Genomic DNA, 54,828 nt, shown 5'->3' on the forward strand with positions numbered 1-54,828 from the left:
TGGAAGATGAAGCCGATGTGGTCGCGGCGCAGCTGGGTGAGCTGCTTGTCCTTGAGGCCGACGAGCTCGGTGTCGCCGATGGTGGAGGAGCCGGACGTGACGGTGTCCAGGCCGGCCATGCAGTGCATGAGGGTGGACTTGCCGGAGCCGGACGGGCCCATGATGGCGGTGAACTCGCCCTGGGGGAAGGTGACGCTGACGTTGTCGAGGGCGACGACGCGGGTCTCCCCCTCCCCGTAGACCTTGTTCAGGCTGGTGGCTCGGGCGGCCGCCCGCCCGGTGTGGACGGCGGTTGCGGGGAACGTCACGTGGACTCCTCGAACGGATTAACGGAATGTTTAACTCCGTGACATCATCCCAAGCTGTTCGAACGCGATGTGTATGCCGCGCGGACGGTCGGCCCCCGCCCACCCGGCGGGGTGGCGGGGGCGATCTCCTCCTCAGGTATGACGCCGGCCCCTGAGGGATCTGGTCCCGGCCGACTACTCGACCGCCACGCCGAAGGCCGCCGCCAGCCCGGCCAGACCGTTCGTCACCACCCGCCCGGACGGGCTGAACTCCCAGCCGCCGGCGCCCCGGCGGAACGCCCCGAGCAGCATCGCGGTGTCCGGCACCCCGCCGGTCGGTCCCGCCCAGGCGTCCGGACCGCCCGCGCCCGGCCCGTACGCGGCGGCGAGAGCCAGCCCGTGCACGTAGCCGAGCGGCAGCGCCGGGTGCTCCTCCTCCTCGGTGGACACGGCGACCACCACCTCCTCGACGGCGGCCGGCAGTCGGTGCAGGTCCAGCGCCAGCCGGGCCGCCCGGGTCGGCTCGCCCGGCACCGAGCGGGTCGGATGCAGCCGGACGGAACCGTCCGGGTCCTGCGGGCTGTTGAAGAACACGAAGTGCTCGTCGCTCAGCACCCGGCCGCCCGCGCACAGGAAGGCGGTGACGTCCAGCTCCACCGCGTCCCCGCCGGCCGTCCGGCTCTGCCAGCTCACCGTGAGGGCGGTCTCGCCCGCCCCCTCGGGACCGCCGTTCGCGGCGGTGGTGGCGGTGGCAGCGGCGGCGCCGGCATCCCCGGACCCGCCGCCGAGCCGGCCGCGCAGACCCTGCTCGGCGAGCAGGACGACCAGCTCCGGACCGCTCACCAGCGTCAGCGGCTTGCCCTCGATGTAGCTGTACGAGCCGCGGCCGAAGCCCGCGGTGGTGACCAGGATGCCCTTGTTCGCGCCGTGGTGGCGGACGGTGGACTCCAGGTCGCGCACCGCCGTCGGCGGGACGGTCTTCTTGTAGCGCTTCGCCTGGATCACGATCTTGCCGCCGGTCACCGGGTCCAGGTCCTCCGCCACCACGTCCACCCCGACGTCGCCGCTGCGGGCCGTGGTCATCACCCGGAAGCCGCGCAGCCGGAACAGCTCGGCGATCAGGTCCTCGAACTCCAGCGGGTCCATCTCGAACAGGTCCGGCTCGTCCTCGCCGCCGTGCCCGGCCAGGCTCCCGCCGACGCTCTCCGGTCGCCGGTCCGGGCGCACCTCGTCCAGCCGCTCCGGGCGCGCCGACAGCCGGCCGCCCAGGCCCTGGAAGCACTCCAACGGATCCACCCGGTCCAGTGCCAGGCCGGCGAAGCCGGCCCGGGTCGAGGTCAGGGTGGACAGGAAGCGCTCGGCCTCCCGGCCGGTCGCCGGGTCGATGCCGAGGACGAAGCCGTTCAGCACCACCGAGTCCAGCAGCCCGTCCCGGTCCGCCCGGAACAGCTCCGCCGCCACCCGCAGTGCCGACTGCGCCAGCACCTGCCGGTACAGCGCCTTGCGCTCCGTCGCCGGGCGGGCCACCTCGGCCTCGCGGTCGTCCGACTTCACGTACCGCACCCGGGCGGCGGCCGGCACCACGTCCGGCCCGGGCAGCTCCCAGTCCACCACCAACTGCCGGCTCCCGGCGTCGAACGCCGCCACCAGCCGGTGCGGGAAGCCCTCCGGCCAGGCCGCCGAGGCGTACAGGCCCGCGGTGAAGTACTCCTGCACCGCCTCCGGCTCACCCGCCCGCAGCCGGCGCAGCAACTCCTCGGTCCGCGCGGCCAGCTCCTCCTGCTGCCGGCGGGACTGCTCGGCCCAGGCCAGGTACTCCTGGTGGTACCCGGCCAGCCGCTGCTGCCGGTCCGCCTCCCGGGCCTGGGCGGCGTACCAGTCCTGCTCGAACCGGGCCCGGGCCTGGGCCAGGTACTGCTCGTACTGCTGCCGCACCCCCGGGTTGCGGGCCTGGACCGGGTCCGGCGGCGGCACGAAGTACCGGGCCGAGGACTGGTCCGGCATCGGCACCGGCTCGCCCAGCGGACCAGGATCGAACGGCGGCACCGCCGGCGGCGCCAGCAGGGCCTGCGGGCCGAAGGCCGGCGCGGCCAGCCCGGCGGCCAGCAGCCCCCTCAACTCCTCGACCCGGGCGTCCAGTTCGGCCGTCCGCCGGGCCACCTCCGCCTCCCGCGACTGCTGGTGGGCGCGCAGCGCCTCGCGCTCGTCGCGGGCCGCCGCCTTCTGCGTCTCGCGCTGCTCCCGCTCCCGGCGGCGCAGTTCCGCCGCCTCGGCGCGCCACCGGGCCTCCTCCCGGCGCTGCTGCTGTCGCTGCGCCTCCGCCCAGATCGCCAGCACCCCGCTGCTCCGCCGCCCCGACACCGTCCGTCCACCCCATTCGCCTCGCGCCGACCGGCCGCCGCGGCACCGCCTCCCGGCTGCGCCGCCGACCGCGCCCGCAACAATAGAACGTGAACACCCCGCCGGGCCAAGCGCCGGTGACCTGCGGGGCTTTCGGGCGGGGCGACGGCGCCGGAGGGCGTGGCGGCCGAGGTGGCGGAAGCCGACGCGGGCCTGTCCGGCGGTGTGTCGCCGGACAGGCCCACGGGCTCCCGCGCCGTGCTGTCGCGGGGTCAGGAGGAGACGGCGTCGGCCTTCTGGATGGTCGCCCCGAGGTCGCACCAGGTGGTCGAGGTGCCGCCGGACTCGACGCGGTTGCCGTAGTGGGTGTAGTTGCCGTAGCCCGGCTTGTAACAGACGATCCGGCCGGTGAAGGCCGAGCCGACGCAGCGGATCGAGGCGCCCGCGTGGCCGCCGCTGCCGGTGAAGTAGGACGGCGCGTTGCAGCTCAACGCGGTCGTGGTGGCCGAGGCCGGGCCGGCGGCCAGGAGCAGGCCCGAGGCGGCGAGGGCGAGAGCGCCGGTGGTGGCGGCGGCACGCTGGAGAATGCGCATGGCTGTTCCCTTCCCGAGGGGGATCGTTCGTGAGGGATTCACTGACGAGGACGCTAGCCGTGCGTTTTGACGGGGTCACGTCGACCCGAGGGCCCGTCGAGCGGGGTTCGAGCGGAGGTCCGGCCGCCGCCCGCCCGCCAGGGCCCGGAGGCTCCGCGGGAGCGGCCGGCCTGTCGGTGGCACCGGGTAGTCTCGACGGCTACCGACGGCAAGGAGAGACGTGACGATCCCCCCGCAGCACCCGGAGCCCCAGGGCCGCCCCGCCGGCTGGATCTCCACCGGCCTGAGCTGGCAGGACGGCCGCGCCCTGCTCGGGGCCGTGTGCGGAGCCCGGGTGTACGAGCGCGAGGTGGCGCCGGGGGCGGAGGTCGGCTGGCTGCTGGGCGGCCCGCGCCGCTGCGTCGGGGCCTGGCTGGCGGGGGCGACGGAGCGCACGCCCTGCCCGCACCACGCGGTGATCGATCCGGCCGGCGGGGCGACCCAGTGCCCGGCGTGCCAGAGCGTGGACCGCGGCCTCGCCCTGGCCCGGGACCAGATCCTCGACGACGGCCGCACCTACCTGCTCTACCTCGCCTGGTTCGGCGAGGGTCTGCTCAAGGTCGGCCTCACCGCCGAGCAGCGCGGCGACAGCCGGCTGCTCGAACAGGGCGCGTTGGCCTACGCGTTCACCGTCCGCGGTGCCCTGCCGGCGGTCCGGCGCGCCGAACTCACCGTCGCCGCCTCGGGCCTGGCCCGCGAGCGGTACAAGTCCCGCCTCAAGACCGAGCACTGGTGGTCGCACGGGGACGCCCCGTACCGCCGTACGGTGCTCGCCGAGGCCCGCGCCCAGGCGCACCGGCTGCTGGACGGCCATGCCGTGGAGCTGCTCGCCGACCGCCCGGTGGTCGACCACGTCGAGCGCTACGGCCTGGCCGGCGGCGCCCCGGAGGTGTACCGGGAGATCGTCGGGCTGGCCGACGGCGCGGTCGTCGCGGGCCGGCTCCGGCCGCCGGTGGGCCGGCACCTCTTCCTCGACCAGGCGGACGGCTCCGGCCCGCTGCTGCTGGACACCCGGCTGCTCACCGGCTGGACGCTCGGCCCGGTCACCGGCCGCGGTTCCACGGGCCTGACCCTGCGCGAGCGACTGCGTCCGCCGGAGCCGGACACCCAGGAGGCGCTGTTCTGAGAGCGTTCGCGGAACCGTTCCGACCAGTATGGTTGCGTAATAAAACCGCAAGGGCCTGACCTCGGCCTTGCGGTTTTAATTTGCTACCACTTTGGAGGCGAAGACGAGGGGCGCGGTGCAGACCGGCGCCCGCGAGCGGGCGCCGGCCGGTCGGTCAGCCGCTGATCAGGGCCAGGAGCTGGTTCGCGAGTCCCAGCGCCGGGGCGGCCGCCTCGCCGACGCTCTGGGCCAGGCCGGCCAGCAGCAGCAGGGTGTTGCGCCGGCGGCCCGGCTCCTCGGCGGCGGGGCTGGTCAGCACCGGCAGGGCCTCGGCGAGGCTCTGCCGGTCCGCCTCGTGGAGCCGGCCGTCCCGGGCCAGCTCGGTGACCACGGCGGCGAGCCGGGCGAACAGCGCGGCGACCTCCGGCGGCAGGGCCTGGTCGGCGGCCGGGCCGTTGTTGTGCTGGATGCCGACGTTGTTGCTGCCGCCGTGGATGGTGACCCGGTCGCCGTACTGGACGTTCGGGCGCTCGTTCTCGCTCACTTGCTGACTCCCGTGTTTCCCTGGCCGCCGTAGATGTTGACGCTGTCGCCGAACTGGTACTGCCGCAGGTCCACGCTGATGCTCTGGACGACCTGCTGGAACTCGGCCTGCGGGTTCTCGATCGCGCGGGTGATGACGGCCTGCAGCTCGAACGCCGGCTGCGCGGTGTGCCAGGCCAGCACCGCGGTCGGCGGGCCCGCCGTGTCCACGGCCAGCACGTACAGGTCGGGCCGGCGCAGCACCGGCCAGGTGAAGATCAGGAAGTAGACCGCCACGAGGATCAACGCGCCGACGACCATCCCGCCGGACCCGGAGTCCGAGGACGAGCCGCCGGTGGCCTGCGAGATCACGAACACGGGCACGAAGACGACCAGGGCGAAGGCGAGCAGCCGCAGGAGCGCGCGGCGCCGGCCGGGCACGATCAGGGCGGTGCCGACCCTGGCCACGTTGGCAAGCGGGTACGCCGCCTGCCCGATCCAGAGGATGCGGTTGGTGACCGCGATCCGGGTGGTGGTCGGGGCACCGGTGGAACCGCTCGCGAAGGCCGGCGGCGGTGCGGTGGGCGGTGGCGGCCCGAACGGGGCCGGTGTCGGCGGCCCGCCGGGCGGCGGCGGAACGAACGGGAAGGAGCCGGTCTGGCCGGCCCGGGTCGAATCGGCAGGATCGGTCGGCTGCATGGCCATGTCCCCCAAGACTGTCGTGCAGGGGAGGACAATGTGCCAGCATGTTCCGGGTCTGCACAAGTTCATTGTCGTGCCCGATAACTGACATATCGTCGGTTCGTATGCCCAGCCGACTGCCGACTGCCGACTGCCGACCGCGGGCCGTCAGCTCAGCTTGCCGCGCAGCACGCCCGGGCCGGAGCGGGCCCGGCGGGACAGCGGCGGGCGGGACGGGCGGACGTCGGCGCGGGCCGGCTGCTCGGCCGCCTCCGCGGCCCGCCCGGCCAGCGCGGCCCGGGCGGCGGCCAGTGCGACCCGGGCGAGCAGCGGGTCCTCCCGGACACCGGCCGCGTGCTTGGCGCTCTGGCAGGCGGCGCACCAGACCGGCGAGGCCGGCCCGTCCGGGTACACCATCTCCTCGGGCGGCAGATAGTGCCCACCGCACTCGACGCACTCGAAGACGAACCTCATCCGACGATCACCGTCCCGGATCCGTGGCACCGACCGCAGGGCGACCAGAACGTGTGGACGCTGGGCACCATGCTTCCTTCCTCGTCCAGTTCGACCGTTGCCTCGGTCTTCTGGGTCCCCCCGGACCCGCCGCAACCGGAACAGGACTGAACCTCGGGCATATGCCGTCCTTCCGTGGCGGAGCACCACCGTAGCGCGATTCTCCGTCAGGAAGCACCGCCCGCCGGGATCCGCCACCCGTACGGGTAGCGCGAACCACCGCCGCACGCCCCGCGGCAAACAGTGTCGGCCCCCGCCTGAGCACCAGAACGGGGGCCGACCGCAGGAGGGGAGTCGTCAGCCGCGGGCGGCCCGCAGGAACTCCCGGTTCATCGCCGCGATGCTGGGCAGCGGGATGCCCTTGGGGCAGGCGGTGGCGCACTCGCCGGTGTTGGTGCAGCCGCCGAAGCCCTCGGCGTCCATGGCCGAGACCATGTTCCGCACCCGGGCGGCCCGTTCCGGCGCGCCCTGCGGCAGCACGTTGAGGTGCACCACCTTGGCGGAGGTGAAGAGCATCGCCGAGCCGTTCGGGCAGGCCGCCACACAGGCGCCGCAGCCGATGCACTCGGCGTGCTCGAAGGCGGTGTCGGCGACCTCCTTGGGGACGGGTGTGGCGTGCGCCTCGGGGGCGCTGCCGGTGGGGGCGGTGATGTAGCCGCCGGAGCCGATGATCCGGTCGAAGGCCGAGCGGTCCACCACCAGGTCCTTGACCACCGGGAAGGCCGCCGCCCGCCAGGGCTCGACGTCGATGGTGTCGCCGTCCTGGAAGTGCCGCATGTGCAGCTGGCAGGTGGTGGTGCGCTCGGGTCCGTGCGCCCGGCCGTTGATGACCATGCCGCAGGCGCCGCAGATGCCCTCGCGGCAGTCGTGGTCGAAGGCGACCGGCTGGTCGCCGCGGGTGATCAGTTCTTCGTTGAGGGTGTCCAGCATCTCCAGGAAGGACATGTCCGGGCTGATCCCGCTGACCTGGTAGGTGGTCATCGAGCCGGGTGCGTCCGGGCCGGCCTGGCGCCAGATGCGCAGGGTGAGGTTCACGCGTAGCTCCGCTGGGTGGGGTGGACGTGCTCGAAGTCGAGTTCCTCGCGGTGGAGGACGGGTGCCGCGCCGGTGGCGGTGAACTCCCAGGCGGCGGCGTAGGAGAAGTCCTCGTCGCGGCGGGCGGCCTCGCCGTCGGGGGTCTGGCTCTCGGTGCGGAAGTGGCCGCCGCAGGATTCGGCGCGGTGCAGTGCGTCCAGGCACATCAGTTCGGCCAGTTCGAAGTAGTCGACGAGCCGGTTGGCCTTCTCCAGCGACTGGTTGAGCTCCTGCCCGGTGCCGGGCACCTTGATCCGGCGCCAGAACTCCTCGCGCAGCCGCGGGATCCGCTCCAGCGCCCGCCGCAGTCCGGCCTCGTCGCGGGCCATCCCGCACTCGTTCCAGAGCAGTTCGCCGAGTTCGCGGTGGAAGGAGTCCGGGGTGCGGTCGCCGTCCACCGCGAGGATCAGGTTGAGCCGGTCCTCGACCTCGGCCTCCACCTCGGCGAGCACCGGGTGGTCGGAGGGTACGGCGGGCAGCGGGTGGCGGGCCAGGTAGTCGTTGATGGTCGTCGGCAGCACGAAGTAGCCGTCGGCCAGGCCCTGCATCAGGGCGCTGGCGCCGAGCCGGTTGGCGCCGTGGTCGGAGAAGTTGGCCTCCCCGATCGCGAACAGGCCGGGGACGGTGGTCTGCAGGTCGTAGTCGACCCAGAGCCCGCCCATCGTGTAGTGGATCGCCGGGTAGATCCGCATCGGCACCCGGTACGGGTCCTCGGCGGTGATCCGCTCGTACATCTCGAAGAGGTTGCCGTACCTGGCCTCGACGGCGTCCCGGCCCATCCGACGGATCGCGTCGGCGAAGTCCAGGTAGACGCCCTGGCCGCCGGGCCCGACGCCGCGGCCCTCGTCGCAGACGTTCTTGGCGGCCCGGGAGGCGATGTCGCGGGGCACCAGGTTGCCGAACGACGGGTAGATCCGCTCCAGGTAGTAGTCCCGCTCCTCCTCGGGGATCTCGGCCGGCGGCCGGGTGTCGCCCTGCGCCTTGGGCACCCAGATCCGGCCGTCGTTGCGCAGCGACTCGCTCATCAGGGTGAGCTTGGACTGGTGGTCGCCGGAGCGCGGGATGCAGGTCGGGTGGATCTGGGTGAAGCACGGGTTGGCGAAGTACGCGCCGCGCCGGTGCGCCCGCCAGATCGCGGTGGTGTTGGAGTTCTTGGCGTTGGTGGAGAGGTAGAACACGTTGCCGTAGCCGCCGCTGGCGAGCACCACGGCGTCCGCGGTGTAGCTGCGGATCTCGCCGGTGACGAGGTCGCGGGCGACGATGCCGCGGGCCCGGCCGTCGACCACCAGCAGGTCGAGCATCTCGGTGCGCGGGTGCAGTTCCACGTTCCCGGCGGCGATCTGCCGGGAGAGCGCCTGGTAGGCGCCGAGCAGCAGCTGCTGGCCGGTCTGGCCGCGGGCGTAGAAGGTCCGGGAGACCTGCACGCCGCCGAAGGACCGGGTGTCGAGCAGGCCGCCGTACTCGCGGGCGAAGGGCACGCCCTGGGCCACGCACTGGTCGATGATCTCCACCGACACCTGGGCCAGCCGGTGCACGTTGGACTCGCGGGCGCGGAAGTCGCCGCCCTTGACGGTGTCGTAGAACAGCCGGCGGATCGAGTCGCCGTCGTTGCGGTAGTTCTTGGCCGCGTTGATGCCGCCCTGGGCGGCGATCGAGTGGGCGCGCCTGGGGGAGTCCTGGAAGCAGAACTGGACGACGTGGTAGCCCTGTTCGGCCAGGGTGGCGCCGGCCGCGCCGCCGGCCAGGCCGGTGCCGACCACGATCACGGTGTGCTTGCGCCGGTTGGCCGGGTTGACCAGTTTGGCGTCGAACCGCCGCTGGTCCCAGCGCTGTTCGATCGGGCCGGCGGGGGCCCTGGTGTCGGCGACCGGCTCGCCGAGGGTGTACTCCAGGTAGCTCATGTCAGCACTGCTCACTTCACCACTGCTCACTTCACGACTCCGGTCATCACGGCCACGGGGACGGACAGGAACCCGGCCGTCAGCACCAGGGCCAGGCCGTTCGCGATCAGCTTGAGCGCCCGGTCGCGGCGGGCGTTGTTGGCGCCGAGGGTCTGTGCGGCGCTCCAGAACCCGTGTCGGACGTGCAGGCCGACGGCCAGCATCGCGACGACGTAGAACACGTCGACGTACCAGCGGCCGAAGGAGGCCACGATGTTCTGGTACGGGTGGCCGTGCTCGGCGGCCGGGTTCACGGTCAGCGTGGTGAGGTCCAGGACGTGCCAGACGATGAACAGCGCCAGGATCACCCCGCCCCAGCGCATGGTCCTCGTCGCGTAGCTCGCCCGGCGGCGCTTGTGCACGTACCGGCTCGGGCGGGCGGCCAGGTCGCGGCGGCTGAGCTGGTACGCGGAGACGCCGTGCAGCACCACGGCGGCCAGCAGGCCGGCCCGGGCGATCCACAGGAACCACTCGTGGCCCAGGAAGGGCTGCCCGATGGTGCGCAGCCAGGCCGCGTAGCCGTTGATGTCGTCCGGGCCGAAGAACACCTTGAGGTTCCCCAGCATGTGTGCGACCAGGTACAGCAGCATGGCCAGTCCGGTGACGGCCATGACCGCCTTCTTGCCGACGGTCGACCGCCACAGGGTCGCCAGGGTGGACGGGTGCCGGGCCGTCCGAGTCGCGGTTGTCATGGCTGCAACGGTAGGGACGGTGGGTCGGGTGCGTCCAAGACATGATGCGGCTCGTGACGATAGGCACTGGCTATCGGTGCGGCCTATCCTGGCCCTGTGCAGCTCCAGCAACTCCGCTACTTCCTGGCCGTCGCCGAGACCCGGCACTTCACCCGGGCCGCCGAGGCGGCACACGTCGCCCAGCCGTCGCTCTCGCAGCAGATCCGTTCGCTGGAGCGGGAGTTGGGTGCCGAACTGTTCCACCGCACCCGGGGCAACATCGCGCTGACCGACGCCGGGGACGCCCTGCTGCCGCTGGCCCGGCGCATCCTCGCGGACACCGAGAGCGCCCGGCTGGCCGTGCAGGAGACGGTCCAGCTGCGCCGCGGCCGGGTCCGGCTGGGCGCGCCGCCGAGCCTGTGCACCAGCCTGGTGCCGGACGTGCTGCGGGTCTTCCGGGACCGCTACCCGGGGGTGACGCTGGTGGTCCGGGAGGGCGGCTCGCGCGATCTGGTCGGCTGGCTGGCGGCGGGGGAGCTGGACCTCGCGCTGATCATCACCCGGCCGGGCGGGGAACAGGAGCCCGCGCCGGCGGTCACCGAACTGCTGCACGAGGAACTGGTGCTGGTCGCCGCCGAGGGGCGGGCCCGGCGCAAGGTCCGGGTGACGGAGCTGAAGGACCGGCCGCTGGTGATGTTCCGGGAGGGCTACGACGTCCGGGAGGCGACCCTGGCGGCCTGCCGGGCGGCCGGGTTCGAGCCGCGGTTCGCGGTGGAGGGCGGCGAGATGGACGCGGTGCTGGGCTTCGTCCGGGCCGGGCTCGGGCCCGCCGTCGTCCCCGGCATGGTGGCCGCCCGCTCCGGCCTCGCGGTGACCGCGTTCGCCGGGCCCGGCCTCGGCCGCACCATCGCCGTCGCGCACGGCCACGAGGTGCCGCCCACCCGCGCGGCGGAGGCCCTGCGGGAGACCCTGTTGGCGCACCTGCGCGACGCCGCACGCGACGGCGAACTGCCGCCGGGCACCCGGCTGTTGCTGCCGTGAGCCCCGTCGCGAGGCGGAGGACGGGGGTCGGGGGCGGGTAGCCGGAGGACGGCCTGCCGCGCGGAGGGGGCGGGGCGCTCCCGTCAGCGGATCCGGCGGGCGACGGGCCCGCTACGCGGCGGGCGGGGTTCCGCCCGAGCGCAGCGTGAGCAGGGTGATCTCGCTCGGGGCGAAGACCCGGAAGGGCGGGCCCCAGAAGCCGGTGCCGCGGCTGGTGTAGAGCTGGGTCCGCTCCCCGTGCCGGCTCAGGCCGTGCACCACCGGCTGATCGATGCGGACGAGGAAGTTGAACGGCCAGATCTGGCCGCCGTGGGTGTGCCCGGAGACCTGCAGGTCGATGCCGGCGGCAGCGGCCTGCGGGACGTACTTGGGCTGGTGGGCGACGAGCAGGACCGGCAGGGCCGGGTCCGCCCCCGCCAGTGCGCCGAGCAGGTTCGCGCGGTGTCCGGCCAGGCCGGAGGACTCCGCGGTCACGTCGTCCACGCCGGCGAGCACGAGGGCGTCCCCGCCGCGCTCCACCACCACGTGGCGGTTGTGCAGCGGCTCCCAGCCCAGGTCCGCCATCCGGTCCAGCCAGCCCTGGGCCTCGCTGCCGTACTCGTGGTTCCCCGTGACGTAGACCCTGGCCAGCCGCGACCGGATCGTCCCGAGCGGCGCGGACTGCTCCCGGCGCTGGGCGGGGGTGCCGTCGGCGATGTCGCCGGCGTGGACCACGACGTCCGCGTCGAGCGCGTTGACCGCCTCGGTGACCCGCGCCGACCAGCCCGCCCGGTCGATCGGCCCGTAGTGGGTGTCGGCCAGCACCACGACCCGGGTCCCGTCCAGACCGGCGCCGAGCCGCGGGACGCGCACGTCCACCCGCTTCACCCGGGGCACGCGCATCGCCTCGTGGTGCCCCCAGCCCAGCAGCCCGGCCGAGACCAGGGCGACGGCCACGGCCACCGCCCTGGCCCGGTCGGTGCCGCCGACGTCGAGCCCGACGAGCACCAGGTTCACCGCGCCGCCCAGCACCGACCAGGTGAACAGCACCCAGATCATCCCGAGGCTGGTGTCCGCGACGCGGGCGGCCCGGTCGCTGCGCCGCCGCCCGTGGCCCGCGACCATCAGGAAGGGGAAGGAGACCAGCCAGCCGGCGAGGACGACCGTGCCGGCCAGGAAGACCGGGAACGGCCAGTCGGCGCCGGAGGCGAACAGCGTCCACCAGGGCGGCAGGCACAGGAGGACGAGGACGAGCACGAGGACCGTCAGCCGCCGGACCAGGGAACGCCGGCGCCGCGCACCCCCGCCCGGGGCCTCCGTGCCCGCGGCGGGCCGGGGAGCGGCCACGACGGTCTCCGGGCCCTCGCGGTCCGCCGACCGGTGTCCCGACTCCAACTCCATGGATTCGCCTGCTGTCACCGCGTTGCCCTCACATCCGCTGCCGTGCCCTCGCTCCCCATCATCCGGCAGACCGTTGCCGCCGGGCCCGCCCGGGGGCCGCCCTCGTCAGCCGGTCCGTGAAACCCCGGACCGGGCCCGGGCCTCAGCCGCCGCCGTAGGTGGACTGGGTGACCGCGAAGACGTTGCGTCCGCCCGTGGTCTCCTGCAGCGACCACAGCAGGTCGGGCTCGGTGGCGTCCTCCCAGTACGAGAGGCTCTCGCCGCCGCCCACCCAGGCGAAGGTCGAGGGGCCGGCGGTCGGGGTCCAGTAGTAGAGCTTCTTCTGCCCCGAGGAGTTGAACCACCAGCGGCCGTTGTGGGAGGCCACGCCGTTGAGGTTGTACCAGGGCAGTTGGAGGGCCTGGCCGGCGGTCGTCGTCGCGGCGAACGTCGTCGCCCCGGGGGCGAAGGGGAAGCGGACGGCCCTCGGCGGGCGGTTGGGGTAGTCGACGCAGTCCGCCTGGCAGGTGTACTCCGTCATCACGATCGACTTGCTGACCCGGTCGAGGGAGATCGACGACCACACCAGTTTGGGTCCGGTGGCGGTCTGCGCGGTGACCGTGCCGATCTGGGGCAGCACGTACGCGTAGTTGTGGGCGTAGTAGACGGAGCCGGACTGGCGGCCGATCCGGTCGGCGGTGCCGCCGGTGTCGGTGTTGAGGATCTTGCGCATGTCGAAGACGCGCATGCCGCGGCCGGTGTCGGCGACGTAGAGGTAGTCGCCGTACCAGGAGACGCCGCCGGCGTGGATCGGGATGTCCTTGAAGTCCGGCGCGGCCGCGGTTCCGGTCGGCTCCACCAGGAGGATCTTGCGGTACTTGTTGGGGTAGGTGGCGTCCCAGTCGGCCAGGGTGATCCGGCTGCGCTGCTGGGCGCCGTCGCAGCCGTCCTTGGTGTACCAGCTCACCAGCACGAGCTGGTGGCCGTCGTAGTTGCCGCTGTTCGCCGTCCCCACGGCGTCCCGGCTCGTGGTGATGCCCTGGGGGAAGCTCTGGCAGTCGGAGTTGTCGCCGTCGTCGAACCGGAAGCCGGTGGACAGGCCGGCCACGGAGAAGGACGCGGGGAGCGGCTGCCGGTCGTGGTTCGCGTTCTCCATCACCGTGTGCACGGCGGAGGTCCCCAGCGTCGTGGCGAGCGCCGAGTTGAGTGTGTCGTACTGGTGGTAGTCCGAGGTGAGGGTGTAGCCGGACGCGGTCAGGGCCGTCGGCGCCGCAGCGGCCGCCGCCGGCGAGGCGCCGGCGATCGTGCCGGTGACGAGCAGTCCGGCCGCGAGCAGCGCTCGTGCCGCTGTTCTGACGTGACGGAACATCAAGGTGAGCCCTCCGTGCGAAATGGATCAACGGGGCCACACACGGTAGGGCGCGTTGAGCATGTCCGCAACACCCCGAGGAGGGCCGACGCGGACCCCGGAACAGCCGCCGGCGCGGGCAGGAGCCGACACGGCGCCCGGCCCTTCGCCCCGGCCCCGGCGCGTCCTCCCCGGGTGCGCACACGGCGAAGGCCCGGGGCTGCGGGCCCCGAGCCTTCGTGGTGCGCGCGCGGTCAGGCCGGCAGTGCGGCCTCGATCGCGGTGATCAGCTCCGGCGCCTCCGGGTCGACCGGGGGGCGCAGGCGCGCGACGACGGTGCCGTCCGGGGAGATCAGGAACTTCTCGAAGTTCCAGGAGACGTCCCCGGCCTGGCCGTCGGCGTCGGCGACCCCGGTGAGCTTGGCGTACAGCGGGTGGCGGTCCTCGCCGTTGACGTCGATCTTCTCGAACAGCGGGAAGGTCACGCCGTAGGTGGTGGAACAGAAGGTGCGGATCTCCTCGGCGCTGCCCGGCTCCTGCCCGGCGAACTGGTTGCAGGGGAAGCCCAGCACGGTGAACCCGCGCCCGGCGTACCGCTTCTGGAGCCGCTCCAGGCCCTCGTACTGCGGGGTCAGGCCGCACCGGGAGGCGACGTTGACGATGAGCAGCGCCTTGCCCTTGTGGTCGGCCAGCGAGGTGGCCGCGCCGTCGAGGGTGCGCAGCGGGATGTCGTACAGGCTCACGGGAGTGGTCCTTTCGGGGAGTCGTCGGGCCGGGCCTCTTCCGGGGCCACGGTAGCGGCCGTGACCTGATCAACCGCGGTCGGCGTGCCGGTGTTCCGGGTGCGGGGGCGCGTGGGGGCGTGCGGAGCGGCTCGTCCGCCCCCGCGCGACCGGCCGCGGCGCGTTCGGAGCGGGCCGAGCGTGCGTTCAGAGCGCCAGCGGCCTGATGGCCGTCGGGGCGTGCTCCGGGAGGGTGGCCGTCTCCTCGAACTCGTTGACCTTGTCGATGTCGGCGGCGGCCATCGAGATGTTGGTGACCCGCTCCAGGATCGCCTCGACCACGACCGGGACGCGGAACTCCGCGGCCAGCTTCTTGGCCTCCTCGAACGCGGGCAGCAGGCCCTGCGGCTCGGTGACCCGGATCGCCTTGCAGCCCAGGCCCTCGACGACCTTGACGTGGTCGACGCCGTAGACGCCCAGCTCCGGGGAGTTGACGTTCTCGAACTCCGGGTTGACCTGGTAGTCGATGTCGAAGTTGCGCTGCGCCTGGCGGATCAGGCCCAGGTAGGAGTTGTTCACCAGCACGTGGACGTACGGGATGCGGTGCTGGGCGCCGACCGCCAGCTCCTCGATCATGAACTGGAAGTCGTAGTCGCCGGAGAGCGCGACGACCTGGCCCCCGGGGTCGGCGGTGGCGACGCCCAGCGCGGCCGGGACGGTCCAGCCGAGCGGGCCGGCCTGGCCGCAGTTGATCCAGTGCCGCGGCCGGTAGACGTGCAGTAGCTGCGCGCCGGCGATCTGGGACAGGCCGATGGTGGTGACGTAGCGGGTCTCCGGGCCGAAGGCCCTGTTCATCTCCTCGTACACGCGCTGCGGCTTGAGGGGCACGTCGTCGAAGTGGGTGCGGCGCTGGAGCAGGGCCTTGCGCTCCTGGGTGGAGGCGGCCCAGGTGCCGCGGTCCTTGAGGGTGCCGGCGGCCCGCAGCTCGCGCGCCACCTCGACGAACAGTTCCAGCGCGGCCTTGGCGTCGGAGGCGATGCCGAGGTCCGGGGCGAAGATCCGGCCGAGCTGGGTGGGCTCGATGTCGACGTGGACGAAGGTGCGGCCCGCGGTGTAGACGTCCAGGCCGCCGGTGTGGCGGTTGGCCCAGCGGTTGCCGATGCCGAGGACGAAGTCGGAGGCGAGGAAGGTCTCGTTGCCGTAGCGGTGCGAGGTCTGCAGGCCGACCATGCCGGCGTTCAGCCGGTGGTCGTCCGGGACGATGCCCCAGCCCATCAGGGTCGGGACCACCGGGACGCCGGTGAGCTCGGCGAACTCCAGCAGCAGCTCGCCGGCGTCGGCGTTGATGACGCCGCCGCCGGCGACGATCAGCGGGCGCTCGGACCGCTGGAGCAGCGCGACGGCCTTCTCGATCTGGGTGCGGTTGGCGGCCGGCTTGTAGACCGGCAGCGGCTGGTAGGCCTCCGGGTCGAAGTCGATCTCGGTGAGCTGGACGTCGATCGGCAGGTCGATCAGGACCGGGCCGGGGCGGCCGGAGCGCATCAGGTGGAAGGCCTGCTGGAACACGCCGGGGACCTGCGCGGCCTCCAGCACGGCGGGGTCCGTCGGGGCGTCAAGAGGAGTTCAACAGAATGTGGAAGCCTCGGGCGGGGTCGGCGGCGGGGTGGCGGCGGGGCGCCGGTGGGTCGGCGGTGGGGCGGGAGAACGGGCCGGGAGCAGGGCGGCGCGGCGCGGCCGGACCGGCGGGGATTCGCATGCCCGAACGGCAGTCGCGCTGGTGTACCCGGGGAACCGGACGCTCCGCGCCGGGAAGCGCAGCCGGTGTGCAGTGGCGGTGAAGGGACGGTGCCGGTCGTCGGCCCGCCCCGCCGCGCTGGGTACCGTCGGTGGCACGCCGGGCCCGTGACGTCCAACTGAGGCCGCGGCAGGGGGGTTTGGGAGCGCCGCGGAGCGGGGGAACTCCGCCGGTGGCCCCGTCCAGGACCAGCGTGCCCGGTCCGCCGCACCCGAGCGAGGGACGCACCCCCCTGGCCGCACCGACCCGACACCCGCCGCCGCGCTCTGGTCCGCCCGGACCCGCGGCCGTACCGCTGTCGCCGCCCCCGGCGCGGTCCCTTCCCCACTTCTTCCTCGTGCTCCCCTTCTTCCTCGTGCTCCCCGCCCTTGCAACGGCGCGCCCGCTGCGGCGGGCGCGCGGAAGGAACGTCCCCATGCGCTGCTGCACCCCTGCCCGGTCCCTGGTGGTGACCGGGTGAACCCGCCGCCCCACCGGAGCGACAGCCCGCCGGGCCGCCTCCGCAAGCACGGCCCGCCGGGCCGGCCCCGCACCCCGGCCGCCGTCCTGCGCGCCGTCCCCTGGCGCCATGACCTGCCGGCCTCGCTGGTGGTGTTCCTGGTCGCCCTCCCGCTCTGCGTCGGCGTCGCCGTCGCCTCCGGCGTCCCGGCCGAACTCGGGCTGGTCACCGGGATCGTCGGCGGCCTGGTCGTCGGCCTGCTGCCCGGCAGCAGCCTCCAGGTCAGCGGCCCCGCCGCCGGACTGACCGTCCTGGTCGCCGACGCCGTCCAGCGCTTCGGCGCCGGCGCGCTCGGCCTGCTGGTGCTCGCCACCGGCCTGCTCCAGCTGGCGATGGGCGCCCTGCGGCTCGGCCGCTGGTTCCGGGCGATGTCCGCCTCGGTGGTGCACGGCATGCTGGCCGGCATCGGACTGACCCTGGTGTTCGGCCAGCTCTACGCGCTCGCCGACCGCCGCGCCCCCGCCACCGGGCCGGAGAAGATCGCCGGACTGCCCGCCCTCCTGGGCGACGTGCTGACCGCCGCGGCCAACCCGAGCGCGGTCGCCCTCGGCCTCGGCACCCTGCTGGTCCTGGTCGGCTGGAAGTACCTGCCGGAGCGCGCCGCCCGGGCCGTCCCCGCCCCGCTGGCCGCCGTCGGCCTGGCCGCCGCCGTCACCGCGGTCGCCGACCTGCCGGTGGCCCGGATCCGGGTGGCCGGACTGTTCGACGTGGTGCACCTGCCCGACCGCGAGTCGCTGACTGCTCTGGCCGGCACCGCCGGGCTCGGCACGGTCGTCGCCTTCACCCTGATCGCCTCCGCCGAGACGCTGTTCAGCGCCGCCGCCGTCGACCGGATGCACCACGGCCCGCGCACCCACTACGACCGCGAACTCACCGCCCAGGGCGTCGGCAACACCGTCTGCGGACTGCTCGGCGCGCTGCCGATGACCGCCGTGATCGTGCGCAGCGCCACCAACGTCCAGGCCGGCGCTCGCACCAAGGCCTCGCGGGTGCTGCACGGCGGCTGGCTGCTGCTGTTCACCGCGCTGCTGCCCGGCGCGCTCGGGCTGGTGCCGCTCACCGCGCTGGCCGCCGTCCTGGTGCACGCCGGCGCCAAGCTGGTGCCGCTGCGCCGGATCGTCGCGCTCTGCCGCGGGCACCTGGGCGAGGCGCTGGTGCTGGTGGTGACGGCGGCCGCGATCATCGCCACCGACCTGTTCGAGGGGGTGCTGATCGGCGTCGGCCTGGCGGTGGCCAAGTCCGCCTGGCAGACCTCGCACCTGCAGATCGCGGTGGAGGAGCAGCCGCAGCCGACCGGGGAGGCGCTGCACCGGGTGCGGCTGAGCGGCAACGCCACCTTCCTGCGGCTGCCCCGACTGCTGGACACCCTGGAGCGGCTGCCGGCGGACCGGCCGGTGGAGCTGGACTGGTCCGGGCTGCGCCACCTGGACCACGCCTGCACGGTGGCGCTGGTCTCCTGGGCCGCCCAGCACCGGGCCCGCTCCACCGCGCCGCTGGCGGTCGACCCGCCGCTGCCTGGCGTCGCCTGAGGTCAGGAGGCAGGCTCTAGCCTGGTCGCTGGTTCGGGTCGGCCCGGACCAGCGACCCGTGTCGTCCAGCACAAGGAGCGCAGAGCCGTGATCGCAGCTTTTTCGGTGACCCCGCTGGGGATCGGCGAGGACGTGGGGGAGGCGGTGGCCGCCGCCGTCCGGGTGGTGCGGGAGAGCGGTCTCCCGAACCGCACGGACGCGATGTTCACCAGCATCGAGGGGGAGTGGGACGAGGTGATGCCGGTGATCAGGGCGGCGATCGAGGCGGTGAAGGCGTACGGCAACCGGGTGAGCACGGTCATCAAGATCGACGACCGGGCCGGGGTCACCGACGGCCTCACCGCCAAGGTCGCCTCGGTCGAGCGGCACCTGGCCGCCGGGGGCCCGTCGGACCGCTGAGGGACCGTCGGACCGTTGACGACCGACGGACCGTCAGGTGGGCTTCTCCGGAAGCTGGTTGGCTCTGGCCGGCCGATCAGACCGTCGGCGTCGGCCGGATCGCCGGCTCGGCCGCGGCGGCCGGCGGCCTGCGGGTGAGCAGCCGGTCCAGGGCGTACGGGCCGGAGCCGAGCGTCGCGATGGCCAGGAAGGCCCAGCAGAACAGCACCGAGGGCTCGCCCCCGTTCTGCAGGGGCAGCAGGGCGTGCTCCTGGTGGACGGTGAAGTAGGCGTAGGCCATCGAGCCGGAGCAGAGCAGGGCGGCCACCCTGGTGCCGGCGCCGAGCAGCACCAGGGCGCCGCCGACCAGCTGGATCAGCGCGGCCCACCAGCCGGGCCACTGGCCGAGCGGGACGGTGCCGCCGCCCTTGGCGCCGCCGAGCACGCCGAACAGCGAGGCGGCGCCGTGGCAGGCGAAGAGCAGGCCGACGACGATCCGAAAGGCCGTCAGCACGACGGGTCTGGCGGCGTCGGCGGCCTGCCGGGGGTGGTTGGGGCGGTGTGCGGGCATGCGAAACGCCTCCTGTGGGGGAAGGAGGTGGATGGGAGCGGTAAGGGTAGACTTGGTCTAGTCCACTTGGCAATGCTCCGTCAGAGATCAGGTCTGGACCAATAGTTGCTCTTTCTTGACCGCTCGGTCCAGAAAGGGCTACTGTTCCCGGCATGGCGCGAACGAAGGAATTCGACCCGGACGCGGCGCTGCAGGCGGCCCTGGAGCTGTTCTGGCAGCGCGGCTACGAGGCGACGTCGATGGCCGACCTGGTCGAGCGGCTCGGCATCGCCCGGGCCAGCATCTACGCGACCTTCGGCAGCAAGCGCGAGCTGTACCTGCGGGCGCTGGAGCGCTACTGCGAGCAGAGCGACTCGGCACGGCTGCTCGACCTCTCCCGGCCCGGCCCGGCGCTGCCGGCGGTCAGGGCGCTGGTCCGCCGGTACGCCGTGACGGACGAGGAGGAGGGCCGGCGCGGCTGCTTCGTCACCAATACGGCGGTGGAGCTGGCCCCGCACGACCCGGCGGCGTCCCGCCGGGTGGAGGCGAGCCTCGACCGCCTGGAGACGCTGCTCACCGCCGCCCTGGCGCGGGCCGCCGCGCAGGGCGAACTGCCCGCCGGGCGGGATCCGCGGACGCTCGCCCGGATGCTGGTCGTGCTGCTGCAGGGCATCCGGGTGGTGGGCAAGACCGCCGACGGCGCGCCCCGGGCGCGGGATGCCGCCGAGCAGGCGCTGGCACTGCTGGACTGACGCCGGCCGGCCCGGGCCGGCGTCTTTTTCGGGGCTCATTCTTGACCGAACGGTCTTTATAGAGGGGAGGGTTTTACATGGCCGTCATCACTACCGGCCGGTACGGCTTCGCGCTGCTCGGTGTCGTCCAGGCAGTGCTGATCTTCACGATCATGATCCTGACCGTGCCGCTGCCGCTGGTGGCGCGGGAGTTCGGGCTCGGCCCGTCCGGGGTGCTGCTGCTCAGCGCCGCCTACGGGCTCTCCTTCAGCTCCCTGCTGCTGCTCGGCGGCCGCTTGACGGACCGCCACGGCGGCCGCCCGGTGCTCCGCGCCGGCCTGGCGCTGCTCGCCGCCGCCTCGATCGCCTGCGCCCTCGCGCCCGGCTACCCCGTCCTGCTGGCGAGCCGCTTCGTGCAGGGCGTCGGCGCCGCCCTCACCGCCCCGGCGGCGGTCGCGGTGGTCCGGGTGCTGCACCCCGAACCGGCTGCCTACCGGCGGGCGATGGCCACCTGGGGCGGTCTGTCGGTGCTCGGGGCCACCGTCGGCAGCGTGGTCTCGGGCGCGGTCGCCGCGGCGGTCTCCTGGCGCTGGCTGTTCGCGGTGCCCGTACTGGTCGCCCTGCTCGGCCTCGTCCGTTCCGCGGCCCTGCCCGCGGCCGCCCCGGTCGGCACCCGCCCGGCGCTGGACCTGAGCGGTGCCGCCCTCGCCACCGCCGGTGTCTGCACGGCGAGTTACGCTCTGGTGGCCTCCACCGAACACGGCTGGCGCAGCCCCGGGACGTACGGCCCGCTGGTCGCCGGGGCGCTCCTGCTGTCGGCCTTCGCCGCCGCCGAACGCCGCACCGCCGACCCGCTGCTGCCGCCCGGCTTCCTCGCCGACCGGCGCCGGGCCACCGCGCTCGCGGCCGTCATGGCCACCGCCGCCGGCACCGCGCTCACCTTCGTCCTGCTGTCGCTCTACCTCCAGCAGCTGCTCGGCTGGAGCGCCGCGGCCACCTCCGCCGCCTTCCTGCCGTACGCGGCCGTCCTGCTGCTCTCCAGTCGGCTCGCCGGCCCGCTGAGCGTCCGGTACGGCCCGGTGGCGGTCACCGCCGGCGGCCTCGCCCTGGCCGCCGCCGGACTCGGCCTGCTGGCCGGGCTCGGCCCCGGCAGCGGCTACGCCCTCGGACTGCTGCCCGGACTGCTCCTGCTGCCCGCCGGCGCCGCCGCGGCCTTCGCCGGTGCGACCGTGCTCGCCACCGGCGGGGTGCCGCCCGAGCGCACCGGACTGGCCGCGGGAGTGTTCAACACGGCCATGGAACTCGGCCCCACCGCCGGACTGGCCGCCCTGATGGCGCTCGCCGCCACCCGCCCGAGCGTGGTCGGCGGCTACGCCGCGGCCTTCGCGGCGGCCGCCGTCGGGCTGGCGCTCACCGCCGTCGCGGTCGCCGCCCTGCCCCGGACCATCAGCCCCACCAGCCCCACCGCAACCGAACACGCCGACCGCATCAAGGAGTTCACCTCATGACCACGCGTTTCGCCGACAAGTCCGTCCTGGTCACCGGCGCCGGCAGCGGCATCGGCCGGGCCATCGCGCTCGCCTTCGCCCGTGAGGGCGCCCGGGTCGCGGTCGCCGGCCGCGGCGCGGGCCCGCTCGCCGGGACCGTCGAGCTGATCGAGCGGGCCGGCGGCAAGGCGGTCGCGCTCACCGGCGACGTGACGAACGCCCAGGACGCCGCCCGGCTGGTCCGGGAGGCCGTCGAGCTGTTCGGCGGCCTGGACGTCGCCGTCAACAACGCCGGAGTGTTCGGCGCCGCCGGCCCGGTCGCCGACATCGACGAGGCCGAGTGGCAGCGGGTGATCGGCGTCAACGTCACCGGAACCCTGCTCGCCATGCAGGCGCAGATCGCCCACATGCGGGCCCACGGCGGCGGCGCGATCGTCAACGTCTCGTCCAACCTCGGTGCCCACAAGCGGATCGCGGGCGTCGGCGCCTACGCCGCCAGCAAGGCCGCGGTCACCGTGCTGACCCGGGCCGCCGCCCTCGACCACATCGCCGAGGGCGTGCGGATCAACACCGTCAGCCCCGGCGCGGTGGACACCCCGATGTCCTCCCGGCCGGGCGAGGACGCCGAGGCCAAGGCCGAGCGGATGAGGGCCGAGGTCCCGGTCGGCCGGGTCGGCGCGACGGAGGAGGTGGCCGCCGCGGTGCTGTACCTGGCCTCCGACGAGGCGGGCTACACCGTCGGCAGCGACCTGGTGCTGGACGGCGGCTCCTCCGCCTGACCCGCCCCTCCGCCGGGCAGCCCTCCGCCCCTCCGCCCGGCAATCTCCTCCGCCCGACCGCCGGCCGGCTACTCGCCCAGCCACTCCCCGGGCAGCACCCCGTAGAGCGCGTCCAGCGCCTGCGGGGTGCGGGCGCGGGCCGCCACCCAGGCCTCCTCGGCCACCCCGACCAGCACCTCCGGGCCCTGGTACCAGCGGAAGTTGCGGCCGAGCGCGGGCAACTCCAGGAGACCGTCCGGCAGTTCGTCCTCCAATTCGAGGAAGTCGGTCAGCTCGTGCTCCTCCAGCAGCTTCTCCATCATCGCCATCGCCGCGGCCGCCGTGGAGAAGCGCTCCTCCCAGGGCTCCCACCGCTCCTGTGACTTGTCCGCCAGGTCGAGCCGGCCCACCGTCGGCGGGTCCTCCCGGTCGAGGGCGTCCAGCGGCACGCCCCAGTGCGCACAGCCCTGGTTCTCCGCCCGGTACACCAGCGCGCCGTCCAGCACGTGCAGCTCGTCCGGCGTCAGCAGCACGTCCTGGCTGCTGGTCAGGTCCGCCCGGCGGCCGAACAGCCGGTACGCCTCGCGCAGCGCCACCGGCAGCCGCAGGCCCAGCCGCCGCTCGGCCGCGTCCAGCTCCGCGTCCGCGAAGCCGTCGCCCGGCCCCAGGGGCTCGCCCCAGTAGGCGGCGAAGCCCCTGACGAGCGCCCAGGCACCCGCGCGGGAGCGCACACTTTCGGCCATTGCCGCCGGGATGTCGAATTCCGTTTCGTCCACCCGCGCACCGTACGCCACCCCTCCGACAACGCGGTGAACCGCTCGACAGCCCGCCCGCCGCCGGTGCGCAGCCCCTCCGCCGCCCGTCCGGGCACGACCGGCCGGATCTGACGCGAACGCGTAATCCCGGCGACACCCGTTGATCACCACGGGGTTTCCACGCCGTCGTTCGGGCAAGACACGGTTTCGGCCGGAACCGACATCACGAAAGGCGGACGCGCGAACGATGCCGACCGCACCGCACACCGGGCCCCTCCCGGGCCGCCGCTCCCCACGGGGAGGGCGCTGGGGCGAACACGGGCTCGCCTGGGCCTTCCTGCTGCCCTCCCTGGTGGTCTTCGTCCTCTTCATCGGCTACCCGCTGGGCCGGACCGTCTACCTCAGCGGGCACGCCAACGACCTCTTCGGCGCGCCCTCCCGCTACGTGGGGACGAAGCACTACACCGACCTGTTCGCCTCGGCCGACTTCGGCCGCACCCTGACGACCACGGCCCTGTTCACCCTGCTCACCGTGGTGCCCGGGGTGCTCGGCGCGCTGCTGCTGGTGCTGCTCCTGGAGAACCGGATCCGCGGCGTGCGGCTGCTGCGCTCGGCGTTCGCACTGCCCTTCGCCTTCTCGGTGGCCAGCGCCTCGGTGGTCTTCGCGGTGTTCTTCAACCCCGCCAGCGGGGTGCTCAACGGCCTGCTCTCGCACGTCGGCCTCGGCCCGGTCGGCTGGCTGACCGACTCCCGGTACGCGCTGCTCTCGGTGGCCGTCACCACGGTGTGGATGAACCTCGGCTACAACGTGCTGGTGCTCTCCGCGGGCATCGGCTCGATCCCGGGGGAGGTCCTGGAGGCGGCCCGCATCGACGGCGCCTCCGGCCTGCGGCTGGCCCGCTCGATCACCGTCCCGATGCTCGGACCGAACCTGTTCTTCCTGACCGTGGTCTCCACCGTCCACGCGCTCCAGAGCTTCGGCCAGATCCACATCCTCACCAAGGGCGGGCCGGACGGCTCCACCCGGACCCTCGTCTACTCCGTCTACGAGAAGGCCTTCGCCTACGGCTCCAGCGACTTCGGCACCGCGAGCGCCCAGGCCGTGGTGCTGCTCGTGGTCGTCCTCGCCTGCACGGCCGTCCAGTTCGGCGTCCTGGAGCGGAAGGTGCACTACGCATGACCACCCTGACCACCGAGACCGAGACCGGGGCGCAGGCCGAGGCGCCCCGCCCGCGCGCCCGCGCCCTCGCCGGCCGCTCCCCGCGCGACCTGCTCGGCCGCGCCGCCGTCCACCTGCTGCTCGCCGTCGCGGTCGTCACCGTGGCCTTCCCGGTCTACTACGCGATCGCCGGCGCCTTCATGGGCCCGTCCGAACTCTCCTCCTACCCGCCGGCCCTGGTGCCGCACTCGGTCACCGGACGGAACTTCTCCGGCGCCGTGGAGGCCATCCCGCTGGCCCGCCAGTACGCCAACTCGGCGATCGTGGCGACCGTCATCACGCTCGCCCAGCTGTTCACCTCGGTGCTCGCCGCGTACGCGTTCGTGTTCCTGCCGATGAAGGCCCGGGCCGTGCTGTTCGGGGTGTTCCTGGCCACGCTGATGGTCCCGTGGGAGGCCATCATCATCCCCAACTACCTGACGCTGTCCGGCTGGGGGCTCGGCAACACCTACTTCGGCCTGGTGCTGCCCTTCCTGGCCTCCGGCTTCGGCACCTTCATGCTGCGCCAGGCCTTCCGCCAGCTGCCCGGCGAACTGCGCGACGCGGCCCGGATCGACGGGGCCGGCCACTGGCGCTTCCTGTGGCGGATCGTCGTCCCGCTCAACAAGCCGGCCCTCGCGGCGCTGTCGATCTACGTCTTCCTGTCGGCCTGGAACCAGTACTTCTGGCCGCTGATCATCACCCGCACGGCGAACATGCAGACCCTCCAGATCGGTCTGACCTCGCTGCGCGACTCCGAGATGGCCGATCCCGGGCTGATCCTGGCCGGTGTCGTGCTCTCCCTGCTGCCCACCCTCGCCCTGGTGGTCTTCGGCCAGCGCTTCATCGTCCGCGGCCTCACCGCGGGCGCCGTCCGCTGACCGCGTGTCCCGTCCACGTCCCCCGCTTTCCCGGATAGAGAGAGAACCCTCGTGAAGAAGAGTGCGCGCGCGCTCGCGGCCCTGCTGGTGGCCGGCCTTTCCCTGACCGCCTGCAGCTCCAGCGGCTCCGGCTCCGGCTCCGGTTCCGGCTCCGGAGGCTCCTCCGACGCCGGAGCGCCCGGCGCCCAGGCGCTCGACCAGGCCTCCGGTGTCACCACCGTGGAGTTCTGGCACTCGATGACCGGCAAGAACGCCGACGTGCTGAACGGGCTGGTCGGCCAGTTCAACGCCGCCCACCAGGGCAAGGTCGAGGTCAAGGCGCAGTTCCAGGGCAAGTACGACGAGCTGGTCACCAAGTACAAGGCCGCCGTGCAGCAGAAGGGCACCCCCGCCCTGGCACAGGTCTACGACATCGGCACCCGGTTCATGATCGACTCCAAGCAGACCGTCCCGGCCCAGGCCTTCGCCGACAAGGACGGCTACGCGCTGGACGACCTCGACGCCAACATCCGCAACTACTACTCGGTCGGCGGCAAGCTCCAGTCGATGCCGTTCAACTCCTCGATGCCGCTGCTCTACCTGAACACCGACGCCTTCAAGGAGGCCGGCCTCGACCCGGCGCAGGCGCCCAAGGACCTCAACGAGCTGGGCGAGCTGGCCAAGAAGCTGACGAAGAAGGACGCCGACGGCAAGACCGTCCGGTACGGCTTCGGCGCCGCCATCTACGGCTGGTTCGTGGAGCAGCTGCTCGCCGAGTCCGGCGCCATGTACTGCGACAACGACAACGGCCGCGGCAACAAGGCGGGCAAGGTCGTCTTCGACTCCGCCCAGGGCGCCCGGATCGTCCAGTGGTGGGCCGACCTGGTCAAGGGCGGCTACGCGGCCAACACCGGCCGCACCACCGACGACGCCCAGGCCGCGTTCAAGGCCGGCACGGTCGCGATGCACCTGGAGTCCACCGGCGTGCTGCGCGGCTACACCGAGGCCGCGAAGTTCGGCGTCGGCACCGCGGCCTTCCCCAAGGTCGACGCCGCCGACCAGGGCGGCCCGGTGATCGGCGGCGCCTCGCTGTGGATCAGCGGCCCCGGCCACTCGGACGCCGAGAAGCGCGCGGCCTGGGAGTTCGAGAAGTTCGTCTCCGCCCCCGAGCAGCAGGCCGTCTGGCACACCGGGACCGGCTACTTCCCGGTCAACACCAAGTCCCTGGACGACCCCAAGGACAAGGAGTGGGTGGCCAAGTACCCGCAGTTCCAGACCGCGATCGACCAGCTGAAGGCCACCAAGCCGACCCCGGCCACGGCCGGCTGCCTGCTCGGCGTGATGCCGCAGGCCCGCAAGGGCGTGGAGACCGCGATCGAGCAGACCATCGCGGGCACCAAGCCGGCCCAGCAGGCCCTGGCCGACGCCGCGAAGGAGCTCCAGCCGGCGATCGAGAGCTACAACAGCTCGGTCGGCTGAACCGCCCCGGCCGATCGCCGGAGAGGCCGCGGCCGAACCGCCGCGGTCGAACGCCGGAGCCGCCGCGGCTGACCATCGGAACCGCTGCGGCCGGACGCCGGCACGGCGGCGGCCCGCCCCGCGCACCGCGCGCGGGGCGGGCCGCCGCCGTCGGGGCCGCCGCTACGCGGTGTCCGCCTCGGAGAAGAGGAAGATCCCGGCCAGGATCAGCGCGGCCCCGCCGTACTGCCAGGCGTCGATGCGCTCGCCCAGCAGCAGCACCGCGAAGGCGAGCCCGAACACCGGGATGATGTTCAGCAGCACGCCCGCCGTGGTGACCGGGGTCCGGGTCACGGCGCGGTTGTACATCAGGAACGCGCCCGCCAGCCCGCCGCCGCAGACCCCGGCCGCGACCAGCCAGTGCAGCGGGCGGGCCCCGCCGGTGGTCAGGCCGCCGCCCAGCAGCCACTGACCGGCGATCAGCGGCACGGTGAACAGCAGCCCGAAGCCGAACTGGTAGGCCGTGGCGACCAGCGGATCGGTGTCCCGGACGATCCGTCCGGTGAGGATGGTGGCCGCCGCGGCCGCCACCGTGCCGAGCAGGACGAGGAGGTCCCCCGTACCGAGCCCGAACACGGCGTGGCTGCCGCCCAGCGCCGCGATGCCCACCGCGCCCAGCACCACGCCGCCGACGGCGCGCGGCGTGGGTGCCCGGCGGCCGACCAGCGCGGCCAGCGCGACCACGAAGCAGGCCTCCGAGCCGCGCAGGACGGAGGCCTGGGTCGCGTCGATGTGCGCCATCCCCAGCCCGATCGCCCCGTACCCGACCATCGGCTCGAACAGCCCGAGGAGGGCGAGCCGCCGCAGCTGGTCGCGCGGCGGGCGCCGGTGGCCCCGGCGGAGCAGGAGGGCCCAGGGCAGGGCGGCGGCGGTGACCAGGGAGACGGCGAGCACCGTCACGACCGGGAGCCCGCGCAGGGCGTACTTCTCCGCGGTGGTCCACAGGCCCCAGATCGCCGAGGCCCCGATCAGGGTCAGCGTTCCGCCCGGGTGGCGGACGGCGTTGCCGATCACGCCGGTCGCGGAGCTCCGGGAGCGGGTCGGGAGGGCGGAGTCCGGTCGGCACGGGGTGGGTTCGGTGACCATGGGCCGGTGGGTTCCCTTCGGCGTCGGGCGGTCGGTCCTCGGTGCTCGGTCGTTTCAGTGCTCGGCGCTCGTCGGACCGGTCGGCCGGTCGGCTCCCCGGGCACTGCCGCAGGATCAGTCCGTGCTGCTCCGGGGCGGGTAGGTGTGGGTGATGCCCCACGGGTCGGTCACGGTCCCGTCGCCGTTCAGGTAGCCCGGGCCGATCGGCACCTTGCCGTGGCCGCCGGGGATGTCGAGCACGTACGTCGGCTGGCACATGCCCGAGACCCGGCCGCGCAGCCGGCGGACGAGCGCCTGCCCCTCCGCGATGGTGGTGCGGAAGTGGCTGGTGCCGACGGCGAGGTCGCCGTGGTGCAGGTAGTACGGCTTGACCCGGTTCACGATCAGGGTGCGGAACAGGTCCTCCAGCGCCTCGGGGGTGTCGTTGACCCCCTTGAGCAGCACCGTCTGGCTGACCAGCGGGATGCCGGAGCCGGCCAGCAGCCGCAGCGCGCGACGCGCGCCGGGGCCGATCTCCTGGCTGTGGTTGGTGTGCACGACGACCCAGACCGGGGTGTCCAGGGTGAGCGCCCCGACCAGTTCCTCGGTCACCCGGTCCGGATCCACCACCGGCACCCGGGTGTGGAAGCGGATCACCTTGACGTGCTCGATCGCGTCGAGCGCCGCCAGGATCGGCCGCAGTCGGCTCGGGGACATGATCAGCGGGTCGCCCCCGGTGAAGATCACCTCCCAGATCTCCGGGTGACTGCGGATGTAGTCCAGGGCGGCGGCGAGCTGGCCCTCCTTCAGCATGGAGTCGCCCGGGCCGACGACCTCCCGGCGGAAGCAGAACCGGCAGTACACGGGGCACACCAGCACCGGCTTGAGCAGTACCCGGTCCGGGTAGCGGTGGGTGATGCCCTTGACGGGGGTGAAGGGGTCGTCGCCGATCGGGTCCTCCCGCTCCTCCGGCAGGGAGATCAATTCCTGGCCGGTGGGCACGAACTGACGGGCGACCGGATCGTCGAGCTCGACGATCCGCCCGCGCATGGCGGGAGTGATGCTGAGGGCGTACTTCTTGGCGACGTCGGTGATCGTCGCGAATTCTTCCTCGGGGACGAGTTGCTGGGCGAGCAGTTCCTTGGGCGTGCGAATCGGGCGCGGGGCGACCATGTCTTCAGCTCCTGGGGAAACCGATGAAGATCGTTCGGCGGACGGTGTCGCGTCGCGTTTCGACGGACACCGAAATTCCCGCGAGCGACATCATCACGGGATTTGAGGAGGGCTTCGGAAATCGATTCGGCGGTGAAAACCGAGAAGGCCGACGAACGACGACGCTAGTCCGGTGGCATAAACGCGTCAAGTTTTGATTGTGACAATATCCGGGAGGCCGCGTCACCGGATGTTAACGGTCCGCGTACGGGCGCCGCGGAGGGGTTGCGCTAGGCGGAGAGCGCCTCGCCGCTCTCCGGGGGCGCGCACGCGGCGGCCAGGTCGTCCATGGACAGGTCGAGCGCGAAGGCCAGCGCCGCGATGGTGAAGAAGGACGGTGTCGGCGCCCGGCCGGTCTCGATCTTCCGCAGCGTCTCGGCCGAGACGCCGGCCGCCGCGGCCACCTCGACCATGCTGCGCTCGCCGCGCGCCTCGCGCAGCAGCGCCCCGAAGCGCTCGCCGCGCTCGCGCTCCCACGGGGTCAGCGGAGTCCTCACCATGCCGACGAGTCTACGGCCCCCTCGCCGCCCGGCGTCCACGCCCCGCGACCGTGATACAAATACCGGTATAAGAATTGGATCCAGAGGAGAGAAGCACCATGGTCGAACTCAAGTCGGACGCCGGGCTGGCCGCGATGCGCGAGGCCGGACGGGTGGTCGCGCAGGCGCTGGCGGCCGTCCGGGAGCAGGCGGCGGTCGGCGTGAGCCTGCTGGAGCTGGACGAGGTGGCGCGGGGCGTGCTCAAGGCCGCCGGGGCCGGCTCGCCGTTCCTCGGCTACCGCCCGTCCTTCGCGCCCGTCCCGTTCCCGGCCGTCATCTGCGCCTCGGTGAACGACGCCGTGGTGCACGGCATCCCGAACGGCTACCGGCTGCGCGACGGCGACCTGGTGAGCATCGACTGCGGCGCCCTCCTGGACGGCTGGGCCGGGGACTCGGCGGTCAGCTTCACCGTCGGCACCGCCCGCCCCGAGGACACCGCCCTGATCGAGACCACCCGGCGCGCCCTGGAAGCGGGCATCGCCGCCGCCGTGGTCGGCAACCGGACCGGGGACATCGCCCATGCCATCGGCACCGTCGCCCGCGCCGGCCGCTACGGCCTGCTGGACGGCTACGGCGGGCACGGCATCGGCCGCCGGATGCACGAGGACCCGCACGTGGCCAACGAGGGCCGCCCGGGGCGGGGTTACCCGCTGCGCCCCGGCCTGGTGCTGGCGATCGAGCCGATGCTGCTGGCCGGCGGGCGCGACGACCACCGCACCGATCCGGACGGCTGGACCCTGCGCACCGTCGACGGCAGCCGCGCCGCCCACGTCGAGCACACCGTCGCCATCACCGAGGACGGTCCGCGCATTCTCACCCTGCCCTGATCCGACAAGATCCACAAGGCACGCCCTAAGCTCGGGGTCCATGACCAAAGGCGTGATGTTCGATTTCTCCGGCACCCTCTTCGGCGTCGTCCCCACCGCCGAGTGGCTGGCGGCCCACACCGCCGCCACCGGCCTCGTCCTGCCGGCCCGGGAGGAGGCCGAACTGGTGGCCCGGCTGGAGGAGTTCGGTGCCCTGCCCGGCGGGGTGCCGCCGCGGCGGATCCGGCCGGAGGTCCAGCCGGCGTGGGACACCCGGGACTTGACCCCGGAGCTGCACCGGGCCGCGTACACCGCGCTGACCCGCGACGCCGAGCCGCCCGCCGCCCTCGACGTGGACGCCCTCTACGAGTCCCACTGGGCGCCCGCGAACTGGCGGCCGTACCCGGACACCGCCGCCGTGCTGCGCGAGCTGCGCCGCCGGGGCGTGCCGGTCGCGGTGGTGAGCAACATCGGCTGGGACCTGCGGCCGGTCTTCCGCGCGTACGGCCTGGCGGAACTGGTCGACGTCTACGTGCTGTCGTACGAGGTCGGCGCGCAGAAGCCCGATCCGGTGATCTTCGAGATCGCCTGCGAGCGGCTCGGGCTCGCTCCGGCCGACGTCCTGATGGTCGGCGACGACCGTACCTGCGACGGCGGTGCGACCGCGCTCGGCTGCGGCTTCCACCCCGTCGAGCACCTGCCCGTCGACCGGCGCCCGGAGGCCCTCACGCCGGTGCTGGACGTCCTGACCGGATGATCCCGGAGAGGCCGGACCCGGCGGCGTGACGGCGTGACGCAGGACACGAGGTGGCACGCCCGCGGCCCGGAGTAGCGTGCGGACATGAGTGATCAGGACTTCACCACACGCATCACCGTCCGCGGGTACGAGACCGACTCCCAGGGTCACCTCAACCAGGCGGTCTACCTCCAGTACGCCGAGCACGCCCGCTGGGAGTACCTCCGGGCGGCCGGGATCCGCCAGGCGGACCTGGTCGCCGAGGGGGTCGGCCCGGTCGTCCTGGAGACCACGGTCAAGTACCTGCGGGAGCTGCGCGCGGGAGACTCGGTGGAGGTGGGCTGCTCGTTCACCTGGCGGGAGGGCAAGACCTTCCAGCTGGTGCAGCGGCTGGTCCGCGAGGACGGCGTGCTGGCCGCCGAGATCACCGGCGTCGGCGGCATCCTCGACCTGACGGAGCGCAGGCTGGTCGCCGACCCGCGCGAGCCGCTGCGCGCCCTGGCCGCCGACCCGGGCCTGCTCGGCCTCTGAGCGAACAGGCCCGGCGAACCCGGCTCGGCGAACCGGCCCGGCGAACCCGCCCGGCGAAACCGGCCCCGCCCACCGCCCCCACCCCTCCACGGCTGGAGACCGCGACCGACGGCGGTCTCCACCCCGTCCCCGGGGGATTTCCCCACCCCCGACCGGCCCGCTGTCCGGATGGGACCAAGTCCCGTGCCGCAGCAGACTCTTGGGCATGACGAAGCCCACCCGTACCATCACCGCCGCGGTCACCGCGGCCGCCGCCCTCGCCATGACCGCGCTGAGCGCCCTGCCCGCCGGCGCGGCCGGCACCGCACCGCCCGGAAGGGACGGCCTGGCCTGGACGGCCTGTCCGGACGCCCCGGCCGACAGCCCCCAGCGCTGCGCCGAGGTCACCGTCCCGCTGGACTACGCCGACCCGAACGGCCCCCGCATCACCCTCGCCGTCTCCCGGATCACCGCCGCCGATCCCGGCCTCCGCCGCGGCGTGCTGCTGGCCGTCCCCGGCGGACCGGGCGGCTCCAGCCTCGACCTCGTCCACGGCATGGCGGGGCACCTGCCGCAGTCCGTCCGGGACCGCTACGACGTGGTCGGCTTCGACCCGCGCGGCGTCGGCCGTTCCACCCCGGTCAGCTGCGCACTGGACACCGCCGACCTGTCGATGGTCAAGGTGCGTCCCTGGCCGGCCGCCGACGGCTCGATCGACGGGAACCTGGCCACCGCCCGCCGCGTCGCCGAGACCTGCGCGCGCAACGGCGGCCCGGTGCTGCGCAGCATCTCCACCGCCAACGAGGCCCGCGACATCGACAGCGTCCGCCGTGCCCTCGGCGAGCGCCGCCTCTCCGTGTGGGGCGTCTCGTACGGCACCTACGCGGGCGCGGTCTTCGCCACCATGTTCCCCGAGCGCACCGACCGGATCGTGCTGGACAGCAACGACGACCCGGACCCGACCCGGGTCGGGCGCGGCTGGCTGGACAACTACGGCCGGGGCGTGGAGGACCGCTTCCCCGACTTCGCCGCCTGGGCGTCGGCCCCGGACAACCCGGACCGGGTCGCGGACACCCCCGAGGAGGTCCGCCCGCTCTTCCTCGACCTCGCCGCCCGCCTCGACCGGGCCCCGCTGCCCTGGGAGGGCGCCAACCCGGCGGAGCTGAACGGCAACGTGCTGCGCGAGACCCTGCTGGAGAGCATGTACGCGGACGCGAAGTTCCCGGTCCTCGCCCGGCTGATGCTGGCCGGTCTCGGCCGTGCTCCGCTGCCCGCCCCGCCCAAGCTGGGCGAGCGGGAGCTGCAGGCGGTGCAGAACACCCTCGCCGTCTCGGTCGGCACCCTCTGCAACGACGTCAAGTGGCCCACCGACCCGGCGAGCTACGCCAAGGCCGTCACCGCGGACCGCGCCGCCCGTCCGCTCACCGCCGGCCTGCCGGTGAACGTGATGCCCTGTGCTTTCTGGCCGTTCGCGCCCGCCGAGCCGCCGGTGCGGGTGACCGACCGCGGCCCGGCCAACGTGCTGCTCACGCAGAACCTGCGCGACCCCGCGACGCCGTACGCCGGTGCGCTCAAGCTGCGGGCGGCCTTCGGGGACCGGGCGCGGATGGTGGCGGTGGACTCGGGCGGCCACGACGTGTACCGGGCCAACGGGAACGCCTGCGGTGACCAGGTGGTGACGGACTACCTGGTCACCGGCCGCCGCCCGGCCCGGGACGTCTTTTGCCCGGCGGGCTGAGCGCCGCGGCCCGAGCGGCGCCGGCCGAGCCGGTGAAGACCGGGCGGTGAAGACCGGGCGGGGAAGGCCGGGCGGGTAGGGCCGGACAGGCACGGGACGCAGCGCGCGGGGGCAACGGGCCGTGGACGAACGGCCCTTGTTCCTGCGTGCACGCCCGTTCGGCCCTCGGGAATGAGTCGAATCCGTCGCGATTTTGTGACAATCCTTCGCCAGCACCCGCCCCCCACGGCCTGTTGACGGCCGTAATGTTCGATCTATGTCACCGAAGAGCCGCATACCCGCCGCCTCGGACCCGGGCGACACCTGGGTGCCGCGCCCGAGGCGCCGCGAGACCCCGCTCGGCATCCTGGGCCACGCGGCCACCTTTCTCGGCGCCAGCGTGCTGGGCGGCATCCTGCTGGCGGGCCTGATCCTCCCGGCGGCCGGGGCGGTCGGACTCGGGGCGAAGAACGGCGCCGAGGGCTTCGAGAGCATCCCCGACGACTTCAAGACCCCGCCGCTGAGCCAGGCGACCCAGATCTTCGACGCCAACGGCGGTCTGATCGCCAAGGTGTACGAGCGCGACCGGACCGTCATACCCGCCGACCAGATGTCCCCGCTGATCCGTACGGCGCAGGTCGACATCGAGGACGCCCGGTTCTACGAGCACGGCGCCGTCGACCTCAAGGGCATCCTGCGCGCGATCACCAAGAACGCGGAGAGCGGAGCCGCCGTCCAGGGCGCCTCCACCCTGACCCAGCAGTACGTGAAGAACGTCAACGTGGAGAAGGCCGGGGACGACCCGGACGCGGTGCGCGAGGCGCAGCGCAAGACGCTCGGCCGCAAGATCCAGGAACTCCGGTACGCGATCAAGCTGGAGGAGGACCTGACCAAGGAGCAGATCCTCACCAACTACCTCAACATCACCTTCTACGGCCACCAGGCGTACGGCATCCAGGCCGCCTCCCAGCGCTACTTCGGCAAGGACGCCAAGGACCTCGTCCTGCCCGAGGCGGCGATGCTCGCCGGGCTGGTGCAGAACCCGTCCCAGTACGACCCGAAGCTGCACCCGGTGGCCGCCCAGAAGCGCCGCGACACCGTCATCGACAAGATGGTGGAGAACAAGCACATCACCGCGGAGCAGGCCAGGGAGGCGAAGGCAGCCCCGCTCGGCCTCAACTACAAGGACCCGCGCAACGGTTGCATCACCGCCCAGGCCGGGATGGGCTTCTTCTGCGACTACGTGCGCCACGTGGTCAAGCAGGACCCGGCGTTCGGCAAGAGCACGGCGGAGCGCAAGAAGCTGTGGGACACCGGCGGCCTGAACATCTACACCACGCTGGACCCGGAAAAGCAGGCCGCGGCCCAGAACGCCGTCTCCACCAAGGTGTACGTCACCGACCCGGTCTCGGCCGCGATGACGATGGTCGAGCCCGGCAGCGGCAAGATCCTGGCGATGGCGCAGACCCGCCCGTACGGCCTGGCCAAGGAGAAGAACGAGACCGTCGTCAACTACAACGTGGACGCGGCGATGGGTGGCGGCATCGGCTTCCAGCCCGGCTCCAACTTCAAGCCGATCGTGGCCGCCGCCGCCCTGGAGGCCGGGCTGTCGCCGACCCAGCGGTACGACTCGCCCAACCGGATGGACTGGCCGACGATGCGGACCTGCGACGGCACCTGGAAGAACCTCAGCAAGGGGAAGAAGGAGGGGACCATCCCCAACGAGAGCACCTCCGAGGTCGGCCCGTACGAGCTCAAGCAGGCCATGGCGCTCTCCGTGAACACCTACTTCGTGCAGATGGAGCAGGAGATCGGCCTCTGCGCCGTCAAGCAGATGGCCAACAAGCTGGGCATGGAGGGCAAGGCCGACGGCTCGGCGCTGCAGGAGGTGCCGGCGCTCGGCCTCGGCACCCAGGAGGTCAGCCCGCTGACCATGGCCAACGTGTACGCGACCTTCGCCGCCCGGGGCACCTACTGCGCGCCGATGGCGATCAACCGGATCACCACGGTGGACGGCGCCGACGTCCCGGTGCCCCAGGTCCGGTGCACCCCGGCGATGTCCGAGGACACCGCCGACGTGATCAACAGCGTGCTGCTCGGGGTGACCGAGAAGGGCGGTACCGCGCGGGACCTCGGCCTGGACGACCGCCGCCAGATCGCCGGCAAGACCGGGACGACGGACGAGAAGAAGTCGGCCTGGTTCACCGGCTACACGGGCAACCTGGCGGGCTCGGTCTGGCTGGGCAGCCCCGGCACCAAGGTGCCGATGCGCAACATCCGGATCGGCGGCAAGTACCAGGCCGAGGTCTTCGGCGCCACCGGCCCCGGCCCGATCTGGCAGCAGGCGATGAGCGACGCGGTGCGGAACATGCCGGAGAAGGACTTCACCACCGTCTACATCCCGGACCCGGTGCGGCGGGACACCAACTGCCCCACCCCCGGCGGCACACCGGGCTCGGCCACCTGCACCGGCGCCCCCGCCACCGGCGGCCCGGGGAACACCGGCAGGCCGCGCGGGGGCACCCCGACCCCCGGCCGCACCGGGCCCTTCGCCCCGCCCGGCACCGCGGACCCCGAGGACCGGTGAGCCGCCCGGCCCCGCCCGAGTACCCGTACTCGGGCGGGGCCGCGGCGCGCGGGCGGAGGGGGTTCCGCCGTGCGTCCGGGCGGCGGCAGGCCGTCAGGCCGTCGGGGCGGTGGCGCCGGGCTCGGTGGCGCCGGGCTGGGTGGGCCGGAGCGGCGAACCGTCCAGGAGCGCCCGGGCCGGGCGCACCGCGCCGACCGGTTCGCCGTGTCCGAGGACGGGGACGACGGCCAGTTCGGCGAGGGTGTCGTCGGTGTCCACCGGGACGCCGAGCCGTCGCAGCGCGGCGGCCAGCACCACGGGACGGGCCCGGGTGGAGCCGTCCGCGATCTTGAGCGCGACGGTGGAGCCGTCGGGGAGCGCCAGGGCGTAGACCCCTTCCGCGCCGTCCTTGGCGACCGAGCCGGGAAGCGCGCGCATCAGGCGGGTCACGTCCCGACCGGTCCCGCCGACGTACTCGGCGTGCTGGTTCATCGCCCGGGCGACCCGCCGTTCCGGTGACCCGGCGGGGCCCGTCGCCAGTGCGGCGAAGGCCCGGGCCAGGCCGCGGTAGCCGATGGCGAACAGGGGGGCTCCGCAGCCGTCCACGCCGGTCGCGGCGACCTTCTCGCCGGCCAGGTCCTCGACGGTGTCCCGCAGGGCCCGCTGCAGGGGATGGCCGGGGTCGAGGTAGGTGGCCGTGTCCCAGCCGTTGGCGACGCAGGTGGCGAGCATCGCGGCGTGCTTGCCCGAGCAGTTCATCGTCAGCGGAGTGGGGCCGCCGCCGGCCGCCAGGTGGTCCCGCAGTGCGGCTTCCCCGATGGGCAGCGCGGCCGTGCACCGCAGAGCGCTGGTGTCGAGGCCGGCGCCCCCGAGGATCTCGCGGACGCCGTCGAGGTGGAAGGCCTCGCCGGAGTGGCTGGCGCAGGCCAGGGCCAGCAGTTCGCCGTCCAGGTCGAGTCCGGCACGCAGCATGCCGAGGGCCTGGAGCGGCTTGTTGGACGACCGGGGGTACATCGGGCGGTCGGTCTCGCCGACGCTCAGCACCGTCCGCCCGTCAGGACCGAGTGCGAGGACCGTCCCGTGGTGCACCGACTCCAGGAAGTCACCTCGCCACACCTCCGCCACCATCGCGTGCACAGCGCATTCCCCTCTCTTCGGCCCCACGGCCGAAAGGACGACTCGAAGTGTCAACAGTTATCACTTTAACGTGGTCCGCGCCGATGCCCCCGCCGGGTGCTGACATACTCGGACGCGGCCCTGTGCCACCGTCGGCCGCCGACGCCACGGCGCTCCGGCCCATCACCCCGGGCACACCCCCCGACCTGGCCGGACGACAGCGGCGGCCAGTCCCGAACGGACGGACACCACCCATGCCAGAGACCCTCCGGCGCGGCCTGGCGGGCCAGCTCGTGGGCACGCTCCGCGAGCGCGTCCTCACCGGCGAGATCCCGTCCGGAACCCGGATCAACGAGGTGGAGGTCGCCCGCGAGCTGGGCATCAGCAGGGGACCGCTGCGCGAGGCCATCCGGCAGCTCGTCAGCGAGGGCCTGCTCGTGCACGTGCCCAACAAGGGCGCCGTCGTCTTCGAGGCCGGCCCGCGGGAGGTCGAGGCCCTGTTCGAGCTGCGGTCCGCGCTGGAGACCGCCGCCGCGCGCCTGGCCGCCGAGCGGCGCGACCGCAAGGACGTCACGGCCCTGCGCCGGGCGTGCGAACAGTCGAGGAAGCTGATGACCGGGGGCCGCCGGTTCGCCCACCGCAGCAGTCTCGACTTCCACCAGGCGCTGCTCGACGCGGCCCGCAGCCCCCGGATCGCCGAACAGGTGGAGCGCGTGCACCAGCAGATCGCGGTGCTCCGCAGCCGGCACAACGTGCCGGCCTCGCACACCGAGGCCTCGATAACCGACCACGAGCACCTCGCGGAGGCCGTCGCCGAGGGCCGGGCCGACCGCGCCGCCGAGGTCATGGCCCGCCACCTCGACCGGGTCCGGGAGCAGATGATCGCGCACATGACGGAGCAGTGACGCCCAGCTGCCCAGCTGCCCAGCTGCCCAGCTGCCCAGCTGCCCACGGGCGACGGGCGACGGCCTCGGGTCGGGCCGGGCTACCGCGCCGCGACCGGCTCCCCGCTGTCCTGGTCGAGGTTGAACACCCGCCGATAGGAGTCGGTCACCACGGTGATCTGCTCCCGCCCGGTCCAGCTCGCCTCCACCAGCCGGGCGTCGCCCTGGTCCCTGCCGACGTCCGCCAGCGACCAGCGCCGGGCCGACCAGCCCTCACCGCTCTCCAGCAGCACCTGCCAGTGCTCGCCCGACTCCGGCCCGGTGGCGTACGAGCGGTGCACCACCACCAGGGCGCGCTCGGCCCCGGCCGGGGCGTCCTCCCGGCTGCGGGTCTCGGCCGCCGACACCTTGTGCGCGGCCACCACGCCGAGCAGGAACACCACCCCGGCGGTCACCGTGACGGTCCGGGTGGCCGTCCGCACCGCGGCGCGCAGGTCGCCCAGCCAGGCGGCCGCGATCAGCGCCGCCAGCGCGCCGCCGAGCAGCAGCTCCGGCCGGTTGAACAGGTCGGCCACCAGCATCCGCCCGCCCGACCGGCTCTCCCACTGCCCCTCGGTGTAGAGCAGCACGGCGGCCAGCCCGCCGGCCGCCAGCAGCCGGACCAGGACGCGCCTGGACCGGGACGTGCGTCGGTTCGTCGTCCCCCGGTTCATCGTCCCTCCGCCCCCGTTCCCCGTTCCCCCGTGGTCGCGGTCACAGCTCGGCGAGCAGCTTCCGGCCCTCCGGCCAGTCGCCCAGTCCGGAGTCGGAGTTGAGGTGCCCGTACGCGCCCGGCTCGACGTACCGGGCGCCCCAGGCGGCGGCGAACGCGCGGGCCCGCTCGGGGGAGACCCACGGGTCGTCGGTCGAGGAGACCACCACGGCCGGGAACGGCAAGGGCTCCAGCGCCACCGGGCGGAAGCCCACCAGCTCCGGGACCTCGGCGGTGTCGACGTCCGCCGGGGCCACCAGCAGCGCGCCCCGGACGGCGGCGGTCCGCCCGGCGGCGGCGGTGGCCGCCCAGTGGGCCGCCGTGACGCAGCCCAGGCTGTGGGCGACCAGTACCACCGGGCCCCGGGCGGCGGCCACCGCCGCGTCCACCCGGGCCACCCAGTCCGTCCGCTCCGGGTGGTCCCAGTCCGCCTGTTCGACCCGGCGGAAGGAGTCCGGCTCGGCCGCCTCCCAGCGGGTCTGCCAGTGCTCGGGGCCGGAGTTCTGGTAGCCGGGCAGGACGAGGTGGGTGGTGCGGTCGGGCATGGGCTTCTCCGGGAGGGGGACGGTCACAGGCAGCAGGAGTCTAGGACCCGGGCCGCCGGCCTCCGCAGCCGGGCGTCCCACCCGCGCGCACTCCCCGCAACCGGCGCACGCACGTCCGTATGCGCCGTTGCGCGCCCGGTGCGCCCCGTTGCCAACGGTGACCCCGGTACGGGAGGTTGGACCGGGCCCGGGCCGGCTGCCACCGCCCGGCGCCCGTACCCGACCTGAGGCTCGACCACGTGGAGGGATGTCGGCGATGACATCGAAGATCCTGCTCGTCACCGGGGACGCCGCCGAGTCACTGGAGGTGTTCTACCCGTACCAGCGGCTGCGCGAGGAGGGCTACCAGGTCGACATCGCGGCCCCGACGAAGAAGCGCCTCCAGTTCGTGGTGCACGACTTCGTCGAGGGGTTCGACACCTACACCGAGAAGCCCGGCTACACCTGGCCCGCCGACGTGGCCCTCGCCGACGTCGACCCGGCCGACTACGTGGCCCTGGTCATCCCCGGCGGCCGCGCCCCCGAGTACCTGCGCAACGACCCGGACGTGCAGCGGATCGCGCAGCACTTCTTCGCCGAGGACAAGCCCGTCGCCCAGATCTGCCACGGCCCGCTGATCACCGCCGCCGCCGGCGTGCTGAACGGCCGCCGCACCTCGGCCTACCCGGCGCTGGCCCCGGACATCAAGGCGGCGGGCGCCGAGTTCGTGGACGGCGAGGCCGTGGTGGACGGCACGGTCGTCTCGGCCCGCGCCTGGCCCGACCACCCGGGGTGGCTGCGCGCCTTCGTCGAGGTCCTGCGCACCAAGGCGCCGCTCGCCTGACGCGCCCCGGAGCCGTTCCGGCCGGCGTTCCCGGAGCCGTACCCCGAGCCGTCCCGGGGTACGGCTCCGGGGCCGTCCCGGGTTCGCTCCGGGTCGGACCCCGCCCCCAGGCCGAGGACCGGCGGCAGAAACCATGACAGGGTGTCAGAAGTCGGGGCCCGCACTCCGGGCCGCGCCGACTGGGAGGCCGCCGACGCCGCCCTCGCCGGGATGACCGACCCCGGCTACGCGACCTCCGCCCTCGACGCCCTGCTCGGCGGCCGCCTGCTGCGCCCGGCCGAACTCGCCGCCATGCAACAGACCACCGCCAACGGCGAGGGCCGGAGCTACGGCCTCGGCCTGCAGCGCCTGGACACCCCCTGCGGCTCCTTCTGGGGCCACGCCGGCGGCATCCCCGGCTACAGCACGATGATGCTTGGCTCGGCGGACGGCAGGCGCGAGTTCGCCGCGAACACCACCGTCTACGACGCCCCGGACGACGCCGCCAACGCCGCCTGGAACAAGGTGATCGAGACCGCGCTGTGCGGAGCCCGGCCGGTGGCCGCCGGAACCGACCTCGCCCGCACGGCGCCGTGACCGACCCCCTACGCTGACCGGCGGGCGAACGGCCCACCGTCACCAGGAGGACGAGACATGGCAGAGCCGCTGATCGCCGCCGTCGGGGGCAGGGTGCCCGCCGTCGACCCGGGCGCCTTCGTGGCGCCGAACGCCGTCGTGGTCGGGGACGTGACCGTCGCCGCCGGCGCCGGTGTCTGGTACGGCGCGGTGCTGCGCGGCGACGCCGAGTCGATCAGCGTCGGCGCGGGCAGCAACATCCAGGACAACTGCACCCTGCACGCCGACCCCGGCTTCCCGCTGGTGGTCGGCGAGCGGATCTCGGTCGGCCACAACGCCGTGCTGCACGGCTGCACCGTCGAGGACGACGTGCTGGTGGGCATGAACGCCACCGTGCTCAACGGCGCCCGGATCGGCACCGGCTCGCTGGTCGCGGCCGGCGCGGTGGTGCCGCAGGGCATGGTCGTCCCGCCCGGCTCACTGGTCGCCGGCGTCCCGGCCAGGGTCCGCCGGGAGCTGACCGAGGACGAGAAGGCGGGCATCAGGGCCAACGGCGCCGGCTACCAGCTGCTCGCCGAGGCCCACCGGGAGATATGAGGCCCACCGGGAGACACCGGGCCCGTGCTAGGCGGTGGTCATCGCGGCCGCCGCCGGTTCCGTCGCCACGGGGGCGGGCCGGCGGCGGTCGACCACCCAGGCGAGCACCGCGATCAGCGTCCCCGCGGCGGCCAGGACCGCGCCGACCAGCGTCGGGGCGGTCCAGCCGAGCCCGGCGTCCAGCGCCAGCCCGCCGAAGTACGCGCCCTGGGCGTTGGCCAGGTTGAAGGCGCCCTGGACCGTCGCCGAGGCGAGGGTCGGCGCGCTGCGCGCCTTCCGGAGCACCAGGGTCTGCACGGCCGGCACGATCGCGAAGCCGAACAGCCCGATCAGCACCACCGTGACGGCCGCCGACCAGCGGGCGTGCGCGGTCACCGCGAACAGTGCCAGGGTGGCGGAGAGCAGCACGAAGGCCGCGCACACGGTGGGCCGCAGCGCCCGGTCGGCGGCGAACCCGCCCAGCACGTTGCCGATCGTCATGCCGACGCCGAACAGTGCGAGCACCAGGGTCACCGAGCCGGTGGCGTAGCCGGAGACGTTGGTGAGCAGCGGGGCGATGTAGCTGTAGCAGGCGAAGAAGCCGCCGCAGCCGAACACCACGGTGGCCAGCGCCAGCCAGAGCTGCCCGCTGCGGAAGGCCCGCAGCTCGTTCCGGAGCCCGGACTGGCCGGGGGAGGGCAGCGCGGGCACCAGCCGGGCGATGGCGAGCGTCCCGGCGGCCGCGATCAGCACGACCACCAGCATGGTCGCCCGCCAGCCCAGGTGCTGGCCGAGCAGGGTCGCGGCCGGGACGCCGACGATGTTGGCGACGGTCAGGCCGGAGAACATCACGGCCACCGCCCGGGCCCGGCGGTCCGGTGCGACCAGCTCGGCCGCCGCCACCGCGCCCGCCCCGAAGAAGGCGCCGTGCGGCAGCCCGGTGATCAGCCGGGCGGCGGCCAGGGTCCAGAAGTCCGGCGCCACCGCGCACAGCAGGTTGCCGGTCGCGAACAGTCCGGCCAGCGCCACCAGCACCGCCTTGCGGGGCCGCCCGGCGGCCAGCGCGGTCAGCAGCGGCGCACCGACCACCACCCCCAGGGCGTACGCCGAGATCAGCCAGCCCGCCTGCGGGATGGAGACGTGGAGGCTGTCGGCGACCTGGGGGAGCAGCCCCATGGCGGCGAACTCGGTGGTTCCGATGGCGAACGCGGTGACGGCCAGCGCGAGCAGCGCGAGAGGCAAGGGGGTGACTCCGGAGTGATGCCGACGGACCGGGGAAGCGCGCGGCGGGAGGAAGGTGGAACGGAGGTGGGACGGCGGTGGGACGAATTCGTTCGTCCGGCATCCTAATCCGGCCGGATGACGGCGCTGTGAGGTGCGTGTGACGAAAGGGGGTCGCCGACACGGCTCCCGCGCGCGAGACTGGGAGCATGTGCCGCAACATCAAGACGCTGCGACCCCCCGTCACGCCCGACGCCGACGAGGAGGACTTCCACGCCGCCGCGCTCCAGTACGTCCGCAAGGTGTCCGGGTTCCGCGCCCCCGCGGCGCACAACCGGGAGGCCTTCGACCGGGCGGTGGAGGCGGTCGCGGAGGCCACCGCCCGGCTGCTCGCGGAGCTGGAGGTCCGCGGCCCGCACACGCGGGCCGCCGTGCCGGCCGAGGTCGCCGGGTAGGCAGGAGCAGGTGTGATGAAACCCGCCGAGCGTTACGCCCTCACCTTCCCCGGGACCCCGGGCACCCAGGCCCCGCAGGACGTCGTGGTGGTCACCCGCACCGACGCGAGCGGGCCGGGCGGCCACCCGGTGTACGAGGACGAGAGCGGCATCGTCCGGGCCGAGATCAGCGCCGCCGGCGAGGTCCGGATGCTCGCCAGCGGCGGCCACCAGAGTCCGCACGTGCCGGTGCATGCCCACCCGCTGACCTGACCGGCGCCCGCCCGGCCGCAGCCGGACCGCCCGGAACCGGGAAGGGGTGAGGCCGCCCGTGGTCGGGAACAATCGCCGTATGACCACAGCGAGTTGGCAGGGCGTCGTCATCGCCGAGAGCGACGACACCGTCGTCGTCGAGGGCAATCACTACTTCCCGGCCGAGGCGGTGCGCACCGAGTACCTGCGCCCCTCGGACACCACCACGGTGTGCGGCTGGAAGGGCACCGCCGGCTACCACACCCTGGAGGTGGACGGGCGGACCAACCCGGACGCCGCCTGGTTCTACGCCGACCCCGAGCCCGGGGCCGAGCACGTGCGCGGCCGGATCGCCTTCTGGCACGGGGTGGAGGTCGCCGAGTAGGCCCCCCAGGGCGGTGCCGTCGTCGCGAAAGGGGTACCGGGTTCCCATGGCAGTCTTCCGCAGGCCGGGCCGCTCCCGGCCGGCTCCCGAGCCCGATCTGAGCGAGCAGCTCGCCGAACTGGTCGAGGAGTCCGAGCAGCCCGTCGGCCCGGTCGCCGAGTACGCTGCGAAGCAGCGCGGCCGCGGCCGGGCCGTGGTGCTGCACACCGCCCGGCTGCTCGGCCACGGCGGGCGGGCCGCCGCCAGGGGAACGGCCAAGGGCGCCGCGTACGGCGGCCGGGCCCTGACCGAACAGCTGGTGCGGACCGCGCCCCGGATCCCGGTGCGCGACCTCGCCACCCTGCGGGCGCAGCACCCGGACGCGGCCTTCCCGGAGCAGCTGGCCGACCTGCTGGTCACCGGCGCCGTCCGGGCCTCCAGCGCGCTCGGCGCGGGCGTCGGCGCGGCGGCGATGCTGCCGGTGCCGCCCGCGATGCCGCTGGAGATCGCCGCCGAGACGCTCGCGGTGGCGGCCGTGGAGATCAAGCTGATCGCCGAGCTGCACGAGGTCTACGGCACTCCGGCGCAGGGCGGCGCCACCCAGCGGACCGGCGCCTACCTCGGCGCCTGGGCCAACCGCCGGGGGATCGACGCGAACCTGCTGGTGCGGCCCGCCGGCTTCGCCGCGCTGGCGATCAGCTCGGAGGTGCGCCAGCAGGTCCGCCGCCGGCTGACCCGCAGCTCGCTGCGCCACCTGCCGGCGGTGATACCGCTGCTGGTCGGCGCCGGCATCGGCGCGACCATGAACCGCCGCGACACCCGCCGGCTGGCCGGCGAGGTGCGGGCGGACCTGCGCGGGCGCCGCCCGGCGGACGGCGGCTACTGGGCCGAGGCCGCGCCGGTGCCGAAGGGCGGGGCGGTGCCGAAGGGCGGGGCGGTGGAGGCCGACGGGAAGGCTCCGTAGCGGCGAGGAGCAGGACGGCGCGCCCGGGACCGGTCCGGGGCGCGCCGTCGTCCTGCCGTTCCTCCTGGAGCTGCCGGGAGTGCCCCCACCGCAGTGGCTCCCTCCTCCGCCTTGCGATGCACGCACCCCAACGCCGCCCCGCCCGCCCTCCGGGCGGACGACGGGAGTTTGAAGACAGCCGCTACGGCTTCGGCGGGGCCGGGGCACCCGCGCCCCGGCCGGCCTTGACGCCGTTCACCATCGCCTGGTGGATCGCCCGCGCGGTGCTCTCGTCGTGTGCCGGCACCGGGCTGCCGGCGACCGTGTACCAGTCCAGCGCGCCGGTGTACTGGACGGTCAGCCTCGCCTCGCCGTCCACCCAGGTGGTGTGCACGGTGAGGTCGCCGGAGATGGGGCCGACCTCGGTGGTGGTCACCCCACCGGGGCCGCTGATGATCGATTGGGTGGTCCAGGTCGCCCACGACGTGCGCGGGTCCGCGGACGGCCGGGCCTGGCGGTTGCCTTGGTCGTGTTCGGTCATGCGCCTATCCTCCCCCGCGGGTGGCCCGCCGCCGGAGCAGCGACACCCGCGGTCACGGCGACCGCCCGGTCCCACCGGGCGGTCGAGTCGGTACGGCGGACGGTTCAGTCGGGTTGGCCGGGTTCGTCCAGCATGGGGGCGCCCTCCGCCTGGGAGGTGTCCTGCGCGTGCAGGTTCTGCATCGAGGGGATGCCCTCCTCGGGGTCCGCGGCGCGGACGTCCTCGTCGTCCTCGGTGCTCACCTTGGACCGGTCGCTCATGTCGGTCATCGCGGGCTCCGTCTCCTCGGCCGGTCCCGGCGCGCGGGGTCGCGGGCGCGGCAGGACCGGAGGTGTCTCTTCGCCCCTCCAGCCTGCCTCCGCCCCGGCGTCGGGGCCAGCCGGGTGACCCGGCGGGCCTCCGCGGGCCTCCGCGGACCTCGCCCGGACCTCGCCCGGTCGTCACCAGGCGACGGGCAGTGACCGCATGCCGTAGATGAACGAGTCGGTGCGGAACGCCAGCTCGTCGCGGGGGACGGTCAGCCGCAGCCCGGGCAGCCGCCGGAACAGCGTGGCCAGCGCGATCTGCAGTTCGGCGCGGGCGAGCGGCTGGCCGAGGCACTGGTGCACGCCGAAGCCGAAGGCCAGGTGCCGCCGGGCGTCCCGGTCCAGGTCCAGCTCGTCGACCGGCAGCCGGTCGGCGCCGCCGAACACCTCCTCGTCCCGGTTGGCGGTGGAGAGCATCGCGATCACGCCCTCCCCGGCGCGGACCGTGGTGCCGCCCAGTTCCACGTCCTCCAGGGCCAGCCGGGCCACCCCGGTGTGGACGATGGTGAGGTGGCGCAGCAGCTCCTCCACCGCGCCGGGCAGGGCGGCCGGGTCGGCCAGCCTGGCGATCTGCTCGGGCCGGTCCAGCAGCAGGGCGGTGGAGAGCGAGATCATGTTCGCGGTCGTCTCGTGCCCGGCGATCAGCAGCAGGATGCCGGTGCTGGCGACCTCGCGCGGGGTGAGGTCGTCCCGGACGGCGAGCCGGCTGATGATGTCGTCCCGCGGCTCCGCCCGCTTGCGGGTCGCCAGCCCCTCCAGGTACTCCAGCATCTCGTCCCGGGCCGCCAGGCGCTGCTCGATCGTTTTGGCGTTGCTGAGCAGCGTCCGGCCGACGCCCTGGAAGAACTCGTGGTCCTCGTAGGGGACGCCGAGCAGCAGGCAGATCACCAGGGAGGGGACGGGCAGCGCGAAGTCGGCGACCAGGTCGGCCTCGGTGCGGCCATCGGTCATGGCGTCCAGCGCCTCGTCCACGATCCGCTGGATGTCCGGGCGCATCGCCTGGACCCGTTTGACCAGGAAGTCCCCGGTGACCATGCGGCGCAGCCGGGCGTGCTCGGGGTCGTCCAGGTTCAGGAAGCTCGGGGTATCGGTGATCTGCTCCCGGTCGCCGGCGACCAGCAGCGGGAAGGAGGGGTGGCGTATGTCGGCGCTGAACCGGCGGTCGGACAGGATGGTGCGGACCTCGGCGTAGCCGGTGGCCAGCCAGCAGGAATCGCCGCCGGGCAGATCGCCGCGGGTCAGCGGGGCGCTCGCGGCGGCCTCGGTGTACGCGGGCGGCGGGCCGAACGGGCAGCCGGCGGAGTGCCGGGCCGGGAGCGGGACGGCGGGGACGGTGGGCGTGCTCGTCAAGGCGGGGTCTCCTTGCGTCGCGATGGTTCTCCGGTGGGGGTGGTGTGGTGACCGGACGTCGGTCAGGGGCGGGCCGGGGTGTCCGGAACGGCCCGGCCTCGGCCTCCCGGCCTACTCGGCCTGTGCGGGCCCGTCCTCGACCACGGTGATCGCACCGCCCGGGCAGAGCTGGGCGGCCAGTCTGAGATCGTCGAACTGGTCCGGCCGGAAGGAGGTCTGACGGAGTCTCACCAGGCTGTCGTGGTCGTCCTGGTCGAAGACCTCGGGAACGTTCGTGACGCACATCCCGGAGCTGCAGCAGCGGTCCCGGTCGACATTCACCCGCATGGTCGGGCACCTCTCGCCAGTGCGCCGCCGGCTGCCCGGCGGCCGCCTCTCGTTGTCATTGCCAACCTAACCGGCGCTGCTCCGTCCACGGAGGGCGCGGTGGCGGGATCACCGAGAATGGCCGATTCGGCTCCCGTCGGAGCCCCCGGGCGGTGAACCAGGTTTGAATTGACGCCGTGGTGACAAGTGCGCGCCCCGCAGCCACCGGCCCCTGAGCCGGCCCGGATCCGGCCCTTCGGCGGTGGCTCACCGGCCTTTCGGCGGTGGCTCACCGCCCTTCGCCAGCGGCTCACAGCCCCTCGGCGGCGGCGATCTCCCGTACGGTCGCGACGGTGTCGGCCTCGTCGGCGCTCTTGTCCGGCCGGTAGCGCACCACCCGGGCGAACCGCAGGGTGAGACCGGCCGGATAGCGGGAGCTGCGCTGCACCCCGTCGAAGGCGATCTCGACGACCAGTTCCGGTCGGACCCGCACCGTCCAGGCGTCCCGCCCGGTCTCCCGGGCCAGCAGTTCGGCGGTCTGCCGGGCGAGCGTCTCGTCGGTCAGGCCCTTGAAGGTCTTGCCGAGCATCACCCACGGGCCCAGCCCCGGTTCGCCCGCCGCCCGGGCGCCCAGGTGCAGGTTGCTGAGGAAGCCGCGCCGCCGCCCGCTGCCCCACTCGGCGGCCAGCACCACCAGGTCCAGGGTGTGCCGGGGCTTGACCTTGATCCAGCCCGCGCCGCGCCGCCCGGCCGCGTACGGGGCCGCCGGATCCTTCACCAGCACGCCCTCGTGGCCGAGCGCCAGCGTCTCCCGGAAGAAGGCCAGCGCCCGGTCGCGGTCCCCGGTCTCGACGCGGGCCGGCCGCAGGCCGTCCGGCACCGCCTCGGCCAGCGCCGCCCAGCGCTCCCGGCCGGGACGGTCCACCAGGTCCTCGCCGTCCCGGTGCAGCAGGTCGAAGAAGTAGGCGTCGAGCGGGACTTCGGCACGCAGCCGGTGCGGCTCCCGCCGGGAGGCGGTGCGTGCGGCGGTCTCCTGGAACGGGCGCGGCCGGCCGTCCGGGCCGAGCGCGATCGCCTCACCGTCCAGCACCGCCGAGCGCAGCGGCAGCGCCAGCGCGGCCTCGGTCACCTCGGGGACGCGGGCGGTGATGTCCTCCAGGCCGCGGGTGAACACCGCGACCTCCCCGCCCTCCCGGTGCACCTGCACCCGGACGCCGTCCAGCTTCCACTCCACCGCGGCCGGGCCGGTGCGCTCCAGCGCGGTGGCCACGTCCGGCGCCGAGGCGGCCAGCATCGGCCGCACCGCCCGTCCCACGTCCAGCCGGAACGCCGCGAGCGCCGGCTGCCCACCGGTCAGCGCGGCCTGCGCCACCGCGCGGGCCGACCCCCGGAACATCAACGCCCGCCGCACCGCCGCCGCCGGCACCCCGGCCGCCCGCGCCACGGCGTCCCCCACCACCGCGTCCAGCGCCCCCTGCCGCAGGTCCCCGACCAGCACCGCCCGCAGGAACCCCTGTTCCACGGCGGTCGCCCGCGCGAACAGCCTGTGCAACAAGCGCCGCCGCTCCGCCTGGGCCCCCGTCCCGTGCACCCCCGCGATCAGCTCCAGTTCCCGCTCCACCTCCCGGACGCCGAGCGAGGCCTCCGCCGCCGGCTCCGGCAGCCCCCGCAGCGCCGCGGGCCCGATGCCGGTCCGCAGCCGCTGCGACTCCCCGGACAGCAGGGCGACCGCCGCCGCCCCCTCCACCGGCCCAAGGCCCCGCAGACAACCGGCCAACAACTCCGTCTTCGCCCGCCGTCCGGCCTCCGCCGCCACCTCCCGCGACACCGATGCCAGCCGCAGCAACCCCGCCACAGCACCACCTCCACCCCCCTCAGCATCCGCCCCGGCCGCCGGCCCCGCACCACGGCCGGCGCCCCTCCCGGCGCCCCTCCCGCGCGGCACCGAGCGCCCGTCGCCGCAAGGCGCCGCGATGGCGCAGGGGGCGGGTGCTCTTGGCCGGGCCGGTGATCAGCGACGGGGCGACGGGGCGTCATGCTGAGGGCCCGCACCACCTTCCGAGTGATGGAGACCGAGATGAGCGACACCCCCACGACCCGCTGGAGCGTCGGCGCGCCCGAGGCCGGTGACTTCGCGGCCTGGCGCGAACTGTTCCGTGGGTACGGCGACTTCTACCGGGTCCCGGTTCCGGAGGAGAAGGCCGAGCTGGTCTGGTCCTGGCTGATGGACCCGGGGCACGAGGTGGCGGGGCTCCTGGTGCGGGACGGCGACGGTAGGCCGGTCGGCCTCGCGCACTACCGGCCGTTCGCGCGACCTCTGCACGGGGCCGTCGGGTGCTTCCTGGACGATCTGTTCGTGGCGCCCGAGGTCCGGGGCGGCGGCGCGGTGGACGCGCTGTTGGGCCGGCTGCGGGAAATCGCGGCGGAACGCGGCTGGAACACCGTCCGCTGGATCACCTCCGAGGACAATTACCGGGCCCGCGGAAAATACGACAAGGTCGCCGTACGGACCAGGTTCCTCACCTACGACATGGCCCCGGAGGCACCGGTCGACTGAGGCCGCGGCCCGACCGCCGGACATTCGTTCGGAGTTTCTGTTATCGGCGCCCGGCCGGGAGGTCTCCCATGTGTCGACACCCGACCAGTCGACCCGGAACAGAAAGCGTGGCCACGTGAACAGCGACGACAGGACGACCATCCTCCCGGCGAGCGGAGGCGGCGCCGGCAGCGACAGCGGGAGTGGAGCCGGCGGCCGCTCCGGCGGCCGGGCGGCACGGCGGGCTGCCGAGCGGCACACCGGGCGGGGCCGGCGGGCGCGTCGGCGCGGCGGGATCGTGCCGGTCACCGCGGTCGTCGCGGCCGTGGCCGGCACCGGGCTGTTCGCCGCGCTGGCCGGCGCGGGCTACGCGGCGTACGGCGGCAAGCAGACCGACCGGGACACGGCGGGCCAGTCGCTCTCCGCCGACATGCTGATCTCCGCGGAGCTGGGCACGCGCGAGGGCATCCAGGTGCCCGGCGCCGGCGGGACGAACCCGGACGTCCTTCCCCCGGCCACCCCCACCGCCACCGACCCGGCGGCCGTTCCGAGCACCTCGCTCACGCCGACCTCGACCGCTCCGGCCTCCCCGGCGGCCGCGGCCACCGCCGCCCCGAACGCCGCGCCCACCCCCGTGGCCTCCGCGCCCAAGGCGGCCTCGGACGCCGCCCGGGCCGCCACCGGCGGCTTCCCGTTCCCGCCCAAGCGGCCCACCGTGGCCCCGCCGGCGGGCGGCGGCGCGGCTCCGTCGTACGCCCAGCAGGTCGTGGACCTGGTCAACGTCGAGCGCAGCAAGGCCGGCTGCGGGCCGGTCAGCGCGGAGCCCCGGCTGACGAGCGCCGCCCAGGCGCACAGCAACGACATGGCCGACCGCAACTACTTCGACCACGCCAGCCCCGAGGGTTACCACGCCGACCACCGGATCGAGGCGGCCGGCTACAGCTGGAGCACCTGGGGCGAGAACATCGCCCGCGGCCAGAAGGGCCCGGCCGACGTGATGAACTCCTGGATGAACAGCCCCGGCCACCGGGCCAACATCCTCAACTGCTCGTTCAAGCAGCTCGGCGTGGGCGTGCGGCCGGGCGCCAACGGTCCGTGGTGGACCCAGGTGTTCGCGTCCCCGGCGTGAATCGGCCCGGCCTGGTCCGCTCCGGTCCGGTCCGGGCTCAGGCTCGGGCCGAGTAGTCCGGACCGATTTTCCGATTCCGTGCACATTGTTGTTATCTGATCACTCCACACGGGTCTCCGAGGAGGCAGCGGCGGACGGATACACGGCAAGACGGAGTGCGGACCATGAACGCTGATGTGCAGAACAGGACCGGGACCACCCTGGTGCTAGCGGCGCAGGCAGGTGACCGGCAGGCCCAGGAGGCGCTGGTCGCGGCCTGGCTGCCGCTCGTCTACAACGTGGCCGGCCGCGCCCTCGGCGGCCACGCCGACGTGGACGACGTCGCGCAGGAGACCATGATCCGCGCCCTGGACGGCCTGGACGGGCTCCGCGACCCCGAGTCCTTCCGGTCCTGGCTGGTCGCCATCACCATGAACCAGGTGCGCCGTCGGCACGCCGCCGGCCAGCAGCAGCCGACCGTCGGCGGGCTGGACGAGACCTGGGAGGTCGCCGACCCCCGGGCCGACTTCACGGACCTCACCATCCTGCGCCTCGGCCTGTCCGGCCAGCGCCGCGAGGTGGCCGAGGCCACCCGCTGGCTGGACCCGGACGACCGGGAGCTGCTCGCCCTCTGGTGGCTGGAGGCCGCCGGCGAACTGACCCGGGCCGAACTCGCCGACGCCCTCGACCTGAGCCCGCAGCACACCGCCGTGCGCGTACAGCGGATGAAGAAGCAGCTCGAAGCGGGCCGCATCGTCGTCCGCGCGCTCTGTGCCTACCCCCGCTGCCCCGGACTGACCGAGCTCACCGCGGGGTTCGACGGCACCCCGAACTCGGTCTGGCGCAAGCGCATAGCCCGCCACATCCGCGACTGCGCCGACTGCGACGGCCTCGGCCGGGACCTCTTCCCGGCGGAGGGACTGCTGGCCGGCCTCGCCCTGGTGCCGATCCCGCTCGACTGGCCCGTGCTGCTGCACTTCCAGCACACCGCGGCCGCCGTCGTCTCCTCGGCGGCCGCCACCGGAACGGGAGCCTCCACCGGAGCGGGGGCCGGGGCTCACGCCGGTGCCGGGGCGCATGCGGGAGGGCACGGCGGCTGGGCCGGCACCGCGGCCCGCAAGGCCGTCCTGGCGAGCGGGGCGGCCGCGGCGGTCGCGGTGACCACCCTGGCCCTGGTCTGGCCGCAGGCCGAACCCCCGCAGCCGACGGCACCCGAGCCCACCGCTCCGGCCGCGGCACCGGACACGCCGACGGCCGCCGCCGCACCCGCTGCCGTCGCCCCCGAGCCGACCCCGCTGCCCGCGGAGAGCCCGGCGGCGACGGCGACGTCCGCACCGACGCCCACCGCGACCCGCACCGCCGCCGCGACACCGCAGCCCAACCCGGAACGCCAGCTGGTGGACCTGGTCAACGCCGAACGCGCCAGGGCGGGTTGCGCCCCGCTGCGGATCGACCCCCGGCTGCACGGCACGGCCCAGAAGCACGCGGACGACATGGCCACCCGCGGCTTCTTCGACCACGTCAACCCGGAGGGCGTCCGCACCGAGGCCCGGATCACCGCCGCCGGCTACCGCTGGTCCCAGTGGGGCGAGAACCTCGACCGGGGCCCGACCACCCCGGCCGCCGTCTTCGCCCGCTGGATGGACGGCGGAATCCACCAGTCCAACATGCTCGACTGCGGATTCAAGGACATCGGCGTCGGCTTCGCCACCAGCTCCGCCGGCACCCCCTACTGGACCCAGGACCTCGGAGCCCCGATGTCCTGAACCGTGTCCGTGACCGTGTCCGTGACCGTGTCCGGTGCGGTGGGCGCCGGCGCCGGACTACGCGGGAGTGGCCGCCACCAGGCCGTTCGCCGACCCGGTCACATAGCCGGTGGCCTCCCCGAGGACGCCACCCGCGTCACCGACCTGCCCGGGCACCACGTCCGGAGCGCTGCTCAGCGGCCCGGGCAGTCCCTCCTGCCCGCCCACGGCACTGGCGTGCGCACTCGGTGCGGTGAGGGAGGCCACGACACCAACGGCGAGCGAGGCAACGGCGAGCATGCTGCGCTTCTTCATGGCCGGTCCAACGACGCTGCGCCGGAAGGGTTACGGCCCGGACCCGCCCGCGGGCCCGCGGCAGGGGTGTCCGGAAAGGTTGGACGGCCCGCGAACCGACCGGGACTCTGCCGGGCGGCGGGCGGGCCGTGGGAACCACCATGGCCCCACCCGCCCCTGCCGGTCAGGGGCGCGTACGGTGCGACCGGACGCACGGCGGCGCGCCGGGCGTGCACCAGCAGCCCCAGCCGCGCCGTCAGAGCGTTCCGGAGCCCCGCGCCACCCCGGGCCCGCCCGCCCCTGCGGCCCCACGGTCCCAGGCCGAGGGCCCGGGAACCGCCACCCCCGCAGCGCCCGGCGCGGCCGGAACCGCCGGCACCGCCCCCGCCGGGCCGACCGGGCCCACCACCCAGTCCGGATGCCCCGGCATCGGCGGTGTCCGCAGCCCGTACAGCCAGTCGTGGAGGAAGCCGCGCAGGTCCTGCCCGGACACCGCGGAGGCCGTCCGCACGTAGTCCTCGGTGCTCGCGTTCCCGTACCGGTGGGTGCCCAGGAAGGTGCGCTCGATCCGGTCGAAGGCCTCCGCCCCGACCTTCTCCCGCAGCGCGAACAGCACCAGCGCGCCGCCGGTGTACCGCTGGCTGTCGAAGAGGTCGGCGGCGGTGGGGGAGGCGACCGGCCCGGAGTCGTGCCGCCACTGGTCGCCCAGCCCGTAGACGTAGCGCATCCGGTCGACCAGCGTGGTGTGGCCCCAGACGTCCGGCCACCCGCGCTCGTAGCGGTACATCAGCCCGTAGAAGTCGGCGTGGCCCTCGTTGAGCCAGAGGTCGGACCATCGGGCGGGGGAGACGCTGTTGCCGAACCAGGAGTGGACCAGCTCGTGCATCATGTGCGAGCCGATCGCCGGCTCCCCCTGCCGCAGGAAGTTCGGCTTGTACAGGGTGAGCGTCTGGGTCTCCAGACCGGTGAAGGCGAACGCGGCCGGGTCGTCCGTGTTGACCGGCAGGATCCCGTACACCTCGAACGGGAACCGCCCCAGGTGGGCTTCCGCCCACACGAGCTGGCCGGGGGTGAGGGCGAGCGCGGGCTCCAGCTCGGCGGCGCGGGCGGTCGGCACGACGTCGCGCAGGGGCAGGCCGTGCGGGCCGGTGCGCTCGCGCACGGTGTAGTCGCCGACCGAGACCTGGACGAGTTCGGTGGCCATCGGCTCGCGGGAGACGTACCGGCGGGTGGTGCGGCCGTCGCCCAGCCGCTCGGTGGCCGTCAACTCGCCGTTGGCCACGCCGAGGAGAGCGTCCGGGGCGGTCACCGCGATGGTGAACCGGGCCTTGTCGCCCGGGTGGTCGTTGCACGGGAAGACGGTGTGCGCGCTGTGGGGCTGGCCGGCCACCGCGAAGCCGTCCGGGGTGGGGACCCAGCCGGTGTGCGGCAGCGCGGCACGGGGATCGGCGCTGTACTCGACGGTGAGCCGGGTGACGGCGCCCGGCAGGAACGGCCCGGCCGGGGTGACCGTCAGCTTCTCGTCGTGGGCCGCGAAGTCCGCCGGCCGTCCGTCGACCCGGACGCTGCGCACGGTCAGCCCGAGCGCGTCCAGCTCCAGCCGGGCGAGGGCGCGGTCCGGCCGTACGGTGATCACGGCCGTGCCGTCCACCGTCCTGGTCCCGGCCCGGTAGTCGAAGGCCAGGTCGTACCCGAGCGCCCGGTACCCGGTGTTCCCGAGCGAGGGGAAGACCGGATCGCCCGGCTCGTCGGCGGCGCCGGCCGTCGGCACGCTCGCGGAGAGCACGACCGCGCTGAGCACGAGCGAGGGAAGGAGACCGGCGCGGGGCCTGAACAAGGGTGATCACCGCACTTCACGACCGGGAGCGGGGGAGAGGGCGGGAGCCGCCGGAACGGGGAGCCCGGCCACGGATGCTAGTGGACCGTCGCGGCGGCCCGGGAGCGATCGGTGCGCTTCGACGACACACCGTGGTCCCCCGGACGGCCCAGGGTGATGGCGCGGCCGCCGCACGCGGTCTATCGTGAGGAGTGCATCGTCCCCTGACGGACGATCCACGGCCGTCGGAAAACCTGGCCAGGTCCGGCGGCCGTACTCTGTTGCCCCGGCACCGCGTGCCCGGCCGCACCCCGTAGGCTGGCGGCTCTGACGACGCCCGCGTACCGGATGCCAGGAGCCGCCGTGACCAGCCCAGCTTCACCCGTTCTGGTGATCGGCGAGTGCGTGGCCGACATCGTCCGATCGGGTGCGGCGCCGGACCGGGTGCACCCCGGCGGCAGCCCCGCGAACGTCGCCTACGGCCTGGCCCGGCTGGGCCGCCCGGCCGTGCTGCTCACCGAACTGGGGCCGGACGCCAACGGCCGGCTGATCCGGCGGCACCTGGAGTCGGCGGGTGTGCGGGTGCGGGCGGCCGAGGTCGCCCGGACGCCCTCGGCGGTGGTGGAACTGGACGGGCAGGGGCGGGCCCGCTACACCTTCGACATCCGCTGGACGCTCCCGCCGACCGAACTGGCCGAGCCGCCCGCCGCGATCCACCTCGGCTCGATCGCGGCGGTCACCGAGCCCGGCGCGGGCTCGGTGCTGGCGCTGGTCGAGCGCTGGCGCGGGCGGGCGTGGATCAGCTACGACCCGAACGTGCGCCCGGCGCTGATGGGCGACCGGGCCGAGTCCGTCCGACGGGTCGAGCGCTGGGTGGCGCTGAGCGACCTGGTCAAGGCCAGCGACGAGGACCTCGCCT

The 54,828-nt window shown here is 74.1% G+C and carries 55 protein-coding genes and 1 pseudogene (1 of these 56 only partly in view); 27 read left to right on the plus strand and 29 right to left on the minus strand.

The window, feature by feature from the left end; genetic code table 11:
- From ACZ6EM_RS30725 to ACZ6EM_RS30735, 3 genes are all read right to left on the minus strand, one after another.
- The coding region (locus ACZ6EM_RS30725) for an ATP-binding cassette domain-containing protein (RefSeq protein ID WP_359913838.1) at nt 1–308 on the minus strand (308 nt) is incomplete at its 3' end.
- Between the two features lie 174 nt (nt 309–482).
- Nucleotides 483–2,624: a restriction endonuclease gene (locus ACZ6EM_RS30730; protein ID WP_465773756.1), complete on the minus strand. Its 2,142-nt coding sequence runs from the start codon at nt 2,622–2,624 to the stop codon at nt 483–485.
- 275 nt (nt 2,625–2,899) lie between these two features.
- Complete coding sequence (locus tag ACZ6EM_RS30735) at nt 2,900–3,220, minus strand: hypothetical protein (RefSeq protein ID WP_401048610.1); 321 nt, start codon at nt 3,218–3,220, stop codon at nt 2,900–2,902.
- Nucleotides 3,221–3,440: 220 nt separating this feature from the next.
- Between ACZ6EM_RS30735 and ACZ6EM_RS30740 the strand changes: the two genes are divergently transcribed.
- Nucleotides 3,441–4,385 (plus strand): DUF2797 domain-containing protein, encoded by a 945-nt coding sequence (locus tag ACZ6EM_RS30740; RefSeq protein WP_465773757.1) that lies wholly within the window; start codon nt 3,441–3,443, stop codon nt 4,383–4,385.
- A gap of 154 nt (nt 4,386–4,539) precedes the next feature.
- On the opposite strand, the gene ACZ6EM_RS30745 is transcribed toward ACZ6EM_RS30740, so the two are convergent.
- The 6 genes from ACZ6EM_RS30745 to ACZ6EM_RS30770 all read right to left on the minus strand — a co-directional run bounded on the left by ACZ6EM_RS30745 (nt 4,540) and on the right by ACZ6EM_RS30770 (nt 9,786).
- Nucleotides 4,540–4,908 carry a hypothetical protein gene (locus tag ACZ6EM_RS30745; RefSeq protein WP_401048608.1) on the minus strand — a complete coding sequence of 123 codons (369 nt, stop codon included), beginning with the start codon at nt 4,906–4,908 and terminating at the stop codon, nt 4,540–4,542.
- Complete coding sequence (locus tag ACZ6EM_RS30750) at nt 4,905–5,591, minus strand: DUF6232 family protein (protein WP_401048606.1); 687 nt, start codon at nt 5,589–5,591, stop codon at nt 4,905–4,907. Before ACZ6EM_RS30750 ends, ACZ6EM_RS30745 begins: the two co-directional genes overlap by 4 nt.
- Nucleotides 5,592–5,735: 144 nt before the next feature.
- Entirely contained in the window at nt 5,736–6,041 is a 306-nt protein-coding gene (locus ACZ6EM_RS30755) for a hypothetical protein (RefSeq protein ID WP_401048604.1), read from the minus strand.
- 336 nt (nt 6,042–6,377) lie between these two features.
- Nucleotides 6,378–7,115, minus strand: coding sequence for a succinate dehydrogenase/fumarate reductase iron-sulfur subunit (locus ACZ6EM_RS30760; protein ID WP_359913819.1), 738 nt, complete (start codon nt 7,113–7,115; stop codon nt 6,378–6,380).
- The gene (locus ACZ6EM_RS30765) at nt 7,112–9,055 is read right to left on the minus strand and encodes a fumarate reductase/succinate dehydrogenase flavoprotein subunit (RefSeq protein WP_465773789.1); all 1,944 of its coding nucleotides are present in this window, start codon (nt 9,053–9,055) and stop codon (nt 7,112–7,114) included. The genes ACZ6EM_RS30760 and ACZ6EM_RS30765 overlap by 4 nt, the downstream gene beginning before the upstream one ends.
- 26 nt (nt 9,056–9,081) lie before the next feature.
- The gene (locus tag ACZ6EM_RS30770) at nt 9,082–9,786 is read right to left on the minus strand and encodes a succinate dehydrogenase cytochrome b subunit (RefSeq protein WP_401048602.1); all 705 of its coding nucleotides are present in this window, start codon (nt 9,784–9,786) and stop codon (nt 9,082–9,084) included.
- Nucleotides 9,787–9,882: 96 nt separating this feature from the next.
- Here ACZ6EM_RS30770 and ACZ6EM_RS30775 point away from each other — a divergent pair, with 96 nt between their 5' ends.
- On the plus strand, nt 9,883–10,806 hold the full coding sequence (locus ACZ6EM_RS30775) for a LysR family transcriptional regulator (protein ID WP_452180109.1): 924 nt from the start codon (nt 9,883–9,885) through the stop codon (nt 10,804–10,806).
- Nucleotides 10,807–10,917: 111 nt separating this feature from the next.
- Here ACZ6EM_RS30775 and ACZ6EM_RS30780 read toward each other — a convergent pair whose 3' ends face one another.
- The 4 genes and pseudogenes from ACZ6EM_RS30780 to gcl form a co-directional block, all read right to left on the minus strand.
- Nucleotides 10,918–12,186 carry a metallophosphoesterase gene (locus tag ACZ6EM_RS30780; protein ID WP_465773758.1) on the minus strand — a complete coding sequence of 423 codons (1,269 nt, stop codon included), beginning with the start codon at nt 12,184–12,186 and terminating at the stop codon, nt 10,918–10,920.
- A 142-nt stretch (nt 12,187–12,328) separates the two neighbouring features.
- A complete protein-coding gene (locus ACZ6EM_RS30785) occupies nt 12,329–13,534 on the minus strand; it encodes a hypothetical protein (RefSeq protein ID WP_465773759.1) in 1,206 nt (401 codons plus the stop codon).
- Between the two features lie 233 nt (nt 13,535–13,767).
- On the minus strand, nt 13,768–14,256 hold the full coding sequence (locus ACZ6EM_RS30790; protein ID WP_465773760.1) for a glutathione peroxidase: 489 nt from the start codon (nt 14,254–14,256) through the stop codon (nt 13,768–13,770).
- 186 nt (nt 14,257–14,442) lie between these two features.
- Nucleotides 14,443–15,828, minus strand: a pseudogene (gene gcl / locus ACZ6EM_RS30795) (glyoxylate carboligase); the annotation flags it as partial.
- Nucleotides 15,829–16,576: 748 nt separating this feature from the next.
- Here gcl and ACZ6EM_RS30800 point away from each other — a divergent pair.
- On the plus strand, nt 16,577–18,058 hold the full coding sequence (locus tag ACZ6EM_RS30800) for a SulP family inorganic anion transporter (RefSeq protein WP_452180117.1): 1,482 nt from the start codon (nt 16,577–16,579) through the stop codon (nt 18,056–18,058).
- A gap of 87 nt (nt 18,059–18,145) precedes the next feature.
- Nucleotides 18,146–18,457 carry an MTH1187 family thiamine-binding protein gene (locus ACZ6EM_RS30805; protein ID WP_375875015.1) on the plus strand — a complete coding sequence of 104 codons (312 nt, stop codon included), beginning with the start codon at nt 18,146–18,148 and terminating at the stop codon, nt 18,455–18,457.
- A 76-nt stretch (nt 18,458–18,533) separates the two neighbouring features.
- On the opposite strand, the gene ACZ6EM_RS30810 is transcribed toward ACZ6EM_RS30805, so the two are convergent.
- Nucleotides 18,534–19,007 (minus strand): DoxX family protein, encoded by a 474-nt coding sequence (locus ACZ6EM_RS30810; protein ID WP_401052039.1) that lies wholly within the window; start codon nt 19,005–19,007, stop codon nt 18,534–18,536.
- A 152-nt stretch (nt 19,008–19,159) separates the two neighbouring features.
- Between ACZ6EM_RS30810 and ACZ6EM_RS30815 the strand changes: the two genes are divergently transcribed.
- From ACZ6EM_RS30815 to ACZ6EM_RS30825, 3 genes are all read left to right on the plus strand, one after another.
- On the plus strand, nt 19,160–19,738 hold the full coding sequence (locus ACZ6EM_RS30815) for a TetR/AcrR family transcriptional regulator (RefSeq protein ID WP_359912446.1): 579 nt from the start codon (nt 19,160–19,162) through the stop codon (nt 19,736–19,738).
- Between the two features lie 77 nt (nt 19,739–19,815).
- The gene (locus ACZ6EM_RS30820) at nt 19,816–21,225 is read left to right on the plus strand and encodes an MFS transporter (RefSeq protein ID WP_401052036.1); all 1,410 of its coding nucleotides are present in this window, start codon (nt 19,816–19,818) and stop codon (nt 21,223–21,225) included.
- Entirely contained in the window at nt 21,222–21,983 is a 762-nt protein-coding gene (locus tag ACZ6EM_RS30825) for an SDR family NAD(P)-dependent oxidoreductase (protein ID WP_401052033.1), read from the plus strand. Before ACZ6EM_RS30820 ends, ACZ6EM_RS30825 begins: the two co-directional genes overlap by 4 nt.
- Nucleotides 21,984–22,051: 68 nt before the next feature.
- Here the strand turns inward: ACZ6EM_RS30825 and ACZ6EM_RS30830 are convergent, their stop codons facing one another.
- The gene (locus ACZ6EM_RS30830; RefSeq protein WP_401051573.1) at nt 22,052–22,738 is read right to left on the minus strand and encodes an SMI1/KNR4 family protein; all 687 of its coding nucleotides are present in this window, start codon (nt 22,736–22,738) and stop codon (nt 22,052–22,054) included.
- Between the two features lie 226 nt (nt 22,739–22,964).
- Between ACZ6EM_RS30830 and ACZ6EM_RS30835 the strand changes: the two genes are divergently transcribed.
- Genes ACZ6EM_RS30835 through ACZ6EM_RS30845 form a run of 3 tightly spaced genes read left to right on the plus strand, consistent with a single transcriptional unit; the run spans nt 22,965 to nt 26,254 of the window.
- Complete coding sequence (locus ACZ6EM_RS30835; RefSeq protein WP_401051576.1) at nt 22,965–23,897, plus strand: carbohydrate ABC transporter permease; 933 nt, start codon at nt 22,965–22,967, stop codon at nt 23,895–23,897.
- Nucleotides 23,894–24,796: a carbohydrate ABC transporter permease gene (locus tag ACZ6EM_RS30840; RefSeq protein ID WP_401051578.1), complete on the plus strand. Its 903-nt coding sequence runs from the start codon at nt 23,894–23,896 to the stop codon at nt 24,794–24,796. Before ACZ6EM_RS30835 ends, ACZ6EM_RS30840 begins: the two co-directional genes overlap by 4 nt.
- Nucleotides 24,797–24,847: 51 nt before the next feature.
- Nucleotides 24,848–26,254 (plus strand): ABC transporter substrate-binding protein, encoded by a 1,407-nt coding sequence (locus ACZ6EM_RS30845; protein WP_465773761.1) that lies wholly within the window; start codon nt 24,848–24,850, stop codon nt 26,252–26,254.
- A gap of 162 nt (nt 26,255–26,416) precedes the next feature.
- On the opposite strand, the gene ACZ6EM_RS30850 is transcribed toward ACZ6EM_RS30845, so the two are convergent.
- The 3 genes from ACZ6EM_RS30850 to ACZ6EM_RS30860 all read right to left on the minus strand — a co-directional run bounded on the left by ACZ6EM_RS30850 (nt 26,417) and on the right by ACZ6EM_RS30860 (nt 29,070).
- Nucleotides 26,417–27,379, minus strand: a complete 963-nt coding sequence (locus tag ACZ6EM_RS30850; protein ID WP_401051581.1) for a DMT family transporter — start codon at nt 27,377–27,379, stop codon at nt 26,417–26,419.
- A 114-nt stretch (nt 27,380–27,493) separates the two neighbouring features.
- Nucleotides 27,494–28,531 carry a lysine-2,3-aminomutase-like protein gene (locus tag ACZ6EM_RS30855; protein WP_452179836.1) on the minus strand — a complete coding sequence of 346 codons (1,038 nt, stop codon included), beginning with the start codon at nt 28,529–28,531 and terminating at the stop codon, nt 27,494–27,496.
- A 269-nt stretch (nt 28,532–28,800) separates the two neighbouring features.
- The gene (locus tag ACZ6EM_RS30860; protein ID WP_387695482.1) at nt 28,801–29,070 is read right to left on the minus strand and encodes a helix-turn-helix domain-containing protein; all 270 of its coding nucleotides are present in this window, start codon (nt 29,068–29,070) and stop codon (nt 28,801–28,803) included.
- A 98-nt stretch (nt 29,071–29,168) separates the two neighbouring features.
- Between ACZ6EM_RS30860 and map the strand changes: the two genes are divergently transcribed.
- The 5 genes from map to ACZ6EM_RS30885 all read left to right on the plus strand — a co-directional run bounded on the left by map (nt 29,169) and on the right by ACZ6EM_RS30885 (nt 35,465).
- Nucleotides 29,169–29,936, plus strand: a complete 768-nt coding sequence (gene map, locus ACZ6EM_RS30865; RefSeq protein WP_401054919.1) for a type I methionyl aminopeptidase — start codon at nt 29,169–29,171, stop codon at nt 29,934–29,936.
- A gap of 40 nt (nt 29,937–29,976) precedes the next feature.
- Entirely contained in the window at nt 29,977–30,672 is a 696-nt protein-coding gene (locus tag ACZ6EM_RS30870) for an HAD family hydrolase (protein WP_465773762.1), read from the plus strand.
- A gap of 84 nt (nt 30,673–30,756) precedes the next feature.
- The gene (locus ACZ6EM_RS30875; RefSeq protein ID WP_359912486.1) at nt 30,757–31,182 is read left to right on the plus strand and encodes an acyl-CoA thioesterase; all 426 of its coding nucleotides are present in this window, start codon (nt 30,757–30,759) and stop codon (nt 31,180–31,182) included.
- 205 nt (nt 31,183–31,387) lie between these two features.
- Nucleotides 31,388–32,899 (plus strand): alpha/beta hydrolase, encoded by a 1,512-nt coding sequence (locus tag ACZ6EM_RS30880; protein WP_465773763.1) that lies wholly within the window; start codon nt 31,388–31,390, stop codon nt 32,897–32,899.
- A gap of 256 nt (nt 32,900–33,155) precedes the next feature.
- Nucleotides 33,156–35,465, plus strand: coding sequence for a transglycosylase domain-containing protein (locus tag ACZ6EM_RS30885; RefSeq protein ID WP_452179841.1), 2,310 nt, complete (start codon nt 33,156–33,158; stop codon nt 35,463–35,465).
- A 93-nt stretch (nt 35,466–35,558) separates the two neighbouring features.
- Here the strand turns inward: ACZ6EM_RS30885 and ACZ6EM_RS30890 are convergent, their stop codons facing one another.
- Nucleotides 35,559–36,572, minus strand: a complete 1,014-nt coding sequence (locus ACZ6EM_RS30890) for an asparaginase (protein ID WP_465773790.1) — start codon at nt 36,570–36,572, stop codon at nt 35,559–35,561.
- Nucleotides 36,573–36,814: 242 nt separating this feature from the next.
- Between ACZ6EM_RS30890 and ACZ6EM_RS30895 the strand changes: the two genes are divergently transcribed.
- The gene (locus ACZ6EM_RS30895; RefSeq protein ID WP_380551557.1) at nt 36,815–37,465 is read left to right on the plus strand and encodes a GntR family transcriptional regulator; all 651 of its coding nucleotides are present in this window, start codon (nt 36,815–36,817) and stop codon (nt 37,463–37,465) included.
- A gap of 80 nt (nt 37,466–37,545) precedes the next feature.
- On the opposite strand, the gene ACZ6EM_RS30900 is transcribed toward ACZ6EM_RS30895, so the two are convergent.
- Both ACZ6EM_RS30900 and ACZ6EM_RS30905 read right to left on the minus strand, forming a co-directional pair.
- Entirely contained in the window at nt 37,546–38,157 is a 612-nt protein-coding gene (locus ACZ6EM_RS30900) for a hypothetical protein (protein WP_452179842.1), read from the minus strand.
- Nucleotides 38,158–38,197: 40 nt separating this feature from the next.
- Nucleotides 38,198–38,767 (minus strand): RBBP9/YdeN family alpha/beta hydrolase, encoded by a 570-nt coding sequence (locus ACZ6EM_RS30905; RefSeq protein ID WP_452179843.1) that lies wholly within the window; start codon nt 38,765–38,767, stop codon nt 38,198–38,200.
- A 229-nt stretch (nt 38,768–38,996) separates the two neighbouring features.
- Here ACZ6EM_RS30905 and ACZ6EM_RS30910 point away from each other — a divergent pair, with 229 nt between their 5' ends.
- The 3 genes from ACZ6EM_RS30910 (at nt 38,997) to ACZ6EM_RS30920 (ending at nt 40,715) form a co-directional block, all read left to right on the plus strand.
- Nucleotides 38,997–39,563 (plus strand): DJ-1/PfpI family protein, encoded by a 567-nt coding sequence (locus tag ACZ6EM_RS30910; RefSeq protein ID WP_359912504.1) that lies wholly within the window; start codon nt 38,997–38,999, stop codon nt 39,561–39,563.
- A gap of 141 nt (nt 39,564–39,704) precedes the next feature.
- On the plus strand, nt 39,705–40,139 hold the full coding sequence (locus ACZ6EM_RS30915; protein ID WP_465773764.1) for a hypothetical protein: 435 nt from the start codon (nt 39,705–39,707) through the stop codon (nt 40,137–40,139).
- A 57-nt stretch (nt 40,140–40,196) separates the two neighbouring features.
- Entirely contained in the window at nt 40,197–40,715 is a 519-nt protein-coding gene (locus ACZ6EM_RS30920) for a gamma carbonic anhydrase family protein (RefSeq protein ID WP_359912510.1), read from the plus strand.
- A gap of 27 nt (nt 40,716–40,742) precedes the next feature.
- On the opposite strand, the gene ACZ6EM_RS30925 is transcribed toward ACZ6EM_RS30920, so the two are convergent.
- A complete protein-coding gene (locus ACZ6EM_RS30925; protein ID WP_465773765.1) occupies nt 40,743–41,936 on the minus strand; it encodes an MFS transporter in 1,194 nt (397 codons plus the stop codon).
- A gap of 188 nt (nt 41,937–42,124) precedes the next feature.
- Between ACZ6EM_RS30925 and ACZ6EM_RS30930 the strand changes: the two genes are divergently transcribed.
- From ACZ6EM_RS30930 to ACZ6EM_RS30945, 4 genes are all read left to right on the plus strand, one after another.
- The gene (locus ACZ6EM_RS30930; protein WP_401051092.1) at nt 42,125–42,370 is read left to right on the plus strand and encodes a DUF2277 domain-containing protein; all 246 of its coding nucleotides are present in this window, start codon (nt 42,125–42,127) and stop codon (nt 42,368–42,370) included.
- Between the two features lie 15 nt (nt 42,371–42,385).
- A complete protein-coding gene (locus ACZ6EM_RS30935) occupies nt 42,386–42,622 on the plus strand; it encodes a DUF6296 family protein (protein ID WP_380554301.1) in 237 nt (78 codons plus the stop codon).
- 79 nt (nt 42,623–42,701) lie between these two features.
- Nucleotides 42,702–42,986 carry a DUF427 domain-containing protein gene (locus ACZ6EM_RS30940; protein ID WP_359912522.1) on the plus strand — a complete coding sequence of 95 codons (285 nt, stop codon included), beginning with the start codon at nt 42,702–42,704 and terminating at the stop codon, nt 42,984–42,986.
- A gap of 46 nt (nt 42,987–43,032) precedes the next feature.
- Nucleotides 43,033–43,929, plus strand: a complete 897-nt coding sequence (locus tag ACZ6EM_RS30945; RefSeq protein ID WP_465773766.1) for a hypothetical protein — start codon at nt 43,033–43,035, stop codon at nt 43,927–43,929.
- A gap of 181 nt (nt 43,930–44,110) precedes the next feature.
- Here the strand turns inward: ACZ6EM_RS30945 and ACZ6EM_RS30950 are convergent, their stop codons facing one another.
- The 5 genes from ACZ6EM_RS30950 to ACZ6EM_RS30970 all read right to left on the minus strand — a co-directional run bounded on the left by ACZ6EM_RS30950 (nt 44,111) and on the right by ACZ6EM_RS30970 (nt 48,265).
- Nucleotides 44,111–44,449, minus strand: a complete 339-nt coding sequence (locus ACZ6EM_RS30950; protein WP_380553229.1) for a hypothetical protein — start codon at nt 44,447–44,449, stop codon at nt 44,111–44,113.
- Between the two features lie 104 nt (nt 44,450–44,553).
- Nucleotides 44,554–44,718, minus strand: a complete 165-nt coding sequence (locus tag ACZ6EM_RS30955) for a hypothetical protein (RefSeq protein ID WP_401051087.1) — start codon at nt 44,716–44,718, stop codon at nt 44,554–44,556.
- A 171-nt stretch (nt 44,719–44,889) separates the two neighbouring features.
- Nucleotides 44,890–46,104: a cytochrome P450 gene (locus ACZ6EM_RS30960; protein WP_452179846.1), complete on the minus strand. Its 1,215-nt coding sequence runs from the start codon at nt 46,102–46,104 to the stop codon at nt 44,890–44,892.
- A 111-nt stretch (nt 46,105–46,215) separates the two neighbouring features.
- Nucleotides 46,216–46,431: a ferredoxin gene (locus ACZ6EM_RS30965; RefSeq protein ID WP_359908818.1), complete on the minus strand. Its 216-nt coding sequence runs from the start codon at nt 46,429–46,431 to the stop codon at nt 46,216–46,218.
- Between the two features lie 289 nt (nt 46,432–46,720).
- Nucleotides 46,721–48,265, minus strand: coding sequence for an ATP-dependent DNA ligase (locus tag ACZ6EM_RS30970; RefSeq protein ID WP_465773767.1), 1,545 nt, complete (start codon nt 48,263–48,265; stop codon nt 46,721–46,723).
- 222 nt (nt 48,266–48,487) lie between these two features.
- Between ACZ6EM_RS30970 and ACZ6EM_RS30975 the strand changes: the two genes are divergently transcribed.
- The 3 genes from ACZ6EM_RS30975 to ACZ6EM_RS30985 all read left to right on the plus strand — a co-directional run bounded on the left by ACZ6EM_RS30975 (nt 48,488) and on the right by ACZ6EM_RS30985 (nt 51,820).
- Nucleotides 48,488–48,967, plus strand: a complete 480-nt coding sequence (locus ACZ6EM_RS30975; protein WP_401054078.1) for a GNAT family N-acetyltransferase — start codon at nt 48,488–48,490, stop codon at nt 48,965–48,967.
- 115 nt (nt 48,968–49,082) lie between these two features.
- On the plus strand, nt 49,083–50,075 hold the full coding sequence (locus ACZ6EM_RS30980) for a CAP domain-containing protein (protein ID WP_465773768.1): 993 nt from the start codon (nt 49,083–49,085) through the stop codon (nt 50,073–50,075).
- A gap of 164 nt (nt 50,076–50,239) precedes the next feature.
- Complete coding sequence (locus ACZ6EM_RS30985; protein ID WP_401054081.1) at nt 50,240–51,820, plus strand: sigma-70 family RNA polymerase sigma factor; 1,581 nt, start codon at nt 50,240–50,242, stop codon at nt 51,818–51,820.
- A gap of 57 nt (nt 51,821–51,877) precedes the next feature.
- On the opposite strand, the gene ACZ6EM_RS30990 is transcribed toward ACZ6EM_RS30985, so the two are convergent.
- Nucleotides 51,878–52,114: a hypothetical protein gene (locus ACZ6EM_RS30990; protein ID WP_380553209.1), complete on the minus strand. Its 237-nt coding sequence runs from the start codon at nt 52,112–52,114 to the stop codon at nt 51,878–51,880.
- Between the two features lie 235 nt (nt 52,115–52,349).
- Nucleotides 52,350–53,894 carry a M1 family metallopeptidase gene (locus tag ACZ6EM_RS30995; protein WP_465773769.1) on the minus strand — a complete coding sequence of 515 codons (1,545 nt, stop codon included), beginning with the start codon at nt 53,892–53,894 and terminating at the stop codon, nt 52,350–52,352.
- A gap of 378 nt (nt 53,895–54,272) precedes the next feature.
- Between ACZ6EM_RS30995 and ACZ6EM_RS31000 the strand changes: the two genes are divergently transcribed.
- On the plus strand, nt 54,273–54,828 hold the 5' portion of the coding sequence (locus ACZ6EM_RS31000) for a carbohydrate kinase family protein (RefSeq protein WP_465773770.1). It continues 362 nt past the right edge of the window; only the first 556 of its 918 coding nucleotides appear in the window; it begins with the start codon at nt 54,273–54,275; its stop codon lies beyond the right edge, outside the window.

The organism is Kitasatospora sp. NPDC041917 (genome assembly GCF_055589745.1).

Excerpts from the sequence above, each read along its gene's own strand:
- ACZ6EM_RS30855 (WP_452179836.1), bottom strand. The coding sequence starts at position 28,531 with ATGGTCGCCCCGCGCCCGATTCGCACGCCCAAGGAACTGCTCGCCCAG.
- ACZ6EM_RS30840 (WP_401051578.1), top strand. The coding sequence starts at position 23,894 with ATGACCACCCTGACCACCGAGACCGAGACCGGGGCGCAGGCCGAGGCG.
- ACZ6EM_RS30950 (WP_380553229.1), bottom strand. The coding sequence starts at position 44,449 with ATGACCGAACACGACCAAGGCAACCGCCAGGCCCGGCCGTCCGCGGAC.
- ACZ6EM_RS30875 (WP_359912486.1), top strand. The coding sequence starts at position 30,757 with ATGAGTGATCAGGACTTCACCACACGCATCACCGTCCGCGGGTACGAG.
- ACZ6EM_RS30920 (WP_359912510.1), top strand. The coding sequence starts at position 40,197 with ATGGCAGAGCCGCTGATCGCCGCCGTCGGGGGCAGGGTGCCCGCCGTC.
- ACZ6EM_RS30820 (WP_401052036.1), top strand. The coding sequence starts at position 19,816 with ATGGCCGTCATCACTACCGGCCGGTACGGCTTCGCGCTGCTCGGTGTC.
- ACZ6EM_RS30770 (WP_401048602.1), bottom strand. The coding sequence starts at position 9,786 with ATGACAACCGCGACTCGGACGGCCCGGCACCCGTCCACCCTGGCGACC.
- ACZ6EM_RS30890 (WP_465773790.1), bottom strand. The coding sequence starts at position 36,572 with ATGGTGGCGGAGGTGTGGCGAGGTGACTTCCTGGAGTCGGTGCACCAC.
- ACZ6EM_RS30935 (WP_380554301.1), top strand. The coding sequence starts at position 42,386 with ATGAAACCCGCCGAGCGTTACGCCCTCACCTTCCCCGGGACCCCGGGC.
- ACZ6EM_RS30835 (WP_401051576.1), top strand. The coding sequence starts at position 22,965 with ATGCCGACCGCACCGCACACCGGGCCCCTCCCGGGCCGCCGCTCCCCA.
- ACZ6EM_RS30940 (WP_359912522.1), top strand. The coding sequence starts at position 42,702 with ATGACCACAGCGAGTTGGCAGGGCGTCGTCATCGCCGAGAGCGACGAC.
- map (WP_401054919.1), top strand. The coding sequence starts at position 29,169 with ATGGTCGAACTCAAGTCGGACGCCGGGCTGGCCGCGATGCGCGAGGCC.
- ACZ6EM_RS30780 (WP_465773758.1), bottom strand. The coding sequence starts at position 12,186 with ATGGAGTTGGAGTCGGGACACCGGTCGGCGGACCGCGAGGGCCCGGAG.
- ACZ6EM_RS30765 (WP_465773789.1), bottom strand. The coding sequence starts at position 9,055 with ATGAGCTACCTGGAGTACACCCTCGGCGAGCCGGTCGCCGACACCAGG.
- ACZ6EM_RS30910 (WP_359912504.1), top strand. The coding sequence starts at position 38,997 with ATGACATCGAAGATCCTGCTCGTCACCGGGGACGCCGCCGAGTCACTG.
- ACZ6EM_RS30945 (WP_465773766.1), top strand. The coding sequence starts at position 43,033 with ATGGCAGTCTTCCGCAGGCCGGGCCGCTCCCGGCCGGCTCCCGAGCCC.
- ACZ6EM_RS30955 (WP_401051087.1), bottom strand. The coding sequence starts at position 44,718 with ATGACCGACATGAGCGACCGGTCCAAGGTGAGCACCGAGGACGACGAG.
- ACZ6EM_RS30860 (WP_387695482.1), bottom strand. The coding sequence starts at position 29,070 with ATGGTGAGGACTCCGCTGACCCCGTGGGAGCGCGAGCGCGGCGAGCGC.
- ACZ6EM_RS30895 (WP_380551557.1), top strand. The coding sequence starts at position 36,815 with ATGCCAGAGACCCTCCGGCGCGGCCTGGCGGGCCAGCTCGTGGGCACG.
- ACZ6EM_RS30885 (WP_452179841.1), top strand. The coding sequence starts at position 33,156 with ATGTCACCGAAGAGCCGCATACCCGCCGCCTCGGACCCGGGCGACACC.
- ACZ6EM_RS30900 (WP_452179842.1), bottom strand. The coding sequence starts at position 38,157 with ATGAACCGGGGGACGACGAACCGACGCACGTCCCGGTCCAGGCGCGTC.
- ACZ6EM_RS30985 (WP_401054081.1), top strand. The coding sequence starts at position 50,240 with ATGAACGCTGATGTGCAGAACAGGACCGGGACCACCCTGGTGCTAGCG.
- ACZ6EM_RS30975 (WP_401054078.1), top strand. The coding sequence starts at position 48,488 with ATGAGCGACACCCCCACGACCCGCTGGAGCGTCGGCGCGCCCGAGGCC.
- ACZ6EM_RS30785 (WP_465773759.1), bottom strand. The coding sequence starts at position 13,534 with ATGTTCCGTCACGTCAGAACAGCGGCACGAGCGCTGCTCGCGGCCGGA.
- ACZ6EM_RS30990 (WP_380553209.1), bottom strand. The coding sequence starts at position 52,114 with ATGAAGAAGCGCAGCATGCTCGCCGTTGCCTCGCTCGCCGTTGGTGTC.
- ACZ6EM_RS30735 (WP_401048610.1), bottom strand. The coding sequence starts at position 3,220 with ATGCGCATTCTCCAGCGTGCCGCCGCCACCACCGGCGCTCTCGCCCTC.
- ACZ6EM_RS30850 (WP_401051581.1), bottom strand. The coding sequence starts at position 27,379 with ATGGTCACCGAACCCACCCCGTGCCGACCGGACTCCGCCCTCCCGACC.
- ACZ6EM_RS30825 (WP_401052033.1), top strand. The coding sequence starts at position 21,222 with ATGACCACGCGTTTCGCCGACAAGTCCGTCCTGGTCACCGGCGCCGGC.
- ACZ6EM_RS30930 (WP_401051092.1), top strand. The coding sequence starts at position 42,125 with ATGTGCCGCAACATCAAGACGCTGCGACCCCCCGTCACGCCCGACGCC.
- ACZ6EM_RS30750 (WP_401048606.1), bottom strand. The coding sequence starts at position 5,591 with ATGGCCATGCAGCCGACCGATCCTGCCGATTCGACCCGGGCCGGCCAG.
- ACZ6EM_RS30810 (WP_401052039.1), bottom strand. The coding sequence starts at position 19,007 with ATGCCCGCACACCGCCCCAACCACCCCCGGCAGGCCGCCGACGCCGCC.
- ACZ6EM_RS30880 (WP_465773763.1), top strand. The coding sequence starts at position 31,388 with ATGACGAAGCCCACCCGTACCATCACCGCCGCGGTCACCGCGGCCGCC.
- ACZ6EM_RS30815 (WP_359912446.1), top strand. The coding sequence starts at position 19,160 with ATGGCGCGAACGAAGGAATTCGACCCGGACGCGGCGCTGCAGGCGGCC.
- ACZ6EM_RS30755 (WP_401048604.1), bottom strand. The coding sequence starts at position 6,041 with ATGAGGTTCGTCTTCGAGTGCGTCGAGTGCGGTGGGCACTATCTGCCG.
- ACZ6EM_RS30965 (WP_359908818.1), bottom strand. The coding sequence starts at position 46,431 with ATGCGGGTGAATGTCGACCGGGACCGCTGCTGCAGCTCCGGGATGTGC.
- ACZ6EM_RS30870 (WP_465773762.1), top strand. The coding sequence starts at position 29,977 with ATGACCAAAGGCGTGATGTTCGATTTCTCCGGCACCCTCTTCGGCGTC.